The organism is Paenibacillus ihbetae, assembly GCF_002741055.1.
In the GTDB taxonomy this organism is placed as follows: Bacteria; Bacillota; Bacilli; order Paenibacillales; family Paenibacillaceae; genus Paenibacillus_AQ; species Paenibacillus_AQ ihbetae.
The window spans coordinates 1-57,671 of the sequence record NZ_CP016809.1 but is presented as its reverse complement, the minus strand read 5'-3'; the positions used below and the strand labels follow the sequence as shown (position 1 = coordinate 57,671).

Here is a 57,671-nt window from a genome sequence, read left to right as displayed (position 1 = left end):
GATCGGGAGAAGAATCTGCTGGGCCTTTCACCGGTCATTCAGGAGCCTTCCTGGCGATTCTTCGAACGGCTGCATGAAGAGAGAGGAAGGCTTCAGACTTGGCGGGGGGAGCTGTATCTGGAGAAGCATCAAGGGACGTTAACGAGCCAGGCGCGCAGCAAGCGGTATAACCGGAAGATGGAAAAGGCGCTGCGGGAGCTGGAATTCGCTTCGGTTCTTGCATGCACCGAGACGGGCAAGGCGTACCCTGCTGAAACGCTGGAGGCGATCTGGAAGGAAGTGCTCCTGTACCAGTTCCATGACATCCTCCCCGGCTCATCCATCAAGCGCGTATATGATGAGTCTCTGCAGCGGTATGAGGTGCTGCTCAGGCAGACGGAAGCCATGATCCGGGAAGCGTATGCCGGGCTGGCCGATCGGATCGCCGCAAGAGGTGAAGCATGCCGGGCTGTTGTCTTTAATTCACTCCCATGGAAGCGGGAACAATGGGTCGAGATCCATGGACATTGGCAAAAGGTACAGGTTCCGGCCATGGGCTATACTACCGTCACAATTCAGCCTGATGCTGGCGAAAAGGCAGAGGCGAGCCCTGGGGACTCCCGCGCTGCCGCTATGCAATTCGCGGCCGGATATGAAGAAGCCGTCCGGACATCCGCCGATGAACGAACGCTGGAGAACGATAAGCTGATCGTCACGTTTCTCCCGGACGGCACCATCCGTTCGGTTATGGATAAAGAGGCGGGGCGCGAGGTTATCCCCCCGGGGAAGGCCGGCAATCGGCTGCAAGTGTATGAAGATGAAGGCGACGCCTGGGATTTCCGCCATGATTATGCCGCTACTGCCGGACAGCCGATATCGCTAAAGGATGTGCAGGCTTATGACAACGGGCCGATAACCGGATGGATCTTTCGCTATCGTTTCGGCGAATCCGAGCTGACGCAGACCGTTAAGCTGGAGGAAGGGAGCCGCCGGATTGATTTTGAAACAATTGTCGATTGGAGGGAGCGGGGGAAAATGCTGCGGACTTCCTTCCCGGTGAACGTGAGATCGGAGCATGTCACGTGTGATATCCAATTCGGCAGCATCAGCCGTCCCACCCATCGCAATACGATGTGGGACTTCGCCAAAGACGAGATCTGCGCGCACCAGTGGATCGATATGTCTGAGCCGGCTTACGGCGTTGCATTGCTGAACGACTGCAAGTACGGCCACCGGGCCAACGGGAATGTGCTGGATCTGAATCTGCTGCGCAGCAGCTCCTATCCCGATCCGGATGCGGACCTGGCCGAGCATCGGTTCACCTATTCGTTGTATCCGCATCTGGGCAACCATGTTCAGGCCGAGGTGTACAAAAGAGGGTATGAGCTGAACATCCCGCTCCATATCGTGGAAGCTTCCCCCGATCCGCAGGCTGCGTCCTATGGGCTGAGGGATACAACATCGTTCCTGAGAGTGAGCCACCCGCATGTGATGGTGGAGTCCGTCAAGAAAGCCGAGGACGGGGACGATATCATCGTCCGCCTCTTCGAAATCTCAGGCTCCGGCATCCAGACGAGGCTGCATCTCGGGTTTGCGGCTGCGGAGGCTTGGACAGCCGATCTGCTGGAACGCAGGCTCGCCCGGCTGGATTTGGAGAACGGCGGACAAATTCCTCTTACCTTAGCGCCGTTCGAGATCATTACGCTCCGACTAAAGGCAGAAAAGGCATCATGACGCCAAGATTCCCGAGCAGCCTTATGACATCCATGATTCCTGGCAGCGCATGAAGCACACATGAAGCACTTAAAGAGCATGAAATGCATGAAGCCTAAAAGAGCATGAAATGCAGCACTTATGGCATGAAAGCATGCAAGCGCATGAAGCATGGTTTTTAAGAAAAGCTGAATTGCACGGATCGTATGAATTGCACGGATCGCATGAAACGCGTGAACGTCCATAAAGCACGAATCGTATGTACCGAATAAAGCCCATGAAGCATATGAAACCCATTAATTACATGCCCCTCTGTAGCCCCTGGAGCCGATCACATCGCTGAGCTGGGGGCTTCAAGGGCCCAAGACGGGAAAGGAGGTGTATACAAGATGAAAAATCGACTGGAAAACAGCCGATTAGGGAAACGCATATGGCAGCACAAGCTGTTTTACTTGTTTATGCTGCCGGGCATCATCTGGTTTTTTCTATTTTCCTATGTCCCGCTGTACGGAATTCAAGTGGCTTTCCGGGATTACACCTTTATCGGGGGCTTCACCGGAAGCCCTTGGGCCGGATTCAAATATTTCGAGCAATTTTTTAATTATTATCAATCCGGCGACATCATTCGCAATACGGTCATTATCAGCCTGATGAAGCTGCTCATCGGATTTCCGATGCCGATCATCCTGGCCCTTCTACTTAATGAGGTGCGGAAGATCAGGTTCAAGAAGACGATCCAGACCTTATCGTACCTGCCTTACTTTGTATCATGGATCGTCGTGGTGACTCTAATGCAGCGTCTTTTAACGCCATACGGCGGACCGGTAAATGATGTGGTGTCAATGCTGGGTGCCGATCCGATCCAATTCCTGAACAACCCGACATGGTTCTATCAAATGATTGTCGGCTCCGATATTTGGAAGAACATCGGCTGGAATTCCATTATCTTCATGGCTGCGATTGCGGGCATCGACCAGCAGCTGTATGAAGCCGCAAAAATGGACGGTGCCGGACGCTTTCGCCAAATGTGGCATATTACCTTGCCTGGGATCCGAAACGTCGCGATCATTCTGTTTATCCTGGCGGTCGGAAACCTGATGAGCGCCGGATACGAGCAGCTCCTTCTATTGAATGGCCCTGCAACCGCGAGCATAGGCAGCGTACTGGATGTACATGCCATCAACTCCGGGATCCGGGAAGGACGGCTCAGCTATGCCGCTGCCGTCGGCTTGTTCCAGAGCATTATCGGACTGATCCTGATCCTGACGGTGAACCGGATTGCCCGAAAAGTCAGCGATGTATCTCTGTTCTAAGGAGGTGACGATATGAAACGCAAGTGGTCTTTTTTCTCAATATTCAATTACACGGTTCTGGCTCTGGTTGGCTTTGCCATGATTTATCCGTTCATTTACATTCTGGCTTATTCATTGAATGACGGCAAAGACTCGATGATGGGCTCGATTTATTTCCTGCCGCGCAAATTCACGCTCGAGAATTACGCCCAGGTGTTTGACAACGCCCGAATCTGGCAGGCGTACCGGATCACCATTATGCGCACGCTGATCGGCACGTTCTTGCATGTGGTATTGTGCACGCTTATGGCGTATGCGCTGTCGAAAAAAACGCTGCCGGGACGGTCATTCTTCACGTTTTACATTTTTCTTCCGACGATTTTCAGCGCGGGATTCATTCCGTTCTTCATCACATTGCAAAAGCTGCATCTAATCAATACGTTCTGGGTGTATGTCCTGCCGATGCTGTATAACTTCATGCATATCGTCATTATCCGGACGTTTCTGCAAGGCATACCGGAAGAGCTGGAGGAGTCGGCGAAGATTGACGGTTACGGGGATTTTCAGATCTTCCTGCGGATCATCCTGCCGCTGTCCGGCCCTGTGCTCGCTACGATTTCGCTCTTTATCGGGGTCGCTCATTGGAACGACTGGTTCTCCGGGGCCTACTATGTCTCCAATAAAGAACTGATTCCGGTACAGACGCTGCTCCAGGAAATGCTGACCGAAGCCGAGGCGCTCTCAAACTCCATGCAGCGGGCATCTCAGCAAGGCGGGCAGACGGTGGGCATGGCAAGCGGAGCGGGAGCAACGCCCGAATCGCTGCGGATGGCACTTCTCGTCATTACGGTATTCCCGATTCTGTGCATCTATCCGTTCCTGCAGCGGTATTTCGTAAAGGGGGTCATGATCGGTTCCGTCAAAGGTTAAGATTTGTTTCCTGCTCGTGATTAGAAGCATGCATCGTAGAGTGGCTCACGAAGTTGATATCCATATTCCAGGAGGCGATTGGATTGAAAAGGATTTGGTCGAAAGGCGTATCCATTTTGCTTATGTCCGCCATGGTTGGAGGATTACTGATCGGCTGCACGAACACACCAGGAAAAGACGACAGCGGCGAAGGCAAGGAAGGAGAGACATCATATAAGCTGAAGATACTGCACAACTGGAACGGCTCGACCGGCTCGGATAACGGGATGACGCCGGTTGAGCAGGTGATTAAAGAGAAAACCGGCGTCACGCTGGAGTGGGAATATACAAAAGGCAGCGAGACGGAAAAGGTGAACCAGATCTTCGCGACCCAGAACCTGCCTGACATTTATACCGGACCTGCATGGGGCGGCGAGCTGGACGGCATCATCAAAGCTGCCAAGGAAGGCCAGCTGGTGGATATATCGGACAAGCTTAGCAGCTATCCGAATCTGATGAAGTCCATTGCGCCGGAGAACGTGCCGCCGGCTTTATATGAGAAGGCGATCGATGCCTATGACGGCAAAAAATATCTGCTGCTGCAAAACCAGCCGGCCACGAACGAGGATGGCATGGACTGGCTGTACGGCTTCTATGTTCGCAAGGACATCGCCGAGAAGCTTGGAGTCGATCCGCAATCCGTGAAGACGAAGGAGGATTTCTATAACTTCCTCAAGAAGATCAAGGACGCCAATCTTCAGGTGAACGGACAGCCCGTCTTTCCGCTCGGCGGGTTCAGCAACGGCTGGGCGGTCGGCATCGGCAACACGATGTTCTATTCGGGTGCCTCCTATGTCGATAAGGGCGACGGAACGGTAGAGCATAACTTTTTTACGAAAGGCTATGAGGAATACACGCTCTTCTACCGGAAGCTGATCGAGGAAGGGCTGCTGGATCCGGAGACGTTTACGCAGACGGACCCGATCGCCAAGGAGAAAATCAACCAAGGCCGCATCGCGATTCTGGCGGCGCATTATCCGGCCATTCTTGATGCGTCCAAGGAGTACGCATCCGCCCATCCGGGCAGCGAGTTCGTCCCGCTCGGTCCGTTGGAGCGCGCCGACGTTGAGCCGGACCGGCCGGTGGACCTGGCGATCCAGGGCAACAACGTGACAGCCATAACGAAGAACTGCAAGGGCGAATGCGTGGATGCGGCGTTGAAGTTCCTGGATTTCATGGCTTCCGATGAAGGATTCATGCTAGCGAGATACGGCGTAGAGGGCGTTCATTGGGAGATGAAGGAGGGCAAGCCGGTTGCGATTCAGGAATGGTTCGACAAATTCAGCACGGACACGAACATGAAGCTCCGCAAGAGCGAGGGCATCAGCATCGGTTTGGAATCGCTTACTGGACTGGACCGCATCAATTCGGCTGCCGGCGGCGACATCTGGGCCGATCAGGAGCGGGTAGCCGCGATGGAAAACGCGCGTAAAATCCTCCGTCCGAAAGGCATTCATGTGATTACGGCCTACAATCCGGGCGATGTGATCACGAAAGCGCCGGAGTGGGAAATGCTCAAGCCGTCGATGGACCGAATGGGCGATGCTTGGAAGGAAGCCGTGTTTGCCAAATCCGATGAAGCGGCGCTGAGCATCATTAACGAGCTTCGAGAGCAACTCCGAAAGACCGGGTATGACCAGGCGATGAAGTTTACGAACGACAATCTGAAGGGAAAAGAAGTCGTCACGGTTCAAATGCCGAACTAACCCATGGTTTGGTACAAGCACTCATTTCTACAGCTTGAGCGATGGACTCGAATACAAAAGGTCTGCGGGAGAAAGAACAGGCTTCGCTGTCCTTGTCATCAAGGATTGCGAAGTCTTTCGCATAAAAGACCGTTTCATTCAAAGGAAATTCGGATGTCATGCAGAACTGTTAGGATAATATTTACGCAGCAATTCGCATCTCCTGCTCGATGGGTTCATGTTGTATCCGTCAAAATATCGGAATAAAGGGAGCTGAAGTGAACATGAAGACAAGTTTAAGACCTCCGTCCGTGCCGCTGGTCACGATTGACCCGTATTTTAGCGCGTGGTCGGCAGCCGACCATCTGTATGACGACCATATCCGGCATTGGACGAATAAACGCTACGGTATGGTCGGCCTGATCCTGATTGACGGCAAACCGAGGAAGTTCATGGGACGGGTTGGATTGCAGGATGAGCCGTCCGGTCCGGCGGAGCCGGAGGTGCTGGAACAAACCGGGCTGGTCGTTGAACCGCTAACGACCCGGTACGCGTTCGAAGGTGAAGGCATCCGTCTGGACGTTAGCTTCACATCGCCGCTGCTGCCGGATGATCTGGATGTTTTGTCCCGTCCCGTCACCTATGTCACGTATCAAGCGATATCCATCGACGGGCAATCCCATCAAGTGAAAATCTATTTCGATGTTACCAGCGAGTGGTGTGTCCATACCCCGGATCAGGTCGTCACCTGGGATCGTCACGAGGAATCGGAACGTTTGTTCGCTTTGTCGATCGGAACTGTATCCCAGACGGTACTGCAGCGCGCCGGGGATGATACGCGAATCGACTGGGGATATATGTACCTCGCCCATTCTAAATCAGAGTGCATACGAACCGTCATTCATTCCGCAGCCGGAAGGGAAGCGTATCTTCGAACCGGCGAACTGCCGGCTGCCGATGATGCAGCTAAGCCGAGGCCTGCCGGGGAAAATATGCCGGTTCTCGCAGCCGAAGTCGATATGGGGCGCATCGGCGCCGAGCCTGTGTCACAGTTCCTGATGCTCGCCTATGACGATGTGCATTCCATTGAATATTTTCATCAGCCGCTGGACGCTTATTGGAAGCGAAACGAGGCGTCCTTTCAGGAGATGCTGCTCTCGGCTGCGGACGAATATGAGGATATCCTGCAGCGCTGCGAAGCGTTTAATGCAGAGCTGCTTAAAGAGAGCGCTGAAGCGGGCGGCGACGCGTTCAGCGATATCGCGGCATTGGCATACCGGCAAGCGATCGCCGCTCATAAACTGGTCACGGACGGATCGGGGCGGATCTTATTTTTCTCCAAAGAGAATTTCAGCAACGGCTGCATCGCCACCGTCGATGTCAGCTACCCGTCGATGCCTCTCTTCCTGAAGTATAAGCCGGAGCTGGTCAAGGGGATGATGCGCCCGATCTTCGATTATGCGGGAAGCGGCCAATGGGCATTTGATTTTGCCCCTCACGATGTGGGCACGTATCCGAAAGCCAATGGTCAGGTATACGGCGAGAACAAGCTGGAATACCAGATGCCGATCGAGGAATGCGGCAATATGCTGCTGATGGCAGCGGCCGTTTGCAAATACGAGGACAGCGGGGATTTTGCCAAGGAGAACTGGGAGCTGCTGTCCAAGTGGGCGCGTTATTTGCTTGCGCATGGGCTTGATCCGGACAATCAGCTCTGTACCGATGACTTTGCCGGGCATCTTGCCCACAATGCCAACCTGTCGATCAAAGCGATTGTCGGTATCGGCGCTTATGCCTCGATGTGCAGCCTGCTCGGTATGGATGAGTCTGCGGAAGAATACAGGGCAGCGGCCAAAACAATGGCCAGCGAGTGGCTGTCCATGGCGGATGCCGGGGATCACTACAAGCTTACCTTCGACAGCCCGGTCGAATCGTGGAGCCTGAAATACAACCTCGTGTGGGACCGGCTGCTTGCGCTCGGCTTGTTCCCGGAAGAGGTGGCGGTCAAGGAGATTGACTATTATCTGAAGCGGCAGAATCAATACGGCGTGCCGCTGGACAGCCGCGAATCGTATACCAAGGCGGATTGGCTCATCTGGAGCGCTTCGATGGGAACCCGTTCGCAGTTCGAACGCCTGATCGCTCCGTTCTGGGACTTTCTGAATGAAACGGAAAGCCGCGTGCCCATTACGGATTGGTATGATACGAAATCCGGCAAGCAGATGAATTTCCAGAACCGGTCAGTCGTGGGCGGCTTTTTCCTGCCTTTGCTGCTCTCGCAACGAACGGCGGCAGGCCGGGCGTTACATGAAAAGAGGTAACCGGCATGCAAACGTTCAAAACACAAGATGCCCTGCGGGATATGTCGCGACAACCGTTAGGAGAGGATTCACTGGAAGCACAGTTTCGGAATCCCGCTCCCATTTTCCGCCCCCAACCCTTCTGGTTTCTCAACCACAGGCTGGAGAAGCCGGAGCTGGAGCAACAGATTGAGGCCATGCATAAGGCGGGTGTCGGCGGAGTCGTGCTGCATGCACGGCACGGGATGCAATCGGACTTTCTTTCGGATGAGTTCATGGATGCGCTGGAGTTCAGTACGGAGGAGTGCCGCAAACGAAACATGGTGGTGTGGCTTTATGATGAGGATAACTGGCCAAGCGGAACGGTCGGCGGCAAGCTGACGCGGCAGTATCCGGAATATCGCATGCGGTACCTTCGGGTGGAAGAACGAAGACTTCCAGGAGGCGGGGCGGCAGCCTCGTTGAAGCTCGATTTTGCCTCTTACGAGCATCAAGCGCTTATCGCCATCCTGGCATACCGCGCGATTCAGCGGGATGGGGAGTGGCTGCTATGCAGCAATCCCGAGAATATTACAGGCTTCCTGAACCAGGAGTGGGTCCCCAAGACGGACGATCCCTACGTTATCCTTGCGTGCTGGTCCTGCGAGATTGCGGAAGGAATGACGTTCGCGCAAGGTTACTACCTCGATACGCTGAATCCGGAAGCGGTTCAAGCATTCATCCGGTTATCGTATGAGCCGCTGCTGCGATTGAAAGGGCAGTACGGGAAGACCATCCAAGGCGTGTTTACCGACGAGCCGGGACTCATGATTCATGACGGCTTCTTCGGCGTCGAAGCGATCCGGACGGACGTCCATAACGTGCAGGCAACGCTGCCGGGCATGGTGTTTGCCTGGTCGCATGGCATGGTTGAACGGTTCCGGGACGAGAACGGGTACGACCCGATTCCGCATTTGGGCGCATTGCTGTACGGCATGGCTGACGGAAGCCGGTCGTTTCGGCAGCAATATTATGAGACGATTACCAGGTGGTATGTCGGCGGCTATCATGCGGCGATCCGTACCTGGTGCGAGCGGCATGGCCTGTTATACATCGGCCATACCTTGGAGGAGCCCGTGTGGGGACAGGCCCGTTCCCAAGGCAATCAGACCCGCGTTCTGCAGCAGTTTCATTATACGGGCGTAGATTATTTAACGTCGGGTATAGGCACCAAGGATCATCCGCATCGGATCGTGTCCGTGAAGACGGCGGCATCCGTAGCACAGCTGGAAGGCAAGGAGCGGGTCGTATGCGAGTCCTTCGGGGCAAGCGGTCATGCCTACTCCATGCGCCAGCGGCGGCTGGATGCGAACTTTATGGCTTTTCTTGGCGTCAATCTATTCATCCCGCATGCGTTCTATTATTCCTTTGTTGGCTATCGGAAGACGGATTTTCCGCCGACGGAATTTTATCATGCCCCGCATTGGCCGCATTATCGGAGCTTCGCTGATTACATCGGACGTCTCAGCTTGCTTGGGGCTTGCACGAGAAGACGGCCTGAAATGCTCATAATGTCACCGATCCACACGGTATACGATCGTATGTTCGTGTCGGGTCTATCGGACAAGCATCCCGCATGCGACCGGTTCTTCTCTTTGCTGTCGGATCGTCTGCTTCGGCATTCGTTGGATTTTGATTATGTCGATGAGTGTCAGCTGCGCGAAGCGGAGATCGTTCAAGGTAGCGGATTTCGCTTTACGGGACAGGAGGACGGGTATCGGATACTGATTCTGCCGGGACTAGAAGTGATGTCGAGAGAAATTGCGGCACGGTTAGTATCCTTTGTTTCAGAAGGCGGAGTCTTGATTGCAGTAGGCGCAATCCCGCAGCACAGTGAATGCCAGCGGCAAGATCCTGAAGTCATGCGTCATATGGACGCTTTGTTCGGAGCTTCTCATCATGGTGTCGTTAACAATGTCGGGAAAGGGGCTGTGGCATATTTCGCCCTGGGCAGCGCGGACCTTAACGAGGCAGCTGGTTCGGGAAGTGACCGGAACCTTGAAGAAAGGTGTTTCGAGAACGTTTGTTCGCTTCTTCGGTCGATATTGAAAAGACAGCCTATTTTGTCCTTGGATTTGACGATGGGGACCCATGAGGATATCGTCATGGTGGAACGATATCGGGAGGATACGCCTTTTATATGGCTGTTGAATTGGTCGGATCAAGACGTAACGGTCCGGGTAAGCAGCAGCGACTCCCGCAGCAATGCACGATATGAGTGGGATCTGGAGAGCGGGGGCGTTGCTCGTATGACCGACAGTGCGGAGCTGCGCTTCGCCCCTGGCGAGCTGCGTGTGATTTCGCTGCAGCCAGATCGGGGCGAGGACTTGGCCGATGACCGAAACGATGTTAAAACCGATAACCGAACCGGTGAGCAACACGCTCCCGATCTGAGGATAACAGGCGAGCTGCCGCTTGGAGACTCTTGGCTGTTCCGAAGCCATGGACCCAACGTGCTCCTGCTCGACCGGTGGCAGGTCACGCTGAATGACCGCGAGTCACGGATGAATGCGACGATGCCAGGGCAAGTGAATACGTACCGGACGATCTTTACCGTATCTGCAGAGCTGATCGATTGGCTGCGGGAAGCACGTGGGCCAAATGCACAACCAAGCCAGACTATGTTGGATTCTGCACGATCGCCGACCCAGCCGTCAATCGAACTGATCCTTGACGATGTAGAGCAGCGCATCCCGTCCCATATCGGTTTTCTGCAGCGCCGCCGAAATATCGAAATTTTCGTCAATGGAGCTCGGCAGGAAAGCTTGCGCCCGTCCCGCTGGCAAGATCCGTATTACTCGGCAGTCGACATCACTCCGCATCTTACGGAGGGGGAGAATGTGCTTGAGGTGCTTACGGTTTCGTTGCTGGAGCCCATGCCTGCTGTTTCGTATCCGGCTTTTCTGATCGGCCCCTTTGCAGCCCATGGTCAACGTTTAACCGTTCAGCCGGAGCTTCTGTCAGGCGATTGGTGCAAAGCCGGTTATCCATACTACGCAGGAATCGGGGGTTACTCGCAGCAGCTGTCGATTACCGATATGGATCCGGCTACGGAAGAAGAAATTTGGCTGGAGGCCGAGGATATTCGGGAGACAGCGCGGCTCTACGTGAACGAACACGATGCCGGCGTACGGCTGTGGCCGCCCTACAGCTGGAACGTCACCTCTTATATAAAGCAAGGGGATAACGTCTTCCGCATTGAAGCCGCGAATACGCTCGAAAATCTATACGGCAAAAAGGCTCTGCCTTCTGGCGTGCTTGGACAAGTCAAGCTGGTGCGGCGGATCGCGGGGTCATCCTCGACATCCTAGTTACAAATGCGAGAAAGCGAGCATTGGAAGGATAGATAGTCCGTGATGAAAAAGGCGGAGGGCCTATCATTGGAAGATAGACAATCCGGGTTTCAAAAGACGGAGAACCTATCATTCGAGGATGCCCTTCCTGGATTCAAAGACAAGGACCTTATCGTTGAATCGATAAGGTCCTCTTTTTGAAGTTAATAGTTTACATAATATATTATATGTCAAACTATTTAATGACAAGCTCTAAAGATCTTAGACATCTCATACCGTTATATGTATCCCTATCCTTATCTCTATCCGTATCTCTATCCGTATCTCTATCTCTTTTTCTTTATATCTCTATCACTATCACTATATCTCTGTTCCGGAACATGACATCAAGATGGACAACTAACTGCCCATTCGATTAAAACGGGGATCCACAAACCGCCAACCTCCAGCAATCTGCAGATTTATCAATGGTTCGATAAGGATGTCTTCCCGTGAGCGTCGATATAAGGGGAAAAAAGAAACAAGCACAATCCGGAATCAATCCGGAATCCACCACATAACCTTGTACAGAATGGACAGGAAATCCTTGTCCGGCTGCCGGGCGGTAGATCCGGCGATTATATGAAAGGAGGAGGATTGGTTGTGTCATCCACCCCGGAGGGGAAGTGGCCTGCGGTTCATGGAGGCCTGCCCAAGCGGAAATTCCGGTTTACCCGCAATGATTGGATGGGGTATTTGTTCAGTGCCCCGTTGATCATTGGCGTACTGGTGTTCGCCATTTACCCGATGTTTGCCGCGCTGTTCATGAGCTTTCATCAGACGTCCGGGCTCAATCTGACCGGTACTTGGGTTGGGTTGAACAACTACAAGTACGCGTTAGGGGATCCTATATTCTGGCAGGCGCTTTCGAACACGTTCTTGATGGGACTGTGGTCGGTCGTGCTCGGCATCGCTTTTTCTTTCATCCTGGCGAGCTTGATCAACAACCTGAAGTGGAACCTGGGAAGGAATTTTTTCAAAGCGGTCTATTTCTTGCCGAACGTTGTATCCGGTGTGGCCACGACGCTGTTGTTTTCTTTTCTGTTCTTTCCGTCCAAGGAAGGGCTGATCAACTTTGTCATCGGATTATTCGGCATAGAGCCCATCGGATGGTTCACGAATCCGCAAGTGGCGCCGTACAGCATTGTGCTTATGAGTCTCTGGGGGGCGCTCGGCTATAACACCATTATTTTTCTAGCTGGACTGCAAAGCGTTCCGCGCGATCTGTACGAAGCGGCAGAGGTGGATGGAGCGGGTACGTATCGGAAATGGCTGTACATTACGATTCCTTATTTGCGTCCGATCTTCGTGTTCATGCTCATTATGGGGACGATCGGCGGGATGAAGCGGTTTACCGATGTGTGGTTAATCGGGGGGACCGCCGGCAATCCGGGCGGAAGCTTGATGACCGTGGTGCTGTATATCTATCGGAATGCGTTTCTGGCTTCCCAGATGGGGCTTGCCACCGCGGTATCCTACCTGTTATTCCTGATCATTCTCATTCTGACAGTCTGCCTCATGCTGTTGAACCGGCGTAAGGACAGTCTAGATTAATGCCGCCTAGCAGTGAACATATCATGAAGACAGGAGGGAGACCATGTCCGGTACAGCTGTCTCTAAGGAGCCTGTGCCCCGCAGACGGTTGTCGATCAATCAATTGATTCTGACGATCGTACTGTTCGCCGGTTCCTTCATAATGATCGTACCGTTCTTATGGATGCTCGTTACCAGCTTCGATTGGGCAGCGCGGTTGAATATTACGTTCCCGCCAAAAATCTGGCCGGAGGAGCCGTCCATTCGAACATATGAGGTTGCTTTCACGAACATCAAAATGTTTCTCTATATCGGCAATTCGGCGCTCGTCAGTGCTGGCGTCATTCTCATTAGCTCACTATCGGCACTAATGTCCGGTTATGCTTTATCCAAGCTCCGTTTCAAGGGAGCGAACATCGTACTGCTTCTTGCCCTGAGCACCATGATGATCCCGTTTGAAATGACGATGATTCCGCAGTACCTGCTGTTCAGCGAGCTCGGCCTCGTTGACAATTATCTCGCCTTTTATTTGCCGGCGATGAACTATGCGTTCGGGACGTTCCTGGCGAAGGCATTCTTCGATCAGCTGCCCAGCAGCTTAAGGGAGGCGGCCGTGCTGGACGGTGCCAAGGAATTCACGGTGTTCGGCCGGGTGTATCTGCCGCTGTGCACGCCGATTATTGCCACGATGGTGATCCTGCTGTTTCTTGGCGTATGGAATGATATGCTGTGGCCTCTGCTCATTCTGAAATCGGCAGCCAAATACACCATTCAGATCGGCCTTGCGATGTTTACCTACAATAACGGCATCAACCAGCAGCCATCCATCATCATGGCAGCGACGACGGCCAGTCTGATCCCGGTTATCGCCGTTTATCTGTTCCTGCAGCGCTATATTATCGAGAGTATCGCGCTGTCCGGCATCAAGCAGTAGCTCGACAGGGAAAGCTTATTCATTCGGAGGTGTCATGAAATGTTGAAGAAGGCTGTGCTGCTCATCTTATCCTTCGTGCTGGCGTTTACGCTGGCCGCTTGCTCAGGCGGTTCGAATACCGATGTGACGGGCGGCGTCAAGATCGAAAAGGTGTCGGACATGGAAGGAACAGTGCGGGTCGCCCTCGCCGGCTGGCAGCTGGAGAATGGCATCGACGCGCTGACCGGCAATCCAGTGATTGGTCTCAATGAATACCTGGATAAGACGTTCAAGATCATGTACCCGAACATCAAGCTCGAGGTGTACCAGATCCCGTGGGAAAATGTCAAAGCCAAGCAGTCCGCCATGCTCTTATCCGGTGACGCCGATGTCTTGTATACCGGCGGCGCGTTCGCTTCCCAGTGGTATCAGGATGGACTCCTGCGCGATCTGGATGATCTGATAGCCAATGATTCCTCCTTCGATCCAGGCATTTATCTGGAAGGAATCATGAACAATTCGTACAGCACCAAGTCGCCGGACGGAACGAAGCAATTTGGCATTCCTGCCGTTCTCGGCCGCAGAATGACGATTTACGATAAGAAGCTGTTTGAAGACTGGGGTGTTGAACCGCTCTCGGCTAAGCCTGGTCCCGATGAAATTCTCGAGAAGGCCAAGAAAATGACCGGGAAAAATCCGAAGACTGGCGAAGATAATTACGGCCTCTTCTGGAGCGGCAACTCGTTAAACGGCTCCACCTTTGTCGCATTGACCCTCGCGTACGGCGCCAAGGGAGCGGAAGGAACGCTGAAGGATGTTAAGAGCATCAAGTGGCATCTGAATTCTCCGGAGATGGTCAAGGTGCTGGAATGGCTGAAGGAAGCTGCCAAGCTGCCGCCGGCAGGCTTCGTGAATGCACAGGGCGCTGAAAATTTCGGTCTGGAGAAAAACAACATCGCGATTGCGCTCGATTCCACCGGAGGATCCACCATGAGCGAATACCGCTCAAAGCAGAACAAAGAGCTTCTGGACCGTTTCGAGCCCGTGATGAACATGGGGCCTGACGGAGAAGGATGGGTGGCGGTCGATCCGTTCGTCATGGCGAAGAATGCCAAGGATGTGGAGGCATCATGGGAAGTGCTCAAATTCTTGAGCGGTCATATGACGCAGAAATACCGATACGAGAACTTCTCCAGTACACCAACCTTGAAAAACGCCGATTTTGTTACGCCGGAGGACAAATATGTGAAAAAGGCGCTTGAAATCGCAGAAGTCGGCCATTCCGAGCTGATGGATGAAGCCAATCCGTTCTACATGAGCGACATCGCGCCGGCAATCAACGGGTTTATCAGCCAAGCGGCCTCCGGCAACGCGCCGGATATCCAGAAATTCCTGGATGATCTTCAGTCGCGCGCTGAGAAATGGTCCGCCAATTTGAAGTAACTTCCAATCATGGATAGACGGGCCTAACCATGATGAGTATATGAACAGCACATCATAAAATATTCCAATTTGTATGTACATTTAGGATTTCCGGCCGCATTGGCCGGTTTTTTTATGTTTGACCATCCTTTTTTGAAGCCGGCGACGGCTTCGTGCCCCCTTTGCGCATGGAAGAAAATATGCTTCTAAGCATTATGATCAGGGCGAGCAGAAGGGGGACATAAATTTGAAAGATGGGGAAATGGTATTTCAAATTTTGCTCAAAACCAATCCATAAATGATGGATAAGATTCGGCGAAATAAAGGAAATCGCATATATAAATCCTCCAACGGCCAGTGTGAGCATTTTATGGCTTATCTTGATCAGCTGCGAAAGACCAAGCACCGCCGCCATGTAAAAGGCCGTCATCTTGACGAAGATGCCGATATAGATCAGCATCATAATGATCGGATCCAGCCGCTCCAGGAAATTCGCAATCTGGATCAGGCGGACGCTGCGGAGCATCGGAAGCGTTGAGATGCTAGTTATGGTCGGGTCCAGAATGGCAAGGTTCAATATGCTGAAGATTAGCAGGAACACTCCGACGAACAGGTAAGACAGCACCGTTACCTTGGTTAACGGCTTTCGGTTGTTCAGATGGCTCCAGAACACGAGAAATACGACGATCTGACCGAACGGAAAGCTGATGACTTTCGGAATTGCCGCGTTGATGACGGGCATTACCCCGTTTTCAAGAATCGGAAGCAGTCGTTCGAGATGAATCAAATTGGTCGAGATGAACATCATAACGAGCAGAAAATAGCCGATCATGGTAATCGGGAGTAAAAACTCGACCACCCGAAAGAACACCTCGATTCCTTTGGACACGGCGTACCCGGACAAGACAATCATGATGAGCATTAAGAGGAACAACGGGGTATTCGGAAGAAAAGCCACATTGATAATGTCTCCGAATTCGCGGGTGTTTCTCATGGATTCATAGATAAAATAGAAGATATACGCAATGGCCAAGATTGTACCGATTAATCGTCCGAAATGATGCTTCAGAATCTGAAAAAGACCCTTTCCGGCATTCTGTTTCTGAATATAGAGATAGACGAAGAGCAGCAATAACCCGGCCAGCATCCCGGTGAGCATAACCAGCCAGGCGTCTTGGTTCACTTCAATCCCCAGCTGGTACAAAGGCGAGCTTCCGATGATGAATAATATGGTCATTGCGATCAGTTGATACTTATCAATTTTTTCCATATCCATATCATCCTTAAGATATTGTCCTTAGTCCTTGAAGAGATTTGCTGCATGATCCTACTTCTTGTTCGGTTCCAGCATATTCGAGAACGGCTGATAGAGCATATTGGTATTCTCGATGCTGGTGTTTATATGCAGACGGATGTCGATTTGCTCGAGCGGCCGCTTCGATTGGCTCAGCCTTTCCCAGGCAGCGGGCTGTTTTCGGTGAATCGCATTTCGGATGCCTGCCACATCAACGTTCAATTCCCTCATCTTGCTCCATGCAGCTTGGATTTCTTCCTTGATTTCATCCTCGATGACCCGCTCCAATCCCTTGATGACTTCCGGGTCTCTCAGTTTCTTTGGGCAGCTCATTTCATCGATTACGCCTTCGGTTTTTACACGAACATCCAAGGTAATCCCATCCGCCTTCAACTTTGGCTCAAGCTGGGTTGATGCTCGTATCACGCGGTAGCTCGAGAGCTGTGCTGGATTTTTCTCGTCGCACGGAAACACAATAATCATTCTTTTGACATCGTTCGATAACCAGGCGACGCCGCGGCTTTCCCGGCGATTCATCCAACCGATCAATTTATCCCTGCGGAATACGCCAAGATCGCCAAGCTTGATAACGGCCTCGCTTCGAGAGGATTTGAGCGCGTCCAGCGAGGATTGCGCCTGCTTATCGCCGGAAATCCTTACCTCGGGAACTTTGCCATCGGTGAACGGGTTGGCAACCATTGTTGCGAAGTCGATGAGACTAATGTTCTGGACCTGCGATAAATTGTCATGGCTTTGTTCGATGACCCGTTGAATGGCGTTGCCGTTTATTTTCTCAAGCGGGATGAACACCTCTAATAAATCGGAGGCCTTTTCCTTGGTCAGAAGGACCGACATCGTTTCCCGGCTTTCGATCGGACGCAGAAAGAAATCCAGAATCTGTTTAACCCCATCGGAGCGGGCTACGCTTTCATTCATGATCATGACCGAGTTATGACCGAAGAAAAGGGTTCGTGACGTCTCCAGGCTTGCGTTCTGCATGGCTTCACGGATTGTTCGGCCTCGTGTCGAGAAGATCGTGACCGGGGACTGGCTGCCTCCGACGCCGCCGCCGGTTTGCGTGGCAATGGCCTGCGGAATGACAACCTGGAAGGAAATGATCCATTGTTTTTGATCCTCGTCCCGGTCGATTGCCGTTGCGGAAACAAAGCTCAGGGAGTTCAATTCGTTGCTGTCCCAGCATCCGACCAGGAGCAGCGGGAAGATTAGCATAATTATAGGAAATAGCCGTATGCGGCCCATACGTCATCCACCTCTTTAGCTGCCGTGATGCTTGTTATTGATTGTCTTCCGATGGCGATGGTTTAAGATTTTTGCTTTGCCGTGTAACGTTCTCTGTATTGATCAATCTCGGTCTGCGCTTCATGGCCCACCACGGAACCCGGATTAAAGTGTCCTTCTGATCGGAAGGAATGAAGGGCGCGACTGGAACCAGATAGGGAATTCCGAAGGAACGCAGCCCGCTCAAATGGATGAGTACTGCGATCATCCCGGCAATGATACCGAATAAACCCAAGGTGGCGGCCAGGATCATAAAGCCGAACCGCAGCAGCCTCGCCGAGTTCGAAATACTGATCGATGGGGCAACGAAGCTGGCAATGGCCGTAAAGGATACGATAATGACCATCGCAGCCGATACCAAGCCGGCTTGAACCGCAGCTTGGCCAAGAACCAGGGCTCCCACAATCGAAATCGCCGAACCGATCGCTCTCGGCATGCGAACGCCGGCCTCCCTGAGGACTTCAAACGTAATTTCCATTGCGAACGCTTCGACCAACGCTGGAAAGGGAACACCCTCCCGCTGCGCGGCCAAACTGATCAGGAGCAGGGTTGGGAGCATCTGCTGGTGAAAGGTCGTAATCGCGATATAGAGAGAGGGCAGAAGCATGGATAACACGAACGAAACCATGCGCAGCAAGCGCAGAAATGTGGCGATGTCATGCTTCTGATAGTAGTCCTCGCTGGATTGAAACAGCTTGAAGATCGTGATAGGCGCGATAAGCACAAACGGAGTCCCATCGACCAGAATCGCCACTTTGCCTTCCAAGACCGCACCGGCAACCGCGTCGGGCCGCTCCGTATTCGTGATCGTCGGAAAAGGCGTGAAGGTCCGGTCCTGGATAAACTCTTCGATATATCCGCTCTCCAAAATGCTGTCCGTATCGATCCGGTCCAATCGCTGAAGGATCTCTTTCACGATCTTCTCATCGGCAATCCCATGCAGATACATAATGGATACATCGGTTTGCGTCTGGCGTCCGATTTTTCGGTTGATGATCCACAGGTCAGGACTTTTGATTTTCCGGCGAATTAAGGCAGTGTTCGTCCGGATATTTTCGGTGAAGCCTTCCTTCGGTCCGCGAATGACGGTTTGTGACTGAGGTTCATCCACACTGCGCTGTTCACCGCCGAAAGAACTCGCAAGGACGCCTTTTACCGAGCCGTTCACGAGAATCGCCGTATTTCCCGCTAATACCGCATTGAGCAGCTGATCCATGCTGTTTAGCTCGCTGACGGTTCCATTAGATAGAAACCGGTTCTGGATCAAGCCGACAATCTGAGAGGGGGTAGGGGAGGAGGCGATGTCCACAGAATTGGTCTGCGTCAGGGAATCCATGATGGAATGGTTGATGATCTGATCATTCACCAGACCATCAATAAAAATCACGGCCGCGCGGATTTCACATCCCACAACCTGGTCCAGCCTCCGTATGATAATATCCGGGCTGTTGCCTGTGCGCTCCCGGATAATGCGCAAATTGATGTCCAGCTGATCAGACAAAGCGGTCCCGTCCGTCAGTACTTGTTGAAACATCTGCTCTTCTCTGGTTTTGGATCGGGCGGCTGAACGGCTGCGCTTCTTGAAAAAGAACATCTTTATAACCACCTTAACCAGTTGTCGTATGCCTTAAGGGTTACCTATTTCCTGGAATCATAATCACCCGCACTTGCAGCTGCTCTTATGGCAAAGCCGAAACTTTATTATATAGGTACAACCATACTAGCGTTGGCTGGTACACAGTTGTTGGGTAAACGTTTCGGTTGGACCATCGTTACTCTGCCTTCATTCCGACTCTGCGGACTTTGGATGTCACATGAATCTCGAACGTAGATTTCTTATACAGCTCTTGCCACCGCTCGGCCGTCTGAACGTTCCGATTCCAGTACGTGGGCTTCGTGGCCCGAACGAGCTCCCCGAACCCGAAGATGTCGGATTCCTTCTCCTGGGTTTCCCGAAGCAGCCCGATGATCAGCTCTTTGACGGAATGCTCGTTCTCCGTGGCGATTTCCTCCAGAATGCGGGACGAGTTGATCGGGATTACCTCTTCGTTTTTCTCTTCGACGTTGACCTCGGTCATTGCCGTGATCGTAAAGTGGGGGAGGCCGTCCTTGATTTTAACCGTCGTTGTTGATTCCCGGTTGGTCGCATGAATGGTAACGATTTGCGAGTCATCGCCTAAATGAATGATCCCCCGGTAACCCGCAGGGCTGATTCCCTTAATGACCAAATATCCGGCAATTTCAAACGGCTTCGTCGTACCGACCATCCTCGCCCCCTTGAAGTAAGCGATCCCGCTGATTTGAACGTTCTCTCCTTCCATGATTTGAATATAAGGGAGGAACCCTTCCTGGCCTTTCTTCGAGGAATTGCTCCAGAACGTCCCAATGTAATTGGTCGGGAATTTCCCGTGTCTGACCGCATCATCCAGCGTGGACGCCAGGTACAGCGTCGGGACACGCTCCAGCTTCGGAGCAGCTTCCATCAGCGCCTTCGCTTTGCCCTTCGAAACCATCATCCATGCCATTCGGCGAACTTCCGCATTGCGATGAAGATAATCGTTTATATTTTGGATGCCTCTTCTCGCAATGTCCTCGGAAATCACGATGACCCGCAGGTGGCCGAAAAACAATTTTCCCGATATCTGCTGCTGCAAATTCATCATGGCATCATCGATCGTATGACCGACGACGCTGAGCACCCATACGGTTTCCTTTCCTCCACCGTCGTCGCTGCCACCGCTCTCGCCAGGTCCCAGGGGGATGCGTCCCGGAAGCGCGATTTGCACGGACAGCTGAATCATGCTTTGCTTTGGAGCGGGGTATTTTCCCATTAAGTGGGATACCTCGTCTTCCTTCTTCTCCGCATCCGGCCCGGCGGTGTCGATGGATATGCCTAAGACGACGGCGCGTTCTTCAAGCTCCATGCGATCCCAACACCCTGTCAGCAGCGAGGCGAGAAGAAGCAGGGTCATGATGGACCTCAGCTTGTAACCTGCGGATGCATGTTCTCTCATAGATATCTTCCTCCCCGGATACGGATCATAGCGTCACGCTCACCAAATGATTTTCAACGTCATCGCCCCCACAAAAATAACGATGCCCAGCACGATGTTGGTCCAGCCTAACACGCGCGACACTTTTTTCTCCTTGTCCATCTGCGATTCATCATATTTCCGGGTGTCGACCACAAGATTGAACAACCCTGTCAAGATCCAAATGGCAATGGCGACATACAGATAACCGCTGTAAATTTCTCCGATCAACGGGAAGCCCCCCTTTTCTTGCGCAGCTTCGCGATCACCAGCAGCATGCCTGGATATACGATGGTTATCAGCAGGCCGAACTTGGATATGACGGCATTCAACTCATTTAATTCAAGTAAGCTCTGGGGCAGCATCGCGAGCACGAACAGAATCGGCAGAATGAAGAAGGACAGCATCCCTTGATCGGCCAGCTTCAGCAGCTTGCTAATCGAATAAATGGTGAAGTAGTAGCAAGAGAACAGGGAGGTGAATACGGCCGTAACCCATACGGCAAGAAATACCGCGTCCAGGCGCTCCAGCACATTGGCAGGCAGGGAGGTTGCTTTGGCCAGCTCGAGTGTCGGCCACAGCAGTGTCTTCGTTTCTTCCGCGCCGAACAGGCCGACGGTTGCGATAACGATCAGCGTGTATAGCAGCCCCGTGACAAGCATTGCCCAAATGCTTGCCCGCATCGCTTTCTCGGGTCTGCTCATGGCGGGGATGACCATCATCATAATAAAATATCCCTGAAATACTGTTGAGAGCGTAATGATCCCCATCGGGATCCCGCTCGGGTCATTCCCCCATACCGGCAGCACATTGATGATATCTGCGTTCTTTAACGAAAGTGCCACGATCAACAATGCGGGAATAAGCATAAAGGGGCTGTAAAATAAATGAATGTAGGCAAAAGACATGATATTCTTGCGTGAGGAGAAGGCTGCCAGGAGGAGCATAACCAATACGGTTACTTCCAGCGGCGTATTCTTGAGCACGGCTGTGACGACCACCTCACCGAATTCCCTTGCCACCAGCGAACACAGAACGGCAAAGAACAGGATGGATATCAGGCTTCCGATCATGCCGAGCCACCTGCCCATGATAACTTCGCTATATTGGATGTACGAATCATTGGGAAAGCGCATGCCCAAGCGGGTCATAAAGAATAATCCGATAAACGCTAACAGCATCCCCAAAAATGTGACAAGCGGAGCTCCGGCATCCGCTGCCCGCACCGCGGCGAGTGGAAGTGCAAGGACGCCTACCCCCACGATCGTGCTGATTGTGACCGCAGATGCCTGCAGCACGGTTATCTGGCGCTGATTATTCATAGCTTAATGCCCCTTATCTCCGTTAGGATGGGTGGAACTCATGATGTTATTCGAAGCATGATCGACTTGGTCGATCATATCGCCGCCCAATCTTGTGGTGTCCTGCGGATGGAGGAAGGACGGCCTGTTCTTCATTTTCCAGAGTGGTCCGCGGGTCAGCAGATCGCGCATGCCCTGCACATTGCCGGGAACGAACGGACTCAGGTAAGGAACGCCAAACGATTTGAGCGACAACAGATGATTGGTAATGAGAATAAGCCCGACCATCACGCCATAGAGACCGAACACGCCGGCCAGAATAATTAACGGAAACCGGAGGATCCGGAGTGCCAGCGCCGCATTGTATGCAGGGGTAGCGAATGACCCGATGGTTGTCAGAGCAATGATGACGACGGTGATCGGGCTGGAGAAGCCTGCAGCCACCGCAGCCTGTCCAATGACCAGCACACCAACGATCGATAAAGCCCCGCCAACCTGCTGCGGCAGACGAATCGTCGCTTCCCGCAGCACTTCCATGGAAATTTCGATGACCAGCACTTCAATGACGGCTGGAAAGGGCACGCCTGCCCGTCCGCCGGCTACCGCCACGGCAAATTCGGTCGGGATCAATTCCGGATTGAAAGAAATGATCGCTACATACAGTGAAGGGAAGACCAAAGAGAAGACAAGGGCAACGAGCCGGGACATCCGGATCGCGCTCATCAGAACATATCGTTCGGTATAGTCCTCCACGGTCTGATAGAACTGGCTGAAGACCGTCGGTACGATTAGAGCCATCGGCGAGCCATCCACCATAATCGCTACTCTTCCTTCGAGCAAATTGGCTACAACTTTATCCGGCCGTTCCGTATATTGGATTTGCGGAAACGGGGACCAATGGTTGTCTTCAATAAATTGCTCGAGATAGCCGGCATCGAGCACGGCATCGATATCGATGGAGGAGAGGCGTTTATTTACTTCTTTTACGATGCCCGGGTTGGTGATTCCCTCCATGTAACAGACGGCAACCTTGGATTTGGTCTTCGTTCCGATCTGCATGGATTTCACCCGAAAATCCGGTGTCTGCAGTCGGTAACGAAGAAGGGAAATATTCGTCCCCAAGGATTCTATAAAGCCTTCGCGCGCCCCTCGAATGACTTGTTCCGTGGCGGGCTGCTCGATCGATCTCTGGGCAAGCTTCCGGGTTTCGATAACAATCGCCTCGTTCAGCCCGTCGATAACGACGACGGATTGCCCGCGCAGCAGACTGTCGATCAGAATTGAAATATTTCGTTCAGCGAATCCTTCGCTATGATATAGCGTATCTTCTAATAATGTATCCCTCAGCGCATGAAGCGGGATGCTCTCCACATCGATATGGGGAGGACCGTATTTTAGCGGCTTCAATATTGTATTATTGATCACGGCATGGTCCGTTATATCCGTGAAATAAAACAGGACCGCAGCATGCTGTCCGAATATCTGGAAGGAATGGACGATAAAATCGTCGCTGCCCCCAAGAAGCTCCTTGATGCTTGAGGTTGTTTCTTCCAGACTTTCGGAAATGTCCCGCCCCTCGACCTGCTTTGTCACCGGTTTGTCAGCGGAATTCCCCTTTCTTGACCGGTTTGAACCCTGCCATTTGGAAAAAGACATGGATGCTCACACCTTTCCCGATTTAACGGTGCTCATAGCTACTGAATATTTTGACTCAGTATTTCCTCCGATTGTAATTTTTATCAATTGATAGCGAACCATTCGATAGTGGCATGAACCTTACATCCTCATTTGAAAGTTTTTTGATGCTTGTTATTACGCTGCCTGGCCGAGCCTGATCGAAAGCGTCGTGTGGAGGAGGTGCAGCAGATACGTCGAATGAATATAGGGAGAGGAGAGGTTACACCCGGTTGTGGAACGGCAAAAATAGAAGTGCATATTACCGTGCTCCGCAAGGAGACGGTCTTGGAGGTTATTTTTATGAAGACACTGGATTCGTTAACGTCATATGAACTGCTGCAGCATCAAAGGCTGCACGATATACAGTCCGACGGAGCTTTGCTGGAGCATAAGCGCAGCGGGGCCAGAATCATCCTGCTCTCTAATGACGATGAGAATAAGGTGTTTACGATCGGTTTTCGGACACCGCCAACCGACAATACGGGGCTAACGCATATTTTGGAGCATGCCGTGCTGTGCGGATCGCGCAAGTTTCCTGCCAAGGATTCCTTTGTAGAGCTGTCTAAGGGCTCCCTGAACACCTTTCTGAATGCGATGACCTTCGCGGATAAAACGATTTATCCGGTAGCAAGCCGGAATGACCAAGACTTCCACAATTTGATGGATGTCTATATGGATGCGGTTCTTCATCCCAACATTCATCAAGAAGAAGCGATATTTCTTCAAGAGGGCTGGAATTACAATCTGGAATCGGCGGATGCAGAGCTCAAATATAACGGTGTCGTGTACAACGAAATGAAGGGCGCCTTTTCCTCGCCTGAACGGGTCGTATACCGGTCCGTGTTGAACTCGCTGTTCCCGGACACGATCTATTCCTTGGAATCCGGCGGACATCCGGATGATATTCCGAACCTGCAATATCAGGAGCTGCTGGCTTATCACTCGAAATATTACCATCCTTCCAACAGCTATATTTATTTATATGGAAGCATGGATATGGAGGAGAAGCTAAAATGGCTTGACGAGACATATCTCGGTCATTATGACCGGGCGGATGCAGCTTCCAATATCATGCTCCAAGCTCCGTTTCATCGACGGGCGGAGGCGGTGACTTCGTATTCGATCGGAGGCGGAGAATCGGAGGAGAACCGCTCCTATTTGACGTATAATGCAGTGATCGGAACGAGCCTGGATGCTGAGCTGGCGATCGCTTTTCAAGTATTGCACTATGCGCTGCTGGGATCGCAAGGGGCTCCCTTGCGACAGTCCATCCTGGACCAAGGGATCGCGAAGGAGGTGTATGGAACCTATCAGAGCCGAATCTATCAGCCGGTCTTCAGCATCGTTGCGAAAGGGAGCAACCAGAGCGATCGGGATCTATTCGTTGATACGATTACGAATGTCTTGAATGAACTGGTAAGCAAGGGCATCGACAGGGATTCTCTGCTTGCCGGCATCAGCTTCTACGAATTTCAATACCGGGAAGCCGATTTCGGCCGTTACCCGAAGGGCTTAAGCTATGCGCTGCAAGTGCTAGGGAGCTGGCTTTATAATGATCATGCGCCTTTTGTGCATCTGGAGAGCCATCATATCTTCGAACGACTCAAAGAAAAGATGGATAAAGGGTATTTCGAGGGGCTGATAGAGCGGTATTTGATTCGAAATACGCATGCATCCGTTGTCGCTGTCGTTCCGGAAAAAGGGCTGGGCGCCAAAAACGAGCAAAAGCTTAAAGCACGTCTTCAATCCTACCGGGATCAGTTGAACCCGGATGAGCTTCAGCAGCTCGTCGATCGCACCAAGGCTCTTAAGGCATATCAGAACGAACCTTCGACCAAGGAGCAATCGGCAACGATCCCCTTGCTCTCGCGGGAGGATTTGGACCCGCAATCACCAAAGCTCGGCCTGGAGCTCGATCGACTGGATGATACCTCCATTTTATATCACAAGCTGTTTACCAACGGGATCGGTTATTTGCGCCTATGCTTTGATCTGAACAAGGTTCCACAGGATTTGCTTGCCTATGCCGGCATATTGGAGGGGGCAATCGGATCCGTCAATACGGAGCGTTTCAGCTACCATCAGCTTGCCAATCGGATCAACATTCATACAGGCGGGATACACACGAGCATCGAAGCATACGGCAGCGCAAAGCAGGTCAATGGCTATAAAGCCGTGTTTGAATTTCAAGCGAAGGTGCTGTACAGCCAGCTGAGCTCCGCTTTCGAATTGATCCAGGAAATGATCCTGTCCTCGAACTTCGATGATACGAAACGGCTGTATGAGTTGATTGCTCAGCTCAAATCCAGTGAGCAGCGGAAGCTGATTTCATCGGGTCATCTGGCGGCAAGGGAGCGGGCTTTGTCCTATCATTCCGCCGTGTACGCGTTCCGCGATAGGGTCGGCGGGATTTCCCACTATCGGCTGCTGGAGCATTTGGAAAGCCATTTTGACGAGGAGAAGGACGCGCTTATCCATCGATTGAAGGAGCTGGCCGGCTATATCTTCAGGCCGGAAAATCTGCTGGTAAGCTATACGGCCGAGCAGGAAGGCCTCGCAAGTGTCAAGCCGCTGGCGGCTGCGTTTAAAGAGAAGCTGTATCATCACCCGGTGCAGCGGGTGCTTGTAGAATTCACGCCGCAGCTTCGCAATGAAGGCTTTAAGACGTCATCCGAGGTTCAATATGCGGCGCAAACCGGCAATTTTATCGATAAGGGATATCCGTATACCGGTTCTTTGCGGGTGCTGAAAATGATTCTGTCCTATGATTATCTGTGGAACCAGATCCGGGTGAAAGGCGGTGCTTACGGCTGCATGACCGGATTCCAACGGGACGGCAACAGCTATATGGTATCCTACCGCGATCCGAACCTTGCTCGAACGTATGAGGTTTATGCCCAAATCCCGGATTATTTACGGGGCTTTAAGGCGAGTGACCAGGAGATGACCCGATATATCATCGGGGCGATCCGGGAACTAGAGCCGGCGAACAGCCCTGCTGCCGCTTCAGCGAACTCGCTGGTCTTGTATCTTTGCGATTATGATGATGATGATTTGCAGAGAGAAAGGGACGAGGTGCTGAATACAACGGCGGAAGACGTTGCGGGTCTTGCTCCGCTAGTCGAGTCGGTGCTCGAGTTGGGCAGTAAATGCACGGTTGGGAATGAAGACAGCGTAGAAGCCCAGCGACATTTATTCGGGGAAGTTCTCCCTTTGTTTGAGAAGTAATTGGGGCGGTAGTGCCCGTTTAACGGGCCAAAACGCAATCCCGCTTCACCTGCGGCCATTCAACCGCACGTTGAGATCGGAGTCGACCAAAAGTCGCCAAAAACCGGCGGCTTTTGTGATTTTATGCGATAAGTTCTTGTCCCTAGCTTGAAATCGTTTATAATTATCAGATAGTAGTAGATATTTTAATCTATAAATATTTATAATAGACTAGAATGATATGGTGATCATTACAACGGAACTGGTTCTTTGTTGAGGTGACGTTTTGCTTAGGTTGGATAAGCGGCGGCGCCTACTCTTTTTTTGCAAATATAGTGGATAAGGAAGGATATCATGAGCAGCATTCAGAAAAAAACAGACGTCATCTTAATTGGTGCCGGGATTATGAGCGCGACATTGGGAGCTTTACTGAAAGAGCTGGCGCCTGAGTGGGAAATCAGAGTGTTTGAGAAACTGGCAAGTCCGGGGGAAGAGAGCTCCAACGAATGGAATAATGCAGGCACGGGACATGCTGCGTTGTGCGAGCTTAATTATACAACCGAAAAACCTGACGGAACTATAGATATCAGCAAAGCGATTAAAATTAATGAGCAATTTCAGCTTTCGCGTCAATTCTGGTCTTATCTGGTTAGCAGCAATCTGATCCGCAATCCTCAGGACTTTATTATGCCTATTCCTCATATGAGTTTGGTGCAAGGGGAGAGCAATGTTAGCTTTTTAAAGAAACGTTTTGAAGCGCTGTCAAACAACCCGCTGTTTCAAGGAATGGAATATTCCGAGGATCCGGAGAAGCTGAAGGAATGGATTCCGCTGATCATGGAAGGACGGACTTCCAGCGAACCGATGGCCGCCACCAAAATTGATTCCGGAACGGACGTTAACTTTGGTGCTTTAACGCGCATGCTGTTCGACCACTTGAAGAGTCACAACGTTGAGGTTCACTACAAGCATATGGTGAAAGATATTAAACGGGGCAGCGACGGTTCTTGGAAACTTAAAGTTCGTAATATCGACACCGGTTCGGTTGAGGAGCATACGGCGAAGTTTGTCTTCATCGGCGGAGGCGGAGGCAGTCTGCCTTTACTGCAGAAGACCGGCATTCCTGAATCCAAGCATATCGGCGGTTTCCCGGTAAGCGGCCTGTTCATGGTATGCAACAATCCGGAGGTTGTCGAGCAGCATCATGCCAAGGTGTATGGTAAAGCCAAGGTTGGAGCGCCTCCAATGTCGGTTCCACACTTGGATACAAGATATATCGACAATAAGAAAACCCTGTTGTTTGGTCCTTTTGCCGGTTTCTCGCCGAAGTTCTTGAAGACGGGAAGCAATCTTGACCTGATCCGTTCCGTTAAACCGAACAATCTGCTCACGATGCTGGCAGCCGGCGTTAAAGAGATGGCGTTGACGAAATATCTGATCCAGCAAGTGCTGTTATCCAATGAAAAGCGCATGGAAGAGCTGCGTGAGTTCATCCCGAACGCCAAGAGCGAGGATTGGGAAATTGTCGTAGCAGGCCAGCGGGTACAGGTTATCAAGGATACGGACGCCGGCAAAGGCACGCTCCAATTCGGTACGGAGGTCATAAGCGCTTCCGATGGCTCGATTGCTGCATTGCTCGGCGCTTCTCCAGGTGCTTCTACGGCCGTTCACGTTATGCTTGAAGTGCTGCAAAAGTGCTTCCCTCAGCATATGAAGGAATGGGAGCCGAAGATTAAAGAGATGATTCCTTCCTATGGCGTTTCCCTCGTGGATCAGCCTGAGCTGCTGCAAGAAATTCATCACTCCACCTCGAAGACGCTTGGTCTAAGCGAAAAAGAACTCGTCCATAGTTAATTCTTTAATTATATTGATGAGATCGATCTCTCAATTTTCATTGATGATCGGTTCACAAAAGAACCTTAATCCGCCCTTGGATTTGAGGTTCTTTTTGCTATTTGTGATAGAGGACAAAGATGTGAGCAAAATCCGAACAATAATGTGAGCAAAACCCGAACAATAGGCGGATGGATTTGATCGATGGCTGGACTTCAAGGTAGTATATTCCTGAAGGCATGAGGAGCGATGAGAGGAGCAAGATGACTTTGGTACCGGTACAAGAGCATGAATTTGGTCTGGAACGGCTTAAGCTTGAGGCGGCCCATTTTATACAAGCATGTTACACCGAATTACATAAACCTGAAGCTGAAATGAAACAACGCCTGGCTGAAGTACAAACGCAAATCATGGAGTCGGGTACATACGAGCATACCGATGAGGAGTTAACCCATGGCTGCCGGATGGCATGGAGAAACAGCAATCGCTGCATTGGCCGCTTGTTTTGGGAAGGACTCACCGTGTTTGATGCCCGGCATGTCACTACCGATGAGGAGATGGCGGATGCTTTGTTCAAGCATATAGCGTACGCTACGAATGGCGGTCAAATTCGTCCTGCAATAACCGTTTTTAGACCGGCAGATCCTCTGAAGCATCATCCCGATCCGCGAGTATGGAATCATCAGCTTATTCGATATGCTGGCTATGAGACGGATCATGGGATGGTCGGGGACCCGGATTCGCTTGCGCTGACATCTTTATGTCATTCACTCGGATGGGAGGGAATGAGAACGCCATTCGATGTATTGCCGCTGGTGATCAGTGCACAGGGAAAGAAACCCCGTTGGTTTGATATCCCCAAGGAGCTTGTGCTGGAGGTGCCGATCGAGCACCCGCAATACCCGCAATTGCGTAAGCTCGGCATTCGGTGGTACGAAGTGCCGATTGTGTCCGACATGCGGCTTGAGATTGGCGGCATTTCTTATACGGCAGCTCCTTTCAATGGTTGGTACATGGGAACGGAGATTGGCGCTCGCAACTTGGCGGATGAGCAGCGGTATAACTTGCTGCCGACACTAGCCGAGATTATGGGGCTGCCTACAAGGCATGAATCTACGCTATGGCGCGATCGTGCGCTTGTTGAATTGAATGTGGCTGTTTTGTACTCTTATAAGAAGAATGGGGTTACGATTGTAGATCATCATACAGCTGCTAAGCAATTGAAACGCTTCGAGTCGAATGAGGAGAAGAGAGGCTGTCCGGTAACAGGGGATTGGACATGGCTAATACCGCCGCTGTCGCCCGCCACGACACATATATTTCATCGTTCATACGACAATCGGATCGTGACGCCTAATTTTTTCTATAGAGATTCGGATTCAAGCTTGAATGAAACCATGCTCTAGAGAATCTGGCGATAAACTCGGGACTAAGGTCATTTGTGGAGCGTATTGGCAATCGCAGCGTTTAAACATTTATAATGAATGATTGTTATTAATTTCACATAATAAGTCAATAAAATAAGGAGGGGGGAAATCATGACAGAGTCTTATATATCACCAAGCAGCACATGCACGGAGAAATGTCGCACCCTGGTGTGTTTTATTGCCGGGATCCTGACGTACCGGAATAACTTTGAAGACGCAGCCAATGAAATTGCGAAAAGGTATCGTCATGCAAAAATTGTGATGATTTTCCCCTACGGTTTGGCCAACGGCAAGCAAGGTTCTGCTTTATTCCGGCTGCTGACCCGTCAATTGAGTCAAGCTGGCTTTGACTTGGTTCGTGATCAATCGCGGCGAGTTAAGGAAGCATCACACATCATACGTGCGCATGCAGCCGATGTGGAACGGTTGATTCTGATCGGTCACAGCGCAGGCGGCGTGATCGCATACCGGACTGGGCTTGAGTTGCAAGAACACTATGGGGCTCAGCAGATTCGAGTGTTTGGTGTAGGTTGCCCGAAATTTTATTTGAAGGACATTCCATATAATGAGGGTTTTACGTATATAACAGGCCAAAATCGAGACCGAATCACGCAAATCGGCAGCTGGCGCAAACCAGGCTCCAAAATATATAAAGGAAAGCCTGGACGCGAAATTCAACTGGATTTTAATCCGGATCATCAAGGCTGGCGGTTTCACGCATCTTATTTTTTGAAATCGTCTTGGGCCGACGCTAATGAAACGTTCCGAACGAACTCTGAAGAATTGATCGCCAAGATTTATGAATTATGTCCGGATCATTGAGCAAGAGAGGTATGAAAGTAAGAATGAATATAGATGATGTGTATGGATGGAATTGACTGTGAAATCACTTAAAACGCTCAGGGGCGTTTTTGAAACTTGTGTCTGTTTCACAAAACTCGTATTTTGTACATATGTATTACTCGAGGAACGCATCCCCGCATACGAGACTTGAATAGCGGGGTTTTCAATGAAATCAAGAACTTTATCCTTCGCCACCCAGCGACTATCGGTTGTTTCCTCAGTAACAGCTAATAACTCCCCACCATACCATTTAAAAATCCCTGTATTTGAATAGACACCAGCAATTCCACTTTCCTCTTTGATTTCGCGAATCAAACCATCTATCAGATTTTCTCCAACTTCCACTTGTCCACCAAGGTATACCCAACCACCGTCACGAGTTTTTACTAAAAGTATATTTCCTTGCTCATCTTCTATAAATCCACCTGTTGCAACGATATGCGTTGGAAATGGCATATTACGACCTCCTTATGCAGTAATGTTTGTATATTTATTCCACAGCTTTCTCTCACTACCCTGCCCGTAAGTTTAATGAAATTTCTTTGAAACATAGTTAGATACTCATCTAATCGGTAATCGGCTTATATTATTGTCCTTTACGGCAATCGGAACAAGTTCTTGTCCTCGACTCGGAACAAGAACTTGTTCCGATAAACCTAAAAAGTCGCTAAATTAGCGACTTTCTATGGGCTTAATGTTCTTGTCCCTCGACAAGTCATTTATGCAGAACAGGCTTGATAGGATAAATGCCTAAACCCTTTACTATTACGCTGATAAGTTGTCGTATAGACTTCAGCAGTTCAGATGGCTCCCTCCCCCAGAGATTTGCTTTGGTCTATGGCAGCCTCCAGATCGACACCCACTTTCCGACCGACTCCGTTGCATACCGGGCACATCCCTTGTGTAGTATTGAAGGAGAAATGGTCGACATTGCCTACTTGCGGCTGGCCCACACGCTCGAATAACAAGCGTAACATCGGAGCAATATCGCTGACCGTGCCGAGTGTCGATTGCATGCCTCCTCCAAGCCGCTTCTGGTCGACCACAATCGCCATGCTCAGGTTCTCGATATTGTCGGCTTGCGGTTGCGAGGCAGGAAATTAAGTGCAAACTGAAGTTATCGTTCAACAGCGCCTGCGCTTCTGCAGCGATGGTATCAAAGACAATCGACGATTTACCAGACCCGGACACACCGGTAAAAATTGTGATTTTACTAAAAATGACTGAATCCAAAATGATGAACTGCTTCATGAGTTTGACGTAACTTGTGTTTTTCAGCGTGGCTGCATCGACGATTTGGGTTTCGAGCGCTACTACCAAGTACAGGTTCTTATTCGTCCCACGTCTGAAGATTAATGGCATATTTATACAGAATAATTGGTGGCGAATTGTTTGCTGTCCCTGATATCAGTGATGAAGTTCCTCAGAGGCTGCTTTTGCTGGCAGCAAAAGCATGAGAGCAGCCGCTATAACATAACATGCAATTAGCCAGGGAAGAATAAAGGTCAATGCATCGCCATAAGCAATCAATTGATTTTCTTCAACGGTAAATGAAGAGTTTAACCTAGAGAAGAAAAGGACACCCAGGATCGCAATTCCGATGGAGTTGCCTATTTGACCCATCGTAGTAAGAACGGCACCGGCAGAACCAGCATCTTTGCCAGGGACCCCAGCAATAATGACATTCACCAGAATAGGCGCAGTAAAACCGATCCCTAATCCGCCGATAAACATTGGCAAGGCGAGCGCCCAATAAGATGGATCAACACCATCTCTGACATTTAGCAATAGAATTCCCTGAGAGATCGCAAGAAGTAAACTGCCGAACACAAGCATGGCGCGACCGGCCCGGTTTGCAAATTGGACACCGATGCCAGATGTAATGATAGACCCTATCGCGTAAGGAAGAATGGCCATACCCGTTTCAAGCGCATCCCGTCCGGTGCCGAATTGAAGGTAAAGGGCAAATAGGAAGAAAAATGAGCCTATACCCCCAAAGAATAACAGGGAAGCGGAAAGACCACTTGTAAATGCTCTTATACGCAAAAGCGCCGGATCAAGTATTGGTTGGTCGCCGCCTGCGGCCAAGCGGCTTTCTCTCATAAAAAAGAGCGCTATTAATGGGATGGATAAGGCAAGCATTACGAAGCCCCACCATGGCCACCCCCACTCACGTCCCTGTACTATAGGTAACAAAATTAATATCATCGCAAATGAAATTAGTACTGCGCCACCCAAGTCAAGTTTCATTGAACCAGCTCCACGAGATTCAGGTATATACCTGAATCCAAGAATAAGACCGACGATACCGACTGGTACGTTCACCCCAAAAATGGTGCGCCAACCCAATCCCAAAAGATCAGCATTAACAAGTATTCCTCCAAGCAGTGGCCCCGCCAGGCTAGCTAGACCTAAAACAGCACCATAGGCTCCGAATGCCTTAGCTCGTTGAGATGGCGTAAACGCTGTGCGAATAATGCCAAAAACCTGGGGTATCATTAAACTTCCAGTTAACCCTTGCGCAACACGTGCAGCGATTAAGAAAGCCGGACTAGTAGCAAGCGCACATAATAACGAGGCTAAGGTAAACCCCATAAGTCCTATTAAGAAAGCACGTCTCCGTCCAAACTGGTCACCTATTCGTCCGCCCGTTATTAATCCAGCTGCTAACGCAAGTGTGTACCCTGCCACCGTCCATTGGAGCTCTGCTTCGCTGGCTCCTAACGATACGGCTATCGAAGGAGCAGCTACACTGACAATCGTTGCATCAAGCAATTCCATGAAAACCGCAACTAAGACGACAACTAGAGCAATTAGTTGTGAACGGGGACTTACTAATCGACTTTTCAATTTAAATACCTTCACTGTAAAGTATCTTTATGATAAAGCTTTATTATTATACAACATTATCGAATTATATTGTCAAGGGAATATTTCCATTCAATATAACCAATACAACATAAATCCGTTTACGCCTTTACAGTCGCTTTGAAGTACATTAAGATAGTGGTGATTAAGCTAGTGTGATAATCTAGAGATGATATATTGATATTAATCAAGGAGAAAGTATCCATGGATAATCCAGAACTTAGAGACGTCACTGAACACCGCGAGCAAATTGTAAATGAACTTCGACGGTTTGGTGCGAATTACGCCGAGCTTTCACACCGATTTGCAACTTCGCTTAATTTACATTCTACTGACGCTATTGCATTAATAGAGATTTTCTACGCGGAGGATATTGGTTCTCCATTATCGCCTGCACGGTTAAGTGAGCGTATTTCGTTATCGTCGGGAGCAACCACTGCATTGCTCAACCGTCTTGAACGTGCTGGGCACATATATCGTACTCGCGAAGCTACCGATCGACGGATGGTTACTCTACATAGCGGTCCTAATGTCCAAGCACATACTGCACAGTTTTTTGGACCTCTCGCTAACCACGTAGATTCAATGCTCAGAGAATATACGGACTTGCAGTTGAATCAATATGTGACTTTTTTAAACAAGTTTAACTCGACTATGAGATTAGTCCTGGATGAACAACATCAAGAACCCAATTCAGAATAAAAAAGCACTGACAATGGCTTCTTTTCCCGGAATGCTGTCTACCCTCATACCAATAGCTTTCATTTTCACTTCAACAGGATAGCTAACTCTAGTTGCCGACAAAAAAACACCTCCAAGATGATCTCCATGCCCTACGACATGGTTGCATTTTCTTGAAGGTGTTTTAATTTGTCTTACATTAAGGGGGCGGTTCCCCTCCCCGGTCAAGGCCTTTTATTTTCAGCTCCAACTGCTTGTTGTATCATTCATGAAGAACTGAAATGTAATGTTAAAATGATCTTTCACTATTCCGAAGCAGGGACTGAATTCAGTTTCTTGCAACGGGAATATAACTTGTCCTTTTTCACTGAATTTTTTATACATTTCTTCAATCTCGCTTTGTTGCGTAGCTGTAATGCAAATATTTACCTGATCTCCGATTACAATAGATTTCCCCGGAAAGATGTCAGCGACCATCAAATCATTTTCACCGGTTTGCAACACAGCATGGGAAATACGAGTCTTCACTTCATCAGGCAAACCATCGGCATCCGTGCCTTCCCCGTACGTAGTTTTGAACAGTAATTTCGAGTTCAACGCTTCCCGGTAAAACTCAATCGCTTCCGCAGCTTGTCCATCCAGCATAATAAATGGTGTTGAGCGCATTGACATATAAACAGCTCCTTTTACTTGAAATTGTCCAATTTGTTATTTGGACTTCATTAGCATCTTATCGTACAATAGTGACAAAACTTGTCATAAATACAAGAAATGGAGTTTACAATGGCAAAGTCGAAAAGACTGATCGAGATTATGATAATCATCAACAGATAGAAATCCTTTAAGATCTTGCCAATTTTGCGACCTGGTTAGATTCTATGAAGGCTACTCTATAATGTAGTCACATTTGAGTCAAAATCCTATAGTGTGGCCACTTTTCTGCATTTTTTGATGACACAAATTATTCTACATAAAAAAAAAGCCCGGCAAGCCATCCCAATGCTCTTCCAGCAGCTTGCTGGCCCAGCGGTATACTTGCATGGTGATGTTAGACGGATCTTCCATCTTCATTTGTCTAGAGAAGCCGGTGGGCGATCAAAGTCCGCTCCCATACACCCGATCAAAGAGTTGTTCCATAACAATGTGAAAAAACTGTCATGCATCATGGTGTTATTGAAGGTTTTAACTACATATGCTTATTATTTAGATGATCATCTATCGGTAATCGGACTATGTTCTTGTCCCCCAACACTCGACATTTTTTCATTTGTTCCGCTTAAGTCTTTGTTTCGCACGCTTCGCGATCTCAACTGGCTAAAGCCGCTAATCAAAAAAGCCCGCTATTTATGCGGACTTTTAAGCGTACATGTTCTTGTTCCTCGACAAGTGGAGATCAAGCTTTCGGCTTAATTGTAATGCCCAACTTCTTAAAAAATGGTTGCAACTGCTGTTCCACTTGCTCTATATTCGTTTGATCTTCCTTTGATAGCCGTTCAATATGAACACTACCATCCGGATCAAGTGTTTTGGCGTCATAAGCCATTAATTCATTTACTAATTTTTGAAACTCATTAAACTCTTCTTTGCTTAATATTTGCCCTGCTGATCTAGCACTTCATTCCAGAAAGTAGTGCTATCTAAAAGTTTAACTTCTCTCTTCGTTGATTGAACTTCATTTAATTTACGAAAGAGTGGCTCTAGCTCTGTTGTTAACCTTCTATAGTTTTTTTTGCTCTCCTACGCTTAATTTCTCAAAATTAAAATCCCCATTTGCATCGGCAACTTTCAAATTAAGGGTGCCCAATTCTTTTAGTAAGGACATCCATTTTGTAAACTCCTCTTCACTTAGGTTTTGTTTAGCGGTCTGCAGCTTTGCCTCCAGCTCATCATATTGTTTTTGAGTTACTCCGATATTTTCCCTCGAACCATAGATGGAATCAGCTATGTAGCTATAACCGGCAAAAGCACCTGTTGGGATTAACAATGTAGCGGCCAAAATACATACAACGACCCATTTTTTCATTTGCCTTCCTCCTTGAATGTGTACGACTTTGTTTAATATTTTTTCCTTGAGCTCCGTTGGTGCGTTCCATTCTTTGGTCTCTTCCTTAAAAGCAGTTTTCAATCTTTCATCGAGACTCATTTAGCTCCTCCACCTTCCCATAGCCAGAATGCTATTTTTCTTATTTTTGCGCATCTTTTGTAGAGCAGCAATAATCCGCGATTTTACCGTACCAAGAGGGATTTCTAATGTGGCTGCAATTTCTTCTTGCGTGTAATCATTCATATAATGCAGAATAACTACTAGCTTCAGCTTATAAGAAAGTCGATTTACGCATGCAAGTAGCGATTGATTCGATACTTTGTTGACCACCTCACTTGAGAACTCGTAGACCACGGCTTGGTCAATCCGTTCAGCTTTTTTGATGATCCGCACATGTGTCCAACTCTTTCTGCGGTAAGCCTGAACTTGCCGCATGACCACTCCCATTAACCAAGGCCGAAACGGCCTGCTTACGTCAAACTTTTCAAGAGACCGGTATACTTGAATATAAATCTCCTGAACGACATCCTCTGCATCTGATGGTTCCCGTAAGGAAATAAACAGTATTGTACACGTCCTTAATGGTTGCTTCATATAACTCACCAAACGCATCACGGCTCCCGGCCAGCGTAAGCGAAATAAGCCTTGCATATTCAGATTGATGATTCATCTGCCACCTCCCCCTTCGGTCTTACAGTATATATTGGTAATATTTATTGATATCGTTCGAATTATTTCAAAATATAGGACAAGTATTCAGCTGTGACCGGAAAATGATTTATTTCTGCATATCGGCATATCCGTTGGCGTTATTGTTAAACCAAGATGCCTTATAAGAAAATCTGCCGAAGTTAAGGAGAAATTTCTTATCACAGGCTTTGGACAAAAGATTATATTCATAAATCAAAAGGCCCGCTATTTATGAGGACATTTATGCGTATATGTTCGTTGCCATAAAAAAGCGGGCCCTCTCTTTCTCTACAAGGGGCTCGCTTTTGTAAATCATCAGCTGAGCAAAGTTTAACTAACGTATCCCGTTAGTTCAATCATTGAATGCTGTAGTATACGATCGAATTGTTCTTTGTAGTAAATGAGAAGATCTCCATCTTGTGGCTCGATTTCCACGGGTATCTTGATTTGATCGTACACATTTTCTTGCTCATTCATCCATTGGGCATGAAACACATCGTCTCTGTGTCTGGCCCTCCAGACTTCCCTCCATTCGAATTCAGGAAATGAAGTTAACTTTTCTTCCTTACCGATCTCATGGTAATCCTTAAGATCGTTTAAATGAGCCCGTTCCTCCTCGGTCGTCGATTCGTACCACTGGGGGGTAATGGTTCAAAAACAGAGCATGGTTACAATGGAAAATCTGGATGTCCCGTTGCCGCAGTGAACGTACTAATGGCGTTAGTGTTTTTTTTCCAGTCGATAAACTGGGGAGCGAAATTTCAACGGCAGTCCCTTCATTGGTCCTGCTTGTGACCGAAATGTCGCTCTGATGCGCTAAAACCAATTGTTTGGCATTGGCCATGCCCAGTCCCGTTCCCTCGGACTTTTGCTTCGTCGTGCTCCCCCGATAATGCGCATCGTAATTCAGTTCATGCTTGCTAGCCCGGGGATTATACCCCACATCCGCCGCGATCCGCCTTACAAAGTCGACGATGTCGCCGCTCGTCGCGGACAGCGGAATGTTCTGATGGTCCATCTGGAAGGAAAGGTTCAAATCCTGAATCAGCACTTCCAAATGTTCGGTCTTTTGCTGGATCTCCCACAAAAATTTCGTTTTTTCCGAATCGTTCCAGCCGTATTGCGGGGATAGCAGCATGGAAGCATAGCTTTTGATATACGTTAGATGCGTTCTCAAATCATGCGATATGCCGGCTCCCCATTCCCGCTTCAATTCGTCCATCCGATCCCTTTCCATGGCATGTTTTGCAGGTTTGCCGTCAGTTTGCGCATGTGCATGATGAGGCCTTTCGTAAAAATGATAGGGGTTTATCAGCTTTCCATTTCCCTTGTAAAAACTTCGTTTTAACGGAGGTGCTTCATACTTGTCACCCGCCAAAAGCGTGATCCATTTCATCAGATAGACGAGCGGTTTGTTTGCTGTAAAGATACAAGCGATCCCTGGTACCGTCAAAATGACCAAGATCCGCGTCTTATCGTCTCCGAGATAATCCGTCTGGTTCAACTGGGTATGCAGATCATACTTATAATAATGGCTAGAAGAATGAGAATAGCCCGAGCCTCGGCAAAATCCGTGCAGATTGCCTCATGAATCAATGCTAAAACGCGTCAAAGCTTCCCAAAACAGCACCCAACGCCGTTCCCTCTCACCCATGGAACTTGCGAACCGCCATCACTGCCGCTGGACGAACGCGACAGTGGGAGGTCGCCACAATCGGATTAAAGCCTTTCAGCGTCGTCATTATTTCATACGTGTCTGTTTTATTGCTTGCCCGCGGCGGATCCTATTCCATTTGCAGACTGACTTCGCATCGAGAGCGATATTATAGCTGGGAGGAGTGCGACTGCAACACCAATTGCGCCTGCCACGCCGACCGACTGCAGTGAGAAGCTTTCCACAACCACACCGCCAACAACAGCTCCCACCGCAATTCCTGACTGTATGAAAGATGTATTCAAGCTCAAGAGAATTCCCGATGCGCTTGGTGCCAAGCTAATCATATAAACTTGCTGAACGGGCCCCGTAAACCAGGCAAAAAACGACCATAACAGAAGCAACGGAAAAACAGCTATAGAAAAATGAGCAAATATAGTCATCAGGAGCAAAATACCAGCGTGGAGGATCAGGCTTCCATTCAATGTACGTGGAATACCCAACTTATCTGCACCATATCCTCCAGCCTGGGCGCCAAGCAAACTTGCTATGCCGAAAGCAAATAGCGAAATGCTCACCATACTATTGCTCATTCCAGTAATGTTCAGCAGAAATGGTGTAATAAACGTGTAAATAATCGTGTAACCAACCATCCAGAAGAAGCTGATCGACAAAGTTAATAAAAGTTGGGGGTTTTTTAACAGGGCAAGTTGTTCTCTAAGAGGCACACTTGCATCTCCCTTGGACTTTGGTATAGTGATTGAAATGACCAGCATCGCGATAAAACTAAGCAGCCCGATTCCGTAAAAAATCACTTTCCAGTCGTAGATGCTCGCAATGACCCTTCCCAGAGGAACACCCAAAATAAGCGATAGATTAAATCCCATCATAATCGTTGCTATGGCAGTGCCTTGTTTGCCAGGTCCAGCAATCTGAGCAGATACAGTTAGCGCAACCACCGTAAAGACACCGGTGCTAAGAGCTAAGATAACCCGAGCTCCAACAAGCATCGTATAGCCGTTCGTGACCACTGTGATCAGATTTCCAATAAAGAATAGCGCCAAAGCAGCCAACATGAGTTTTCTTCGGCTTATTTTTGAGGTAGCTGCAATGAGAATTGGAGTGCCAACCGCGTAAGCAATCGAATAAACCGAAATGAGTTGGCCAGCAGTAGCAATTGTTACGCCTACATCTCTGGAAACCAGATCCAATATTCCGGCAATTATAAATTCCGAAGTCCCCACTAAAAAACTAACAATAGCTAAAATATAGATTTTCCACGATTTAATCATCTTATTGTACCTCTTTTCATTTCTATATATCTAGATATATAGAATTAAAATTTATATAGGTTTACATTTTCTTTAACTACGTACTTTCTTAATGCCTGGCCAGCTCCTTGCGTACAAGGGGCGCCACTTTCGTACCAAAAAGTTCAATCGTTCTCAACAAATCACGATGAGGCAATGTACTAAAATCAACGTATAAAAGAAAACGAGTCAAGCTCAGTTGATTAGTTGCACGCACGATCTTTTCTGCTACATATTCTGGATCTCCAACATAAAGCGCCCCACGTGGACTTAACGCCTCCTCATATACGCTTCGTGTATAAGTCGCCCAGCCGCGTTCTTTTCCAATTTGATTCATTTGGTCTGCCATGATGGGATAATACTTTTCTTTGGCTATTGCAAACGAGTTTGCAATAAAACCATGCGAATGACAGGCGATCTGTAAGGCACTGGGATTGTGTCCTGCTTGTTGGGCAGCTTTAAGATATATCTGCACTAATGGAGCGAAACGCTCCGGGAAACCGCCAATTATGGAGAAGACCACAGGAAGACCAAGCTGACCGGCACGGATTGCCGACTCTGGACTGCCGCCATTAGCAATCCACACGGGAAGCGGAGACTGTTGCGCACGCGGATATACGCCCGTATTGTTAAGTGGAGCACGGTGCGTGCCATTCCATGTTACTCTCTCTGAAGATCGTACTTTAAGTAAAAGTTCCAGTTTTTCTGTGAATAATTCCTCATAATTTTGCAGGTTATAACCGAAGAGTGGAAAGGATTCGACGAAAGAACCTCGTCCAGCCATGATCTCGGCCCGCCCATTCGTTAAGTTATCCAGGGTAGCAAATTCCTGATATACGCGGACTGGATCGGACGAAGACAGTACCGTTACGGCGCTAGACAGCCGAATATGTTTTGTAGTGGCAGCAGCAGAAGCCAAGATAATTGCTGGCGATGAGCTTGTGTAGTCCATGCGATGATGCTCACCGATAGCATAGACGTCAAGACCTACCTGATCAGCCAGTTGAATCTCTTCCATGGCTTGTCGCAGTCGTTCGCATGGCATAACGCCTCCTTTATTGGGGTTGGTGTGGAGAAATGTAGAGATTCCAAGTTCCAGTGTTGAGTGGTTTTTCATATTTGCTCGCTCCTTTCGTTTCTATATTTCTAAATGTATAGAAATGATTATCAAAAAATTTACGCCAGTAAATATGGCGCAAATTTCTTTGCCACTTCTTGATTAACACTGTAGTGAATAAATGAACCGCTCTTTTGCGACTGGATTAAGCCCGAATCCGTCAGTTGCTTAAGGTGATGAGATAATGTTGAGCCAGCCACGTTTTCAAGCTTTTCACTAATCGCAGTAACACACTGATTGCTTTCATTTACCAGCATTAATGCAATTTTTAATCGTGTAGGTTCACCTAGAGCCTTGTATACTTTAACAGCTTGCACCAGTTCGTGATCAACATGGTCCATTTATTTATATTCTCCTTCCCATCATCATTTCTATACTTTTGGAATTATAGAAATGATGATACCACCTAATCGCTGCGGTGTAAAGAGAAAATAATGCCGTCGCCAATTCAACTGAAAGACCAATATAGCGCGTTTCTATTTATGTTTGGCAGGGAAAGCATGTTTCTTCGAGCTCCACGCAATATCTTGTCCTTTACGGCAATCGTACAAGTTCTTGTCCTTGGCTCGTGACAAGAACTTGTACCGATAACATAAAAAAGCCGCTCAAATAGCGACTTTCAATGGGACCATGTTCTTGTCCCTCGACAAGGAACGACCTCCCTGCGTTTCCAACTCATATCTTGTTCCAACTTTTTGATCAACTGCTTCACTTCTTCATTATTTTGTTCAGCGCTCGTACAACTCCTCTAGAACCAGATGCGCTGGCTTCTGATTAGGACTGTAAAGGGAAATCCCCATATTAAATCAGCACTGTGCGAAGCTGCATGAGCTGTTTCAAGGTGTAGGAATCGCTGGTTAGCAACGAAAAACTGGTCAATAGCTGCAAAAGAAAAAAGCACTCGTAGCTTTATCGCATCGAATGCTTCGGATTATTTACTCCATGCTCATCAACAAGGAGCCATTTTAAGAAATGCAAGTTAATTAATATAACCAAAAGCAAATAGATTTATACAAAGATACCCTCCAACAGGTGGTGGTAGCTTAGTTTTCTTATTGGCTTTTTTAGCTTGTTTATAAGGTTTCCCAGCCTGATCAAAAATAATAACTGGGTGACCCAAGCATTTTTATTTTCACAGAAAAATAAAGTCCTAGACTGTTGCTGGTTTATTGGACTAGCGTAATCAATTGTCACTTATCATTATTGGCTACTTTCAGTTTCACATTCATTGTTTTCGTCTTCCATACCGTTATCCCGAATATCGGCATAAGCGACATAACTGTATCCTATTTTGCTCATTCTTAGCTCCGTGTTATGTTTAGCCTGCTCCTCTCTCTTTGACGAACAACCATAATCCAATTGCAAAGAAAAACAAAATATAGGAGATATCTATCGCTAACGACATAGGTAAACCAACTAATTCCGATTTATATTGTGATGTGCTCCAATAGACACTTAAATCATCATGATGAATGAATAGAATGTGAGTCCATGATGTAGATAAGAGACTACTTCCAAAAATTATTTGAAGAAAGTATAGCACTAAACTCCCGCCTACTGCGATAGCAGCTGATCTCGTCCACACACCAATCAAGGATGCTAGACTTGCATAAAGGCAGCATTGCAATACGAGTGCTCCGATAGAGTATATAACATCCGTCATATCGCCCCATTGCATGTTTTGTGGAGCCATCAGAAGATTCAATAACAAAGAAACAATGAATATACTAACAACACCCGTAACGATGAGCAAGATCATCGCAGCAATTTTGGCAACATACAACCGTGAGCGCGAGGACGTATGCAGGAATAGTTGTTTCAGAGTACCATAATGATACTCATCCGTCCAAATAAGAGGTGACAAAACGATCGCCCAAGGTAGAATAACAAGCATTCCCGATAGGCCAAGCAAAGCAGCTACCATTTGGGCCACCGTAACATCAGCTTTGAGATTACTGATGTACGACCAAGACAACAGTACCGTCATCACAATAAAACCAATGTGTGAAAGAATAAAAATTCTTTTATTCACTATCTTCAAACATTCATTCCATAACAACTTAACTCACCTCACTGCGCGCAGTTGTCCATTCTAAAAACTTATCCTCTAGACTCGTATGTGTCGGCAACACCCGATGAACTTCCACCCCGGCATCACACAATGCTCGAATCAGCTTTGGAACTTGACCTTCATCAATAGCTACTGTCATAGTATGCAAACCGTTAGATAATTTCTCTGTCTGCATATAATCCAATGCATGATGATCATCCCCAAACAAGTTAACCACAACCTCGCTTGTAAGCTCAATATTATCAATGTGAAGAGTAATACAGAAGTTTCCATCACTTAACCCATCATCAATCCGCTGCTCTCTCACTAAGCGGCCATTCTGTATAATAACCACTCGGCGTGCCATCTGCTCAATCTCAGACAGTTGATGACTGGAGATCACAATTGCTACGCCCAAATCTGCCGCAATTCTATTTAAATAGTTCCGGGTTTCACGGACACCAGCAGGATCAAGTGCATTCATCGGCTCATCTAACACAAGCAACTTTGGTTTTCGCAGTAGTGCTTGTGCGATTCCCAAGCGTTGTTTCATTCCCATGGAGTACGTGCCTACTCGCTGCTTAAGCGCATGTTCTATCCCAGTCAGACTGGCTACCTCCAGCAACCAATCCTTATCCGCATTTTTGTGCAAACGCTGATATTGACGTAAATTTTCGTACCCACTCAAATAAGGATAGAATGCAGGTGCTTCAATCACTGCCCCTACATTGGAGAGTGCTTTAGAAAACTGACTCTTAATACTGTAGCCTGCAATCCGCACGTCCCCGTCACTTATTGTGCTTAGACCAACTATCATCTTCATCGTGGTTGTCTTGCCCGCTCCGTTCGCACCAAGCAGTCCAATAATCTCTCCCTCTACCACATCGAACGATATGTCTCGCACAATCAACTTGCCCTTGATTTCTTTCGTTAGTTGTTGCACCGATAGTACCGTTTTCAATTGTCCCACTCCTTACATTATAAGTGTAGCCTCATTTCATGAATTCATTAAAAACAGCCTGAAATAAAAATCAGCTACGAGCTCATTTCTCAATGGCTTAGTGACAGGGTTCTTGTTCTAGCCCGCAAAATTATCCCCAGTATATGTATTTTTAGGTTTAGGGAACGTACAAAACAAGGATGGGAAAAAAGGTTTAAATGGGACTTAACTACTTCTTACTATGTGAATGTACTGTTTTTTCTCTAACATGACGTTTTCACTTAAAAAATATGCGGCATACGTACGTATATTTCGACTAACGTTTTTAAACGCGAGCTGAGAAAATGTCATCTTCCGTCCGCTCCCCCGCTTTTTTTACTTTTTCATAAAAATAGGTATCACCATGAGTAGGACATTTCCTTCTTCTTTCTTCATTTTCAATATAATTTAAAAAAAAGGAGGAAACCATCGAACTTTCTTACAAACCTTTCGTTCAAACTAACAGTTTTGTCACTTTCTCGTCACTTTGTAAATGTGTTCATCGCCTTGCCTTTCGCTATTTTCAAAAACTCTTGTAATTCTGGGTTTATATTCGTCTTTCGGGATGCAACGGCTAGTTCCGCAACAATTTTAGAATCACATATTGCTTTGTAGACAACTTCTGATTGATATAATTTATTTGCAGACACCTATCCTCGTAAACAGAAATAAACAGCAGTAAGAACTTATGCCGATAAAACAAAAAAGCCGCTAAATTAGCGGCTTTCAATGGGACTATGTTCGTATCCCTCGATAATTGGTAAGAAACTGCAGTCGATCAACTGGTCGGCTGCAGTTTTATCTTTAGTGAGCTATCGTTTCCCGTTAGTTGAGCATAAGCTAACCTTAAATCCACTCTTTTCCATGTTCTCGAATGAATTTAATATCGTTTTGATAATGTTCAAGATGCCCCTCATCCATCATCTTTTGAAAAGCGATGTCACCTTCACTGCCTTTCCTTATGATTGTTTTACATAACCCTTCTAATCGTAGCAAAACCATTTCCAAGTAATCTTCTTCCTTTCCTTCACCGTACGATTCAAAAAACAATTCAACTCTTCGTTTTATACGGTTAGCATGCTGTAATGAATTATAGTAAATAATTTCACCTGTTTCGGAAAGATAACATCTGCTTAAAGGGACGCAAGTATAAAGCGTATATGCTATGTCCCAAAGTCTTGGACCAGGTCCAGCAACATCAAAATCAATAATACCTATTGGTCTTTCTTGATTAAAAACAATGTTGTATATTGCAAAATCATTATGGCACAATACTTCAAACTGTAGAGGGGTATTATCTATCGATTTCCAGCTCTCATCAAATGAAAAATCACTCACAGAATCATGATAAAACCTGAGCATTTTCGCTATTTCTATTAAGACATCATCAGACCACATGTATTCCTTTAAAGGATAAATACCAGCTTCTCCTTCAATAAATGATAATATCTCTCTTCCTTTTTCATCGATACCTAAAAATTTAGGTGCATAACTGAAACCTTTGTTCTCCAAATGCTTTAATAGCTTATGAATTTTGTAACTATCTGGTTTTGATTCGCGTCGTACAGTATCTCCCGAACGATACACTTTAGAGACATTCCCTCCTGTTAGTATTACTTCATTTTCATGGTTTGACATTAAAAATATTCCTCCCTGATATGACTTACTTTAGACCGTAAAACAATCCTGTTTGTTCAATTAGCTTGGAAAAGGCAGCCGAACGTTCGGGCAGGCTGCCTTCGTGTCGATTATTGATCGTTAGCTGAACTGATTTGGTATCGCAGTGTGATTTGAAATAGAATCGATTATTATATCCCAGTCGCCATAGTGAAGCTCATGTCCAGTACCTTCCAATGTCAATAAAACCGCACCTGGAATTTCTTTAGCAAGATTTTTTCCATGTTCATAAGGGATAATCGGATCTTCAGTGCCATGTATAACCAAAGCGGGCACGTTTATTTCACCCGTCCTAGACAAATAGGATTCTCCACCTGTGAGCATGCCATGATTATGGATGCTGGCAATATTTTTGCTTCTTTTTATTTCTTCTTGTGCCAAATGATAAACTTTTTTCTCATCAAGAGGATGCTTTGAACCCACTAGGATTCTTGATCTATCTATTGCAAATTCGACTACCGATTGTTCATTATTCCAATCTATTGCCCCCACATTCGAGAAAAAATCCATAATCCTTTCCTCCATCGGGGGGAGATCCGGAGCAAAATTGGACGTTGATAAGAGGGTAATGGTTAAAACTCTTTCTGGATGCCGCAGAGCTATCATTTGAGTCAGCATACCACCCATGGACAAGCCTACGATGTGTGCCTGCTGAATTTTATAAGCATCCAATACTCGAACAGCATCATCTGCCATATCTTCGAAAGTATAGCCCGGTTGACCAGGTTCGTAAGTTGTTGAACGTCCTACATCGCGGTTATCATAACGAATGACAAATCGTCCTGTATCTGCCAGGCGCCGGCAAAATTCTTCTTCCCACCAAATCATTGAGGATTGGGCACCCATAATCAGTAATATTGCCGGGTTACCTTGTAGTCCGAAACTGTCGGTACATATTTCAATCCCATTTACTTTTATTAATCGTTCGTTCATGTAAATTCCTCCAATATTAACGTAGAAATAAAAAAAACACAGGCTATCGGCCTGTGCATGCAGTAATCGAATAAAGAAATTGAAAATGAACGTAATTAGATGATTACCCTATGATAGACTCGCAGTCCCCTCACCGGATAGATCAAAAGGGTTCATTACATTTTCTTAAATCCAGTCTATACGAACATGAGCTTAGAGTTACCCCTGTCTCCAATCGCATAGTACTAAACTAGGTTACCGTGGAAGGTAAACCAATCTTCGATCACGATGCACGCAAAACAAATAGCCTTAAACCACTATTTAAATTCATTTGTGCAAGGAATATCGAAGAATTAGTTTAACACACGTAACCCCTCCGCTCTTATCAATTATTGCAATGCTAACACATGATGAATTTCTATGTCAACACCTGGAAAGTGCCTTTCAGGCTAACCGCTCAGTTCAACGCTAATCTGCCCGTTAGTTTAACAAAGGCAGCCGATCTCGATAACGGCTGCCTACTTGTTAACTAACTTCAAACTCCTTTTAAATCTTAATTTATAGCGGTTTTTTTCGGTGTTAATATGCAACTGTTGAGGACCTTCGTGAAAAAATTTGATCTACATGGCAGGAGTGCCATCATATCTAACATACTCCTTTGCCCCGATGTTATCTTTCGTTTTAGCTATACATTTTTCTGGGGAAGTTCTACGATTTCGACCGCATAAGGAGCCATCGTTAGTGCTGGGCCGATCTCTCTACTGCCGAGAAGACTTCGAAACGTACCATCAAGCAGCATGGTCTGTTGCTTACGCGTAAGATTCATTAGGAACAAATATCTCGTAGACCCTTTCACACGTGTCGAAATCTGAATACCTTCTGGCAAGTCAGGGATAAAGTGCAGGCCCGAATTATCTGCTACATCCCGAAAGAAGTCCAAATAGAATGCCTCCTCGGGAACCGTTCCCAAATAGTAAACCTTGCCCTCGCCAAATTTATGAACAGTCGCGGCTGTCTCACCTGCGAAGAAATCGTCTTCATACCATGCCACTGCCTCAGCACCTTTAGGTGATAGGATATCGCACCATTGGCTGCAGGAGTAAGCTTTATTCTGCCAGCGGATGTTGTGTACATCCCTCCCTATCGGGTCATACTCAGCTACAGTGACCCCCGCCGCATTGGAAAGCGGTCCGGGCAACGGTTGGATCCAGCATACGTTATTCTGGTTCTTCACGCCCGTTCGAGGCATCAATACCAGCGTAGCTCCGTTCTTGACGCAAGTCTCTAAACGAGACGCAATCTCTGGGTCGAGCAGGAAGAGCGAAGGAGCCACAATTAACTTATATCCGCTCAGATCATCTGTCTCGTTTAGTACATCCGTCATGATGCCGAGCTTAGTGAAGGCACGATGGATCGTTTTCAGATTATCGAAATAATCCATACCTTCTACCTGGTGTTGAATCTGAAACGCGTTATATTGATCGTGCGAATGAAGAATGGCCACTTCGCCCTGCACTTCCGTCCCTTCCAACAGCGGAGCAAGCTTCCGGACTTCATCGCACAACCCGCGGTATTCCTCGAATCTCCTGCCGGGCACGTTACTGTGATCGATAAGCCCGTGCCAGAATTGCTCTGCTCCAGATGGAGCGCTTCGCCAACGGAAGTGTACGAGTGTACCTGCGCCACGTGCGATGCTCTGCCAAGCAAAGGCACGGATAAATCCAGGATGAGGCGTACGCCACATCGGCATCCAGCACCCCGGCGGGCCACTAATTGTCTCCATGATCCAGAAATTCTGCCGTTTAATTCCACGGGCTAAATCCAATGTAAGTGCTCCGCTGTATCCGCTCGACTCCGCTTTCTCCGGACTTGTGCTCGGGTAATAGTCGAGAGAAACGAAATCTAGATTCTCGCAAAGTTTGTAATAATCCAGCGACATCGGATAACTCCAGATGTTATGCGTAACAAAATGATTTGGACAATGCTTCCTCAAAATGTTCAATTGCAGCTGTTGGAATTCGACTACGGAATCAGTCTCGAAACGTTTGTAATCCAATACATAGGATGGGTTCTTATGATTGGTTCCCCCAAGCGGAGTTGTTATTTGCGACCAATCGCTGTACTCCCCGCTCCACACGACGGTACCCCACGCCGCGTTGATGGATTCGATCGAATCATACTTATCCTGAAGCCACATCCGGAACCGCGAATTGCAATGCTCGCAGTTGCATTCATTCAGACTAAACTCATTATCAGTCTGCCAACCAATAACAGCTGGATTATTCGCATAGTGAAGAGCAAGCCTTTCCACAATTAATGCCGAATAGTGTCTCATGGAAGGACTGTTATAACAACGGTGCCCCCGAATTCCCGGATAACGTGGATGCAGCTTTTCGTCTTGTGGTAGCACATCGGGATACGCATTCACGAGCCAATTCGGCGGCGTGCAGGTCGGCGTTCCGATGACCACTTGGATACCATGTGTTGCAAACGTATCTATTGCATCATCAAGCCAAGTGAAATCATAGTTGCCTTCAGTCGGTTCAAGTCGTGACCAGGCGAATTCGGCTACCCGAATCAAACTTACGCCTGTCTCTTGCATGAGCTTAGCATCTTCTTCCCACATAGAGCGGTCCCAATGCTCCGGATAGTAATCCACACCCATTCTCATATTTCGATCCTCCACTTTATGTATTATTATTTTGCTTGCGTTTATAACAACAAAATAATTATATTATTTAAAAATGGAGTGATAAATCATTCATTTTTGCTCGGTATATCAAAATTATGCTATTCGGGGTGACATTATTGCGGATAAATCACTTTGTTCCGAACCCGCGATTCGAACGCTTTCTCTGTTATCCAGAATCATTCGGTCACTATATCGATGAGACAGAACACCATGAGAATAGACCCAACGGATTAACAACCTATAACTGGCATCTCGTTCGCGCAGGCAAGGGATACGTGTGGACCGGAGAGGAATTCGTGGAACTTCGAAGCGGCTCTGGGTTTCTTTATGGGCCCGGCGTTCCGCAACGATATTACGCTGACCGTATCGACCCATGGGATATCAGATGGATTCATTTTACAGGGCGCGGACTAGGCTCACTTCTCCAGGGGCGTGGGGAGCGAGACGTTTGGATCTTCTCGTGGGAAGGTGTTGCGCGACTTGACCAGCTTTGGTCAGAATTGCTAGACTGCAGCATGCCACCGTTTCAAGAGGGATCAGCGAGATTATCAGCCATCACTTATGAGATGGTCGCCTTACTCGTCCAGCATGCAGAAGCTATCAAGGGCATCCCTAAACCAGGGATGCGAGACAGGCTAGCCGAGGCGGCGGAGTGGATACTCTCCCACTGCCATGAGTCGCTCACGCTAGAGCAGATGGCGTCGCAGGCGAATTGTAGTCCTTCACATTTCAGCAGACAGTTCCGCCGCTTAAATGGAAAGACTCCGATTGAGTATTTAACAGAATGTCGTATTCTCAAATCCAAAGCCCTACTGGTATCTTCAAATATGACAGTGAAGCAAATTGCGGAGTACAGCGGTTTTTCAAACAGCACGTACTTCATACAGTGCTTCCGAAAGTCTGAGGGGATGACTCCTGAACAATTCAGAATAATGCGAGGTATAGGCAGCAACTAACAACATAAGGCGATTATCATGTTAAATACAACCTCTTCCTCGTCTCCCTCTCGAAGTGGATAGACCAGATAGCCGACTACTCGGTGGTCAGAACTGGTGGCGAGCTCAGCTGCAATGCCTGCGTATCGCAATTAGCTTTCTTGATCACTCGTAGACTGGATGCTGTGCCGACTCAACAAGGTATAGTCGATACGCATACGCTATCGAAATTTTCAATGACGAGCTCCGGATACTTGTCAGCACTTATCTTGTAAATTCAATAAACATGGCCGGGTAGCTAACAGCGCCCGGCCACTATTCTTCTGTCCTTACTATGAATCCATCAAACTCTTGGCGAAGACTAATCCTTGTGCAGGATCAACGGAAGGAAAAAACTCTAAACCGAAATAGTTCGAATACCCCGCACTGCGCAATGCTTGAATTACGTTAGCATAATGGACTTCACCAAATTGCAACTCATTGCGCCCCGGGCAACCGGCAGCATGTAAATGGCCAATACTTTGAAGATTGCCCAGCATAGAACTGATTATATTCCCTTCTGTGATCTGTTGGTGATAAATATCGAACAACACTTTCACATGATCGCTACTGACTTGTTCGATAATGTCGAATGCCTCGCTAGAACTGGTTAAGAGATATCCAGGATGATCCACTGCCGTGTTGAGAGGCTCTAAAAGAAGTGTAATTCCAGCTTCCTCTGCTATCGGAGCTGCCAATCGTAACCCCATTACTACGGATTCGATTTGACGTTCACGCGGAATACCCGTCCGTTCATTGCCAGTTTGGGTTATCAACGTGCTGCAGCCAAGTTTCTTAGCCACACTAATTGATTCCTTGAGACCTTGCAAGAAATCCTTATGCGATTCCCGATCGACCAAGGTGCCGCCATCCGTACAAAAAGTTGAGACCGAAAGATCTAGTCTTTTCATTACGTTCGCCATCAGATTTATGTCTTTTTGTCTCCAATTCCAAAACTCGAATGCGTCAAAACCCGAAGATTTTACGAGTGACAGTGCCTCTTGCATGTCCATATCCCGAAATACGGAATCAATGCAAACTGAGAACTTCATAAGTTTACCGCGTCCTTTATATTCTTATTGTTCAAAGCGGAACCCTTTAAAGTCGAATTGGTTCCCAGCTAGGAAGATGAACGCCACTATCCTTCAAGTCTGTTATCCTCTCTAACTCAAATACTTGTTCTTCATAGCCATCAGTTTTCATGAATTCTACAATTTGTCTGTTCTCACCATTCTCATTACTGAATTGGATGTGATTCGTGTTCTTATCAATAGGTGATCTTCCGCAGATGACCAACCTCGTTGTACCTTCACTTGTAAAATCCATTTGTGAAAATTCAAGCGTGACATACACTCGTTTCCCCTAGGATAATGTTCCAGCCCTTTTGCTCTCAAACGCTAAAAACTTTCTAGCCGATTAATCCTCCTAATCCAATTCATGGCCAATATTGCAGTTGCTCCTTAATAACCCGTTTCCGCAATTTTTTCACAGTTGTAGACCAATCAATCGTACCGTCAAAGGTAACCCGTGTTGGGCATAACTTCAGTTATTATTATATAAATGTGGCACCATCAACCAGGAACCCGTACATGGGCATCACCTGGATAATCGCGATAGGGATGTTCCGTCCTCCTAAGTATCAAACCCGATAATAGGTATTCTATGATGGCATTGAGCAATCCTGCCCGCTAGCTTAATGAAATTGCACGGAAACATAGTTAGAAACTTATCTAATAGGTTATCGGCTCTTGTTCTTGTCCTCGACTAGGGACAAGAACTTGTATCGAAAATATCCTCTTTTAGAATGTGTGGTTGTGCTTCCTATCACCCCTACCGCTTTCCCCACACGTTATCCGTTGACCTCCCTTGATGAATACGTTTCAGTGGTTGGAAAGTTGTTTTATTGTTTTCCGATCGTTTAATCATATATAACGCACTAATTCAATTAACTTCCTATCTATTTCGGCGATATCCCAATCTCTGATGTACCATCCCAAAGGATGATTGAGGAAGCTTCGTCGTTTTCAACAAAATCATCAAGTTGATACAGTTCACCCATAAACAGAGCCCCATATTATGTTCGTTCAGCTCCATGAAAACTTGGCTGAAGTCTAAACTTCATTAGTCCCTTGAACTCAACCGAATCAATATTTAGATTGGTTTCTTCAAATAATTCTCTAATTACACATTGTTGAGCATTCTCTCCCGGTTCAATAATACCTCCTGGCAGTTCCCAGTTCTTTCTCCACTTATTATGCAAGAAAAGGTACTTTCCTTGGTACTTCACAACAATTAGAGCATGCCTTAATGGAGCATCCAGTCAATATTTGTCTCTTATACGATTCCGAAGGTATGGTAGTTGCGCAAAACACTGCCCTTTAGCGTAACGACGACAGCAGATTTTTCTTGCCGGCTGCCGTCGTTGGTTGTTGAGCTATCGTTCCCAGATAGTTCAATCATATTTAGAGTTATCTAAATGTTTCAGAAGCAAGATTCGTGTTTCCTCGAAGTTCCTATACTCCTGTCCAAATTCTTATAATCGTCAATTTTTCCTCAATAAACTGGGTACTGTGGGAACCAATTCAAGAACGACAGTTGTAATTTTTCAATCTGCCTTAATAACCTAAGCTCCCCCTTCTCAGGGGAACCTACAGCACTTCATGACACTGCCAGTCTTGGTAAAACGCACAGGCGCGTTCTAATTGTGAACTCCATAACCAACGCATGTTTGTGCGTTCTTCCGGATTTATGCACCATGAAGCTGCGATATAGAAGCACTGCAAAGCTGATAACCTGTAATCGGACAATGCCATTTCCCACGTGTAGTCCTTTACTCCAAATTCAATTAGCGAATTGTAATATGCGCTCAGCACGTCATGCTCAAGCATTCGACGGTACTCCGGATCCCACCACAAGACCATCATATAAGACAAATCACTCGGTCCGACCCAGTTTTGTAGCGACCATTTGAATGGCTGTCGATCAATTAAATAAATGCCCTTAGACGAGTCGTCCTTCTGAGATAATATGTTACCGGGATTAACATCGCCATGGATCAATGTGAGTGGTCCGCCAGACGAAAGTCGTCTCGCCATCGCATCGGGATGCCTTTTGAATACGTCCGACACGACATCTCTTTGGGGCGCTGTTCCGCTGTCATCTTGAAGTTCTTCGAGCAAAGGCCTTAACCCTACACTCATATGCTCCAAATATCGTGCCAACTGACTTTGGTCGACGGCGTCATACCCTGCACTTTGGAGGCGGTCTGTACCCCAGTAATAACTGTGAAGTTTTGCCAATGCTCTAGCTGCCGTCTTACCATACGCTAACGTAGGAGTAATGCCCCAATTATTTCTATGGGTGTTCGTCAAGTCTTCCAGTAAGAGATGGTAGGAAGAGTGCTCGTAACAAGCATCATAACAAGTCGGAATTGGGACTCCGCACAATCCTAAGTAGTCTTTCGTGTAATAGTCGACTTCCGAACGACCAAATGCGCCTCCGGTGCACAGCTTCAAGAATAAACTTTCTGGAGAGTCACCAACAGCGTCTTCATATACCAAATGAATCCGATACACCATTGAATTGTCAGCACCGAGCCGTTCCAAGCGGTAGTCGGTCAGAAGTGCTTCACGCTCGAGACTGCCAGCGCGATTTAAGCAGGAAATGATATAATCGAGATTTAATTGCAAAGAATCTGTAGGATCGGTAATTACGCAGTTTGTCATTTTCTCACATGCTCCTGGTTCAGATTGGTAGGGGGAGGCGTTTTTTTATTGCCGACGGACGACTAAGCTTAACGCTAGACTACCTCCAGTTTCTTTTAATTATAAAATAAAAGACAGCAGAGTATTTGGTAAATAACGATTATGATTAAACTATCCTGCCCGTTAGTTTTATGAATAATCGGAGAGATTATGACCAATTAGATATATGTCTAATCGGTAATAGGAACATGTTCTTGTCCCCCGGCATGACCTATTTACTTCGGTAATAAATTTATTATAACAGTATTGCCCGCTAGCTTAATAAGCAGAAATTCCTAACTTATAACATAACTACACAATCAGGCTCATGGGCTGGATATGTCTGCCAAGAACCACTGTGAGAGATTCGACCAGTGGAATCACTGGCGCATGAGAATGTGCTTGTGGAGACAATGGAAACGGGTACGCACCCACCTCCTTGAGCTCCGGGCACTGGGTGTGCCCGAGTGGGCAGCGTCCAGTTGGCCAACTCCTGTAGAGGTGATTGGGAAATGTCCCGCAACACGAATAACGCCCTTCCGAACTTCTATTAGGAAGCGAAAGGGCTGAAAAGTTTATTATCAGGCATCATTCTGACAATACTAGGTCGAGCCAGGATTTCGCCTCATGGTACAGAACTGGATTGTTTTCTGGCGTGTAGTAAGCCAGCACTGCCACCGCCTGCGATACGACCCATCCGCGGGCTCTTGCCCATGTAGCGTCATCCGTAGGAAGATATTTGCGGAACGCGTCACGTGCTGCCGGAGAGTGTAACTTCCATGCGACCATGACATCGCAGGCAGGATCGCCAACGCCCATTGTATCCCAATCAATCACACCGGTGATTCGTTTATTTCGCACAAGCCAGTTACGCATGTCAAGGTCGCCGTGATGCCAAACTGGTGGGCCGCTCCACGGAGGCGCGGCAAGTGCCGATTCCCATACATCAGACACCGCAGCAACATCGCCATCGAACTGTGCCAACCAGTAACGGAACCCCTCATCCCTTTGAGCCAAAGGTATGCCGCGTCCCTGCGGCCCACCCGATGAATCGATTTGTTGCAGCGCTGCAACGAACTCCGCAAGATCACGAGCTGCCTGAATCGCGTCAATCTCCTCTATCGGTACCGTCTCGCCCTCAACCCATGTGTGTATATACCAAAACCACGGATATTCGCTATTCGGGTGCCCTAGAGCGACTGGTACAGGAGCTTCCAGCGGAAGCAATGGAGCAAGCTTAGGCAGCCAAGTAAACTCGGGACTTTCTGGTGTCGTAGGCCCTTCCCGCCGCGCGAGCCGGACTGAATATTCGTTGCCTAGCCGAAAGATGGCGTTCACTGTGCCAGCCGGCTCAATCCGTCGCAGGGATAGATCCGCCCAATGGGGAAACTGGGCAACAAGCAGACGAGAAACGAGCGCTTCATCAAGTTCCTTTTCGTCGACGTGCATTTTCTCAACCATGAATCGCTACCCCCTCGGTGTTACCATCACATATTTAACAGGGTATCAAAGAAATAATGAAATAGACAGATAATACCTAATTATAGTTAAAGTATACCGCTAATCAGCGGTATCATTGGCACGTAAAACAGCTAGTTCTACTACTTGAATCAACGTTATAGAAAACATTATTATGTGAGTGGGGAGCGCAACACCGATCTCCCAATATAATACAAGAAGACATATGACAACGGTCTGTCATACATCTTCATTTCAATCGGGTCAGATGGGCACCTGTCCGTTATACAGTTCCTTCTACTCCATCACCCATTGTATTTCCCTCAAACTTTCCGAACAGATGGCGAATAAAATACGTCACTATGCATATGCAGAATTCTGTCCCAGTTGCCGGGATTCGTTGTGTCTGGAGAGCGTTGTTCTAGAATGTCCTGATATAGGGTTGTTTTTTCCTCCAAATGGGCAACGTGCAGTTTCGCTTCCTCGAGCTTAGCAAGCGCCGCCTCTTTATGCTCCATCATGAGTGTGTAGCGCTGAGGAATGGTCGAATCCCCTTCAAGGCATAAATCGACGTACCTTTTAATGAGTTCAATTGGCATTCCGGATTGCTTGAGGCATTTAATGCCATGCAACCAGTTGATCGATTCTTCATCGAACATCCGGATATTATTCTGATTGCGCTGTACGCTTGGCACCAGACCCTTATCTGTGTAAAAGCGCACGGCATGCTCGGTGAGCCCTGTTATCTGGGCGGCTTCTTTAACTGTATGCATGTGAAATCCTCCTAGAAAAACAATTCTTAAAAAGAAGCTTGACTTCGTGTAACACGAAGGTTCTAAGCTGATTGTAATGCAAATCGGCTATAAACGGAATCTCTGTTCTCAAGTACCGTCCCCGGGATTTGCAGCCATTTGCAGTTATTCATTTGAACAATAGGAGGAATCACAATGCAAACCGTAACGTTGAACAACGGAGTGAAAATGCCGATCATCGGCTTTGGTGTCTACCAGGTTCCTGATGCCGAGGAATGCGAGCGCGCAGTATTTGAAGCACTAATGACCGGTTACCGCCTGATCGACACCGCCGCCGGCTATCTGAACGAGGAAGCGGTCGGACGCGCGATTAAGCGCAGCGGTGTACCGCGTGAGGAGCTGTTCATCACGACCAAACTTTGGGTTCAGGATGCCAGCTACGAGAGTGCCAAGCTGGCGTTTGCTAAATCCCTGAAGAAGCTGCAACTCGACTATCTCGATCTGTACCTTATTCATCAGCCGTTCGGCGATTACTATGGTGCTTGGCGTGCAATGGAGGAACTGTACCGCGAAGGCAAAATTAAAGCTATCGGGGTCAGCAACTTCTTGCCCGACCGTCTGATGGACCTCATCGTGCATAATGAAATCGTGCCCGCCGTCAACCAGATTGAAACGCACCCATTCTACCAGCAGATGGAGACCACCGCTTTTATGAAAGAGCAGAGAGTTCAACACCAGTCGTGGGCGCCGTTCGCTGAAGGACGGGGCAACATGTTCGGCAACGAACTGCTGACCTCAATTGCTGTTAAACACAACAAGTCCGTCGCCCAAGTCGTGTTGCGCTGGCTTGTTCAGCGCGAAGTCGTTGTCATTCCAAAATCGGTACACAAAGAGCGGATCGTAGAAAACTTCGATATTTTCGACTTTGAGTTAAGCACGGACGACATGGAACAAATCTCGACCCTCGATACTCGGGAAAG

The 57,671-nt window shown here is 48.0% G+C and carries 41 protein-coding genes and 5 pseudogenes (1 of these 46 running past the window's edge); 17 read left to right on the top strand and 29 right to left on the bottom strand.

Going from position 1 to position 57,671, the window contains the following annotated elements; all coding sequences use genetic code 11:
- From BBD41_RS00240 to BBD41_RS00200, 9 genes are all read left to right on the top strand, one after another.
- Positions 1-1,713: the 3' portion of an alpha-mannosidase gene (locus tag BBD41_RS00240; protein WP_099476320.1), read on the top strand. 1,386 nt of this gene lie to the left of the window's left edge; the window shows 1,713 of its 3,099 coding nt (coding positions 1,387-3,099); its start codon lies beyond the left edge, outside the window; the stop codon is at positions 1,711-1,713.
- Between the two features lie 368 nt (positions 1,714-2,081).
- The gene (locus BBD41_RS00235; RefSeq protein ID WP_077566281.1) at positions 2,082-3,005 is read left to right on the top strand and encodes an ABC transporter permease; all 924 of its coding nucleotides are present in this window, start codon (positions 2,082-2,084) and stop codon (positions 3,003-3,005) included.
- A 12-nt stretch (positions 3,006-3,017) separates the two neighbouring features.
- Positions 3,018-3,914 carry a carbohydrate ABC transporter permease gene (locus BBD41_RS00230; protein ID WP_077566283.1) on the top strand — a complete coding sequence of 299 codons (897 nt, stop codon included), beginning with the start codon at positions 3,018-3,020 and terminating at the stop codon, positions 3,912-3,914.
- An 83-nt stretch (positions 3,915-3,997) separates the two neighbouring features.
- Positions 3,998-5,659, top strand: coding sequence for an extracellular solute-binding protein (locus BBD41_RS00225; RefSeq protein ID WP_099476319.1), 1,662 nt, complete (start codon positions 3,998-4,000; stop codon positions 5,657-5,659).
- Positions 5,660-5,868: 209 nt separating this feature from the next.
- The gene (locus tag BBD41_RS00220) at positions 5,869-7,959 is read left to right on the top strand and encodes a glutaminase family protein (protein ID WP_099476318.1); all 2,091 of its coding nucleotides are present in this window, start codon (positions 5,869-5,871) and stop codon (positions 7,957-7,959) included.
- A 5-nt stretch (positions 7,960-7,964) separates the two neighbouring features.
- Positions 7,965-11,288 carry a glycosyl hydrolase gene (locus BBD41_RS00215; RefSeq protein WP_237086978.1) on the top strand — a complete coding sequence of 1,108 codons (3,324 nt, stop codon included), beginning with the start codon at positions 7,965-7,967 and terminating at the stop codon, positions 11,286-11,288.
- A gap of 624 nt (positions 11,289-11,912) precedes the next feature.
- Positions 11,913-12,863: a carbohydrate ABC transporter permease gene (locus BBD41_RS00210; protein WP_099476317.1), complete on the top strand. Its 951-nt coding sequence runs from the start codon at positions 11,913-11,915 to the stop codon at positions 12,861-12,863.
- A gap of 43 nt (positions 12,864-12,906) precedes the next feature.
- Complete coding sequence (locus BBD41_RS00205; protein WP_077566291.1) at positions 12,907-13,776, top strand: carbohydrate ABC transporter permease; 870 nt, start codon at positions 12,907-12,909, stop codon at positions 13,774-13,776.
- Positions 13,777-13,818: 42 nt separating this feature from the next.
- Entirely contained in the window at positions 13,819-15,198 is a 1,380-nt protein-coding gene (locus BBD41_RS00200) for an extracellular solute-binding protein (protein WP_099480371.1), read from the top strand.
- 112 nt (positions 15,199-15,310) lie between these two features.
- Here the strand turns inward: BBD41_RS00200 and BBD41_RS00195 are convergent, their stop codons facing one another.
- From BBD41_RS00195 to BBD41_RS00165, 7 genes are all read right to left on the bottom strand, one after another.
- Complete coding sequence (locus tag BBD41_RS00195; RefSeq protein WP_099476316.1) at positions 15,311-16,447, bottom strand: GerAB/ArcD/ProY family transporter; 1,137 nt, start codon at positions 16,445-16,447, stop codon at positions 15,311-15,313.
- 57 nt (positions 16,448-16,504) lie between these two features.
- The gene (locus BBD41_RS00190; RefSeq protein ID WP_099476315.1) at positions 16,505-17,731 is read right to left on the bottom strand and encodes a Ger(x)C family spore germination protein; all 1,227 of its coding nucleotides are present in this window, start codon (positions 17,729-17,731) and stop codon (positions 16,505-16,507) included.
- A 34-nt stretch (positions 17,732-17,765) separates the two neighbouring features.
- Positions 17,766-19,364, bottom strand: a complete 1,599-nt coding sequence (locus BBD41_RS00185; RefSeq protein WP_099476314.1) for a spore germination protein — start codon at positions 19,362-19,364, stop codon at positions 17,766-17,768.
- A gap of 178 nt (positions 19,365-19,542) precedes the next feature.
- The gene (locus BBD41_RS00180) at positions 19,543-20,784 is read right to left on the bottom strand and encodes a Ger(x)C family spore germination protein (RefSeq protein ID WP_099476313.1); all 1,242 of its coding nucleotides are present in this window, start codon (positions 20,782-20,784) and stop codon (positions 19,543-19,545) included.
- A 39-nt stretch (positions 20,785-20,823) separates the two neighbouring features.
- Positions 20,824-21,033 carry a CLC_0170 family protein gene (locus BBD41_RS00175; RefSeq protein WP_077566301.1) on the bottom strand — a complete coding sequence of 70 codons (210 nt, stop codon included), beginning with the start codon at positions 21,031-21,033 and terminating at the stop codon, positions 20,824-20,826.
- A complete protein-coding gene (locus tag BBD41_RS00170; protein ID WP_077566303.1) occupies positions 21,030-22,124 on the bottom strand; it encodes a GerAB/ArcD/ProY family transporter in 1,095 nt (364 codons plus the stop codon). The genes BBD41_RS00175 and BBD41_RS00170 overlap by 4 nt, the downstream gene beginning before the upstream one ends.
- A gap of 3 nt (positions 22,125-22,127) precedes the next feature.
- A complete protein-coding gene (locus BBD41_RS00165) occupies positions 22,128-23,759 on the bottom strand; it encodes a spore germination protein (RefSeq protein ID WP_099476312.1) in 1,632 nt (543 codons plus the stop codon).
- Between the two features lie 321 nt (positions 23,760-24,080).
- On the opposite strand from BBD41_RS00165, the gene BBD41_RS00160 reads away from it, so the two are divergent.
- From BBD41_RS00160 to BBD41_RS00145, 4 genes are all read left to right on the top strand, one after another.
- Positions 24,081-27,008 (top strand): insulinase family protein, encoded by a 2,928-nt coding sequence (locus BBD41_RS00160; protein WP_099480369.1) that lies wholly within the window; start codon positions 24,081-24,083, stop codon positions 27,006-27,008.
- 333 nt (positions 27,009-27,341) lie between these two features.
- Positions 27,342-28,841 (top strand): malate:quinone oxidoreductase, encoded by a 1,500-nt coding sequence (locus tag BBD41_RS00155; RefSeq protein ID WP_099476311.1) that lies wholly within the window; start codon positions 27,342-27,344, stop codon positions 28,839-28,841.
- A gap of 242 nt (positions 28,842-29,083) precedes the next feature.
- Positions 29,084-30,226: a nitric oxide synthase oxygenase gene (locus tag BBD41_RS00150; RefSeq protein ID WP_099476310.1), complete on the top strand. Its 1,143-nt coding sequence runs from the start codon at positions 29,084-29,086 to the stop codon at positions 30,224-30,226.
- A gap of 132 nt (positions 30,227-30,358) precedes the next feature.
- On the top strand, positions 30,359-31,069 hold the full coding sequence (locus BBD41_RS00145) for a lipase family protein (protein ID WP_099476309.1): 711 nt from the start codon (positions 30,359-30,361) through the stop codon (positions 31,067-31,069).
- Here BBD41_RS00145 and BBD41_RS00140 read toward each other — a convergent pair.
- The 3 genes and pseudogenes from BBD41_RS00140 to BBD41_RS00130 form a co-directional block, all read right to left on the bottom strand.
- On the bottom strand, positions 31,052-31,546 hold the full coding sequence (locus BBD41_RS00140) for an NUDIX hydrolase (protein WP_099476308.1): 495 nt from the start codon (positions 31,544-31,546) through the stop codon (positions 31,052-31,054). The two genes, BBD41_RS00145 and BBD41_RS00140, sit on opposite strands and share 18 nt — an antisense overlap.
- Before the next feature lie 347 nt (positions 31,547-31,893).
- A pseudogene (locus tag BBD41_RS00135) lies at positions 31,894-32,302 on the bottom strand (P-loop NTPase family protein); the annotation flags it as partial.
- Between the two features lie 195 nt (positions 32,303-32,497).
- On the bottom strand, positions 32,498-33,955 hold the full coding sequence (locus BBD41_RS00130) for an MFS transporter (protein ID WP_206098279.1): 1,458 nt from the start codon (positions 33,953-33,955) through the stop codon (positions 32,498-32,500).
- 207 nt (positions 33,956-34,162) lie between these two features.
- On the opposite strand from BBD41_RS00130, the gene BBD41_RS00125 reads away from it, so the two are divergent.
- Positions 34,163-34,660: a MarR family winged helix-turn-helix transcriptional regulator gene (locus tag BBD41_RS00125; RefSeq protein WP_077566311.1), complete on the top strand. Its 498-nt coding sequence runs from the start codon at positions 34,163-34,165 to the stop codon at positions 34,658-34,660.
- Between the two features lie 219 nt (positions 34,661-34,879).
- Here BBD41_RS00125 and BBD41_RS00120 read toward each other — a convergent pair whose 3' ends face one another.
- The 14 genes and pseudogenes from BBD41_RS00120 to BBD41_RS00050 form a co-directional block, all read right to left on the bottom strand.
- Positions 34,880-35,311: a VOC family protein gene (locus tag BBD41_RS00120; protein ID WP_077566312.1), complete on the bottom strand. Its 432-nt coding sequence runs from the start codon at positions 35,309-35,311 to the stop codon at positions 34,880-34,882.
- A 294-nt stretch (positions 35,312-35,605) separates the two neighbouring features.
- The gene (locus BBD41_RS30540) at positions 35,606-35,680 is read right to left on the bottom strand and encodes a hypothetical protein (RefSeq protein WP_335582741.1); all 75 of its coding nucleotides are present in this window, start codon (positions 35,678-35,680) and stop codon (positions 35,606-35,608) included.
- A 676-nt stretch (positions 35,681-36,356) separates the two neighbouring features.
- Entirely contained in the window at positions 36,357-36,782 is a 426-nt protein-coding gene (locus BBD41_RS00110) for a DUF3600 domain-containing protein (RefSeq protein WP_077566313.1), read from the bottom strand.
- A pseudogene (locus BBD41_RS00105) lies at positions 36,783-37,353 on the bottom strand (sigma-70 family RNA polymerase sigma factor).
- 606 nt (positions 37,354-37,959) lie between these two features.
- Positions 37,960-38,595, bottom strand: coding sequence for a sensor histidine kinase (locus BBD41_RS00100; protein ID WP_162292781.1), 636 nt, complete (start codon positions 38,593-38,595; stop codon positions 37,960-37,962).
- Positions 38,596-39,134: 539 nt separating this feature from the next.
- Positions 39,135-40,319 (bottom strand): MFS transporter, encoded by a 1,185-nt coding sequence (locus tag BBD41_RS00090; protein WP_077566315.1) that lies wholly within the window; start codon positions 40,317-40,319, stop codon positions 39,135-39,137.
- A gap of 88 nt (positions 40,320-40,407) precedes the next feature.
- A complete protein-coding gene (locus BBD41_RS00085) occupies positions 40,408-41,454 on the bottom strand; it encodes an LLM class flavin-dependent oxidoreductase (protein ID WP_099476306.1) in 1,047 nt (348 codons plus the stop codon).
- Positions 41,455-41,513: 59 nt separating this feature from the next.
- Entirely contained in the window at positions 41,514-41,795 is a 282-nt protein-coding gene (locus tag BBD41_RS00080; RefSeq protein WP_077566317.1) for an ArsR/SmtB family transcription factor, read from the bottom strand.
- A 977-nt stretch (positions 41,796-42,772) separates the two neighbouring features.
- The gene (locus tag BBD41_RS00070; protein WP_099476305.1) at positions 42,773-43,513 is read right to left on the bottom strand and encodes an ABC transporter permease; all 741 of its coding nucleotides are present in this window, start codon (positions 43,511-43,513) and stop codon (positions 42,773-42,775) included.
- Between the two features lies 1 nt (position 43,514).
- Complete coding sequence (locus tag BBD41_RS00065; protein ID WP_157929245.1) at positions 43,515-44,465, bottom strand: ABC transporter ATP-binding protein; 951 nt, start codon at positions 44,463-44,465, stop codon at positions 43,515-43,517.
- 500 nt (positions 44,466-44,965) lie between these two features.
- A pseudogene (locus BBD41_RS30535) lies at positions 44,966-45,133 on the bottom strand (LysR family transcriptional regulator); the annotation flags it as partial.
- A gap of 196 nt (positions 45,134-45,329) precedes the next feature.
- Positions 45,330-46,121, bottom strand: a complete 792-nt coding sequence (locus BBD41_RS00060) for a phosphotransferase (RefSeq protein ID WP_099476303.1) — start codon at positions 46,119-46,121, stop codon at positions 45,330-45,332.
- A gap of 120 nt (positions 46,122-46,241) precedes the next feature.
- The gene (mle, locus tag BBD41_RS00055; protein ID WP_099476302.1) at positions 46,242-47,093 is read right to left on the bottom strand and encodes an alpha/beta fold macrolide esterase; all 852 of its coding nucleotides are present in this window, start codon (positions 47,091-47,093) and stop codon (positions 46,242-46,244) included.
- Positions 47,094-47,757: 664 nt separating this feature from the next.
- Entirely contained in the window at positions 47,758-49,743 is a 1,986-nt protein-coding gene (locus BBD41_RS00050; RefSeq protein WP_099476301.1) for a beta-galactosidase, read from the bottom strand.
- 116 nt (positions 49,744-49,859) lie between these two features.
- On the opposite strand from BBD41_RS00050, the gene BBD41_RS30600 reads away from it, so the two are divergent.
- On the top strand, positions 49,860-50,720 hold the full coding sequence (locus BBD41_RS30600; RefSeq protein WP_099476300.1) for a helix-turn-helix transcriptional regulator: 861 nt from the start codon (positions 49,860-49,862) through the stop codon (positions 50,718-50,720).
- A gap of 311 nt (positions 50,721-51,031) precedes the next feature.
- Here BBD41_RS30600 and BBD41_RS00040 read toward each other — a convergent pair whose 3' ends face one another.
- From BBD41_RS00040 to BBD41_RS00025, 3 genes are all read right to left on the bottom strand, one after another.
- Positions 51,032-51,790: a hydroxypyruvate isomerase family protein gene (locus BBD41_RS00040; RefSeq protein ID WP_099476299.1), complete on the bottom strand. Its 759-nt coding sequence runs from the start codon at positions 51,788-51,790 to the stop codon at positions 51,032-51,034.
- A 1,022-nt stretch (positions 51,791-52,812) separates the two neighbouring features.
- Positions 52,813-53,025 carry an NUDIX hydrolase gene (locus BBD41_RS30595; RefSeq protein WP_418304240.1) on the bottom strand — a complete coding sequence of 71 codons (213 nt, stop codon included), beginning with the start codon at positions 53,023-53,025 and terminating at the stop codon, positions 52,813-52,815.
- A gap of 361 nt (positions 53,026-53,386) precedes the next feature.
- Positions 53,387-54,463, bottom strand: a complete 1,077-nt coding sequence (locus BBD41_RS00025; RefSeq protein ID WP_099476296.1) for a phosphotransferase family protein — start codon at positions 54,461-54,463, stop codon at positions 53,387-53,389.
- A gap of 360 nt (positions 54,464-54,823) precedes the next feature.
- On the opposite strand from BBD41_RS00025, the pseudogene BBD41_RS30530 reads away from it, so the two are divergent.
- Positions 54,824-55,035: pseudogene (locus BBD41_RS30530) on the top strand (group II intron reverse transcriptase/maturase); the annotation flags it as partial.
- A gap of 34 nt (positions 55,036-55,069) precedes the next feature.
- On the opposite strand, the gene BBD41_RS00015 reads toward BBD41_RS30530, so the two are convergent.
- Positions 55,070-55,942: an aminoglycoside phosphotransferase family protein gene (locus BBD41_RS00015; protein WP_099476295.1), complete on the bottom strand. Its 873-nt coding sequence runs from the start codon at positions 55,940-55,942 to the stop codon at positions 55,070-55,072.
- A gap of 320 nt (positions 55,943-56,262) precedes the next feature.
- A complete protein-coding gene (locus tag BBD41_RS00010; protein WP_077566332.1) occupies positions 56,263-56,712 on the bottom strand; it encodes a MerR family transcriptional regulator in 450 nt (149 codons plus the stop codon).
- 174 nt (positions 56,713-56,886) lie between these two features.
- Between BBD41_RS00010 and BBD41_RS00005 the strand changes: the two are divergent.
- Positions 56,887-57,669: pseudogene (locus BBD41_RS00005) on the top strand (aldo/keto reductase); the annotation flags it as partial.
- Between the last annotated feature and the right edge of the window lie 2 nt (positions 57,670-57,671).

Bases quoted from the DNA above. Each gene is read 5' to 3' on its own strand.
- BBD41_RS00235 (WP_077566281.1), top strand. From the start codon at position 2,082: ATGAAAAATCGACTGGAAAACAGCCGATTAGGGAAACGCATATGGCAG.
- BBD41_RS00230 (WP_077566283.1), top strand. From the start codon at position 3,018: ATGAAACGCAAGTGGTCTTTTTTCTCAATATTCAATTACACGGTTCTG.
- BBD41_RS00220 (WP_099476318.1), top strand. From the start codon at position 5,869: ATGGGTTCATGTTGTATCCGTCAAAATATCGGAATAAAGGGAGCTGAA.
- BBD41_RS00215 (WP_237086978.1), top strand. From the start codon at position 7,965: ATGCAAACGTTCAAAACACAAGATGCCCTGCGGGATATGTCGCGACAA.
- BBD41_RS00205 (WP_077566291.1), top strand. From the start codon at position 12,907: ATGTCCGGTACAGCTGTCTCTAAGGAGCCTGTGCCCCGCAGACGGTTG.
- BBD41_RS00195 (WP_099476316.1), bottom strand. From the start codon at position 16,447: ATGGAAAAAATTGATAAGTATCAACTGATCGCAATGACCATATTATTC.
- BBD41_RS00190 (WP_099476315.1), bottom strand. From the start codon at position 17,731: ATGGGCCGCATACGGCTATTTCCTATAATTATGCTAATCTTCCCGCTG.
- BBD41_RS00185 (WP_099476314.1), bottom strand. From the start codon at position 19,364: ATGTTCTTTTTCAAGAAGCGCAGCCGTTCAGCCGCCCGATCCAAAACC.
- BBD41_RS00180 (WP_099476313.1), bottom strand. From the start codon at position 20,784: ATGAGAGAACATGCATCCGCAGGTTACAAGCTGAGGTCCATCATGACC.
- BBD41_RS00170 (WP_077566303.1), bottom strand. From the start codon at position 22,124: ATGAATAATCAGCGCCAGATAACCGTGCTGCAGGCATCTGCGGTCACA.
- BBD41_RS00165 (WP_099476312.1), bottom strand. From the start codon at position 23,759: ATGTCTTTTTCCAAATGGCAGGGTTCAAACCGGTCAAGAAAGGGGAAT.
- BBD41_RS00160 (WP_099480369.1), top strand. From the start codon at position 24,081: ATGAAGACACTGGATTCGTTAACGTCATATGAACTGCTGCAGCATCAA.
- BBD41_RS00155 (WP_099476311.1), top strand. From the start codon at position 27,342: ATGAGCAGCATTCAGAAAAAAACAGACGTCATCTTAATTGGTGCCGGG.
- BBD41_RS00150 (WP_099476310.1), top strand. From the start codon at position 29,084: ATGACTTTGGTACCGGTACAAGAGCATGAATTTGGTCTGGAACGGCTT.
- BBD41_RS00145 (WP_099476309.1), top strand. From the start codon at position 30,359: ATGACAGAGTCTTATATATCACCAAGCAGCACATGCACGGAGAAATGT.
- BBD41_RS00140 (WP_099476308.1), bottom strand. From the start codon at position 31,546: ATGCCATTTCCAACGCATATCGTTGCAACAGGTGGATTTATAGAAGAT.
- BBD41_RS00125 (WP_077566311.1), top strand. From the start codon at position 34,163: ATGGATAATCCAGAACTTAGAGACGTCACTGAACACCGCGAGCAAATT.
- BBD41_RS00120 (WP_077566312.1), bottom strand. From the start codon at position 35,311: ATGTCAATGCGCTCAACACCATTTATTATGCTGGATGGACAAGCTGCG.
- BBD41_RS00110 (WP_077566313.1), bottom strand. From the start codon at position 36,782: ATGAGTCTCGATGAAAGATTGAAAACTGCTTTTAAGGAAGAGACCAAA.
- BBD41_RS00100 (WP_162292781.1), bottom strand. From the start codon at position 38,595: ATGGACGAATTGAAGCGGGAATGGGGAGCCGGCATATCGCATGATTTG.
- BBD41_RS00090 (WP_077566315.1), bottom strand. From the start codon at position 40,319: ATGATTAAATCGTGGAAAATCTATATTTTAGCTATTGTTAGTTTTTTA.
- BBD41_RS00085 (WP_099476306.1), bottom strand. From the start codon at position 41,454: ATGAAAAACCACTCAACACTGGAACTTGGAATCTCTACATTTCTCCAC.
- BBD41_RS00080 (WP_077566317.1), bottom strand. From the start codon at position 41,795: ATGGACCATGTTGATCACGAACTGGTGCAAGCTGTTAAAGTATACAAG.
- BBD41_RS00060 (WP_099476303.1), bottom strand. From the start codon at position 46,121: ATGTCAAACCATGAAAATGAAGTAATACTAACAGGAGGGAATGTCTCT.
- mle (WP_099476302.1), bottom strand. From the start codon at position 47,093: ATGAACGAACGATTAATAAAAGTAAATGGGATTGAAATATGTACCGAC.
- BBD41_RS00050 (WP_099476301.1), bottom strand. From the start codon at position 49,743: ATGAGAATGGGTGTGGATTACTATCCGGAGCATTGGGACCGCTCTATG.
- BBD41_RS30600 (WP_099476300.1), top strand. From the start codon at position 49,860: ATGCTATTCGGGGTGACATTATTGCGGATAAATCACTTTGTTCCGAAC.
- BBD41_RS00040 (WP_099476299.1), bottom strand. From the start codon at position 51,790: ATGAAGTTCTCAGTTTGCATTGATTCCGTATTTCGGGATATGGACATG.
- BBD41_RS00025 (WP_099476296.1), bottom strand. From the start codon at position 54,463: ATGACAAACTGCGTAATTACCGATCCTACAGATTCTTTGCAATTAAAT.
- BBD41_RS00015 (WP_099476295.1), bottom strand. From the start codon at position 55,942: ATGGTTGAGAAAATGCACGTCGACGAAAAGGAACTTGATGAAGCGCTC.
- BBD41_RS00010 (WP_077566332.1), bottom strand. From the start codon at position 56,712: ATGCATACAGTTAAAGAAGCCGCCCAGATAACAGGGCTCACCGAGCAT.